Genomic DNA, 57,024 nt, shown 5'->3' with positions numbered 1-57,024 from the left:
TGCACTGCTTCTTTTCCCTCTAACCCCTCAATGTTTTCCCTCACTTTTATTATGGCATCATGAAAAACAGCCTGATTTTGTTCACCAAATATAGGATTTTCCTCGTCAAAATGCTTCAGAGCTTTCATTGCTTTTTGGTAAGAGTCCGGGCCTTTACTTCGTCTGGGAGGTGGTAATGTTGGCAAATGCTGGCTTTGCTCAACAAGCCTACTGTAACTGTAAGATTCAAAAACTTGAGAGAGAGTAAAGTCTATCACAACCTCAGTACTGAAGGTTAAAGCAGCCGTCAGAAGTGCTACTCCTCCAGCCATCCCCAAACCGCCAGAAGCAATGGCTCCACCACCAAGCAAGGCTAGCCCATAATTGGTTGCTGCAATGCCTGATAACCCTGCCATATTTCCGATGCTTGTTCCAATGGATAAAACAATTGGAGAGGCTGTGCCTCCGGTAAAATAAATTACGAGACCGGCTATTACCGCCAACACTCCAGCAACGATCCAGCCAATTAAATTTGGATCGGTATAAAAGTGCTTGAACGTGCCAACTTCAGCTGAAAATGTAACAGCTGGAATGAGTAGCGTCGCAAACAATGCTACCACTGAAAATGATCTTGTTATCACCTTCACAATTCACCTCTTTTATTCAAAAACATCTCAATTCAACCGTTGCCCTCTATGTGCACGATCACAGGATATCCATTAGATGCTGCAACTGCATTGTTTGCTCTTGGGCAGAGCCGTAGATGACATGGATACCACGTTTTTTAGTTTCCTTATCAATTGCCCTGAGTACATTAGAATTCGAGGGTCTATTCGTAAAACTAAAAATGGGATGAATAGCCCCAGGGAAGTCAGATGATCCTCTGAAAGCCACCAGTGAGTTCATATCGCCACGGATGGTAGCTAAACTGGAAAAAACTATGTCATCGTATGCTTTAGCTTCAATGGGAATAAGCTTATCGCCCCTGGAAAGAAGGATATCGATATCAGTTGCCCCCCCTTTAATCCCGTCATCAAAACGACCGCCAATCCGAACTACATTGAAACCATTGTCAACCGCAGCACTCGCAATCCTTATCTCGTTGAGATGCCCCTTGGTTTTGGCAGCGCTGACCCCTAGTGTTTTGGCAAGAGTACTTCGAAAGCCTGGCACGTCCCCCAAATTTCTCAAGAGAGTTTCTGCCTCCTTCCGAGGGATTTTCCCTTGTCTAACAGCAATTCGAATAAACGTATCCAGCACTGCTTTTTGTGGAAGATTCATCCGGCCTACATTTCTACGCACACTAGCGATATCTCCAGCTTTTTGAATCATCTCAGTTAAATGGATAATCTGATCTTCAGATAATGCCCCTTTGACATAACCTAATCGAACTGTTTCTGAGGCAACTTGCGATCCTTTGAGTAAGTTACCCCAAAAAGGAAAGGCTTCATTGATCCAAGGGCCACCCATAAAAAGAATCAGCGCTATGCTGCTTAGGATAATTTTCAATGGTTTATTTCTATCCATTGCTGTATGCCTTCCTTCTTGGCTCTTATGGGGTGTTCTAAGCTGGTGACACAGCTATGAGATTTTCCCAGGGAAAAAATCAAACGTGGCTTAGTCATTCAACTGCAACCAGATTGGGGGACAGATTCTTTCTAAAAAATCGTAGAGATCATTTTGTCGCATATCGGAAAATCTCACGCACAACAAGAAAAAGCAGAAGATATGGCAGGATGGCCGTGTATAAGATCCCCATGACTATCATTGTTGATAAAGTTATATCGCTTGTGTTCATTATTCATCTCCACAGTGAGGCTTCTGATTTGATTCAAAAAGACAAAATATTATGCCGCCAACCTCATCTTCTGAATTATAGCTGATAGCTGCCGGATCTCCCGCTGACTATGCAAAGCAAGCTGGGTATGGTCAATCTCACCAATGATAATCTCGGGCTTGATCCGATAACTGCCCATCTTGTCGTTCTCATAAAAGGACATTCCACCAGGGAGCAGCGGCTTCAGAGAGCTGTTGAGGTTGGACATCCCCTTAAAGCCATCGGCATCTCTGGAGCCCAGATCCTGCTTGTGAACCCAGCCTGAGTCATCCTGTGCTCTACCAGCCACCATGCGCATGAGTAAAAGGAGCTGGGCATCAGGCAAGTGCTGTGAAACACCGTTAATAGCGACCTCTGTCCGTTTGCCCTCGATTTGGCCAGGGATCGTTAGGCTGATATCAGAGCGTTCTGTTTTTCGCTTGGGTGCGACAGGCCGGGAATTACTCCGGCTTGGCTTGCCTCTGGCCAGCTCCATGATGTGAGCACAATCCGCATGGTTTTCCCTGCCACTTTTCTGCAGGCACTCCTGGATCTTGACGTGAAGTGGTGGATTGTTTTCTCCAAGCGGTTTGAGAATGAAGTCATCCGCCCCGTTTTGCAGCATTCCAATCACGTTGAACATCTCCTTGGCGTGACCACTCATAGCCAGGATCTGGAGATGGTGCTGATCATTATCGTTCCGGTTGGGATAGCGATCTCGAATCTGGCGCTGAAGCTGAGCGCCCGCCTCAACCATAGGGTAGATGGCATCGGCATCCACTTTGATCTGAAGGTCAAGGATGGCGAAGCAGAACTGTCCTTCCTCCATCAATCGCAGCCCCTCTTCCTGGGTCTCCGCATGGATGAAGTCATGGCCAAGGGATTTGAGGAGGTCACCCAACGCCTCTGCCAGATTCAGGTCATCCTCAACAATCAGCGCCACATGCTTGTTTTTCGCTCTGTTGCTCACCATTTCAGATCCTCCTGTTTAACTGGCAGAGAGATGGTTACCGTGGTGCCTTTCCCTTTTTGGCTAGAGAGCTGAATCAAACCTGCATGATCGGATTCGATGATCTTCTTGGCGATGGTCAAGCCGAAGCCTGTGCCATCCGGCTTGGTAGTGGCAAACAGCTGAAAGGCGCTCCTGACATCCTGCTCTGACATACCTGTCCCTTGGTCGGTAATGGAGAGCATCACCTTCGACCTGTTCACCACAGTAGCATGGACCTTGATGGCCGGTGCGCGGTCACAAGCAATGCATGCATCAATGCTGTTCTGAAGGATATTGGATAGCGCCTGCAGAAGTAGATAACGATTGATATCCAGCATGATGCATTTAGGGACAGAGAGCTCAACGTGAAGCGCACTGTTTTCAGGCTTGCGGTCCCTTATCAGATGAATCGCCTCATCAACGACTGAGATCAGGTTCTCATTTTGAAACTCCAGCTCAGTCGTCTGGGTAAGGGTTCGAAAGGAGTTCAAGATGGCCATCATGAACTCAAGGCGCTCTTTGGCCATTGTCGTATGCTTTTGGATCAATGCCCGGTTGAGCCGCTTCTGCTCCAGTGCTGTTTTCAACAAGGTAAGGCTCACATCCATGGGCGAGATGACTTTGACCATTTCGTGGTTGAACTCCCTCACAAACTGGTTCTGGAGCTTTTCCGCGACCCGTTTGGCGGCTCCCCGAGCATGGGCACCATGCTTTTCCTCAAGATCTGAAAGCCACTCCAGCATAAGATCCCCATGCTCATCCTTGAGCAGGTCGGTTTTGGAGATCTCCTGGCGCCGATCCATGGTCCGTTTCGCAGCGCTCTTCACCCAGGCATTGTCATCCTCCTCCAATACAGCAATGATCCTGTCAAAGGTCTCATGGCGCAGAAAGAGGATGGCATGGGCTAGGGCTTTGCGGACCTCCCACTTCTCATGTCGGGCTAAACTAAACATCTGCTCGCCCAGCCTGGCGTGTACGAATGGCTCCATGGTGGCGTAGCGGAGTAGACCGCCCCCTTGATCCACAGCATCCCTTACGGTGGGCCAATTGGAGGAGCAAAATGCTTGTAGAAGCCCATCCAAGCCTGTCTCCGGTTTAATGGTATCCATCATGATCAGTGACCGTACCTTTCCTTGCGCTGCAGGAACGCCTCGCGGCCACCTTCAAGCAGTGTCTCAATCTCACCCTTTACCTCATCAACGCTACCAGCGCATTGGATGCGTCCCCGCTTACCATCTGATGAGAGTACAAAGACCCGCTCCGCCTCTCCCAGAACCGGTATGTTGGGGTTATGAGTCACAAAGATAAGCTGGCGCGTAGCTTTGGCTTTTTTGATGGATTTGACGATGGTATCGAAGATAAAGGCGTTATCCAGATTGTCCTCTGGCTGATCAATCAGTAGGGGGCGATCGCTCTCTAGCAGCAAAATCGGCAAGATCGTGGTGCAGCGCTGGCCAGTTGAAAGCGCGGTGGCATCTTTGTACTTTTCCCCATCCTGCAGTTCAATTCGTGGCAAATCATCCAACTCCACTACTTCAAGCCGATTGGCAAAGCCATTATCAGAAAGCAGGTCGATCACACGGGCGGAGCGGATCTCATCCAGACCTGCTACATCTGATAGCCTCTTTACATCCCGTCGGTGGATGATGGTGCTGACCTCTTCAGGGGACAGGTTTTGAACCACCTTGTCCACAATGGATGCGTATCGCAGCCCCGAGCCTTTGAGCCCTTCGGAGAGGAGGTCCGCGAACGCCTGTCGATTGCCAGACTGGGTGATGGTGACCCGTATCATGGGGTCAAGCTGTTTGGTCAGTTGATCCGCCACCTTTCGACGTATCAAAAACCGCTCGTCGCGCAGATCTGAGAGTTTCGACGTCATAGTGCGGTGTGTTGCTGACAGCTCGGCATGCTGCTTTTTGAGATCCTCAAACTGGCGTCTGGCCTCTGTCACTTCAAGGTGGCGCTTTTGGATCTGGTTGCGCTCAGCAGCACGCCCTTGCTCCTCTTGGGATCGCTCTACCATATCCCGGTATTCCTGCTCCTGCTTTCCATGGCGAAGCTTTAGCTCCTCATCAAGCTGAGAAAGCTCGGTGCCCGCGATTTGGCAGAGCTCCTCAATGATGGGGAGGTTTTTAATCATCTCATCGAGCATATACTGCACATGGCTTGAGGCTGCTTCAAAAACCGCCTCGTTGGGCCCTTCCAGGTATTCCGGATTAAAATGCGCATTGAGTTTTTGCATCAGTGCACTCATTCCCTTCTGATAGCGGGAGGAGAAGGCATCGATTTCGGTTTGGAGTGCATTGAGCGATTTGGATTCCCGATCCCGCAGTGCCTTATGGGCATGGGCGGCATTGATAGCCTCAGCGTCAGGCCCATCTGAGAGCTGTTCAAAGCCCTTCAGCTTCTCTTCAATAGCAGTGAGCTCTGATGCGGTTTCAGCCAGATCCTGTATCTGGCGGTTGATCTGGAGCAGTTCACCTGCGCTATGGTTGATATCACGCATCAGCTTGCTGATATCGCCGTTGATGCGCCGAATACTCTCCTCTTCAAACTGATCGATCAGCTTCAGTTGAAAGCCAGTATCTGTAGCGATCTGCTCAATCTCATTCTGGCTGTAGATATCGGCTTTGAAGATGCGGTCCCGATCCAGAGAGATGGTGGTGATCTCTCCTCTCTCGTTGAGAACCTGGCACTCATCATTCCATGGGCGGTCAGCGGTGTAACGCATACCATGGGCTGTTTGAATTCCAAGCTTAACTCTGCCATTGGCCAGATTGTTCTGTACAACGGAGTGAGCGCGAGAGCGACTGTTGCGCTGCAGCTCAGGCATCAAGCCCAGGGTGTAACGAATAAACTCCAAAATGGTGGTCTTGCCTGTTCCGCGTCCTCCAATGACGCAGTTAAGACCTGGGAGGAATTCCAATTTCCCCCCTTCAAGAAAGCCTCCTGAAAATTCAGCTCCCAATAGGATGTGGTTGCCATAAGCTGGAACGATCTCTTCTCTAGCATTCATGGTCTGACACCTGTCACTGAGTGCAGCTCCCAAGGGAGCCTGCTATCAAAAAAGGATAAAAGCCAATGGATACGTGCTCGTCTGCACGCCGAATATAAATGTCGCTATGGGGTGAATGAGGGTGGCGTTAAGAAACCACACCACCACCATCGCACCAATAAGAAAGCCAATATCTACCTCTTCCGAGCGGGCGTCCATGGGCCAGAACTGCTTGCCAGTGAATGTTTGGATCCACGCACCTAAACGCTTTTCAATCATGACTTCGCCCCTCTTAGTCACTATAATCGATTGAGTACCATTGACGGTCTAACTTCGATGTGATAGATTATAAACTATACCATTTCTGATCGTTTGGTCAATACAGTTTCTTTACGGTTTATTGGTGACAGAGATGTCAGAAGAGAAAAAAGCGAAATCCGGGAAAGAGTTGCGCTGGGGTGTAGAGCGCAGAATGGAGTTCATTGAATTCCGGCTCTTCTGGGAGGGGCGGATCAATCGGAGAGATCTGATTGAGAAGTTCGGCGTCTCGGTGCCGCAGGCATCGGCTGACCTGGGCAAGTACCAGGAGGTCGCACCGGAAAATATCCACTACGACATCCGAGCGAAGTGCTACTACCCCGACAAGGATTTCAAGCCCAAATTCCTGAACCCGGATTCCGATCGCTACCTGGCCAACATGCTCTCGCTCTCCTCGGGAATTATGACCGAGGAGGAGTGTTGGCTGTACAGCATCCCCTCCTATGACGTGCTGCCGCAACCACGTCGTGGTATTGATCCCATGCGGTTGCGAAAGGTGGTTGGAGCGATCCGGGAGAAGTTGGCCGTTCAGGTGCGTTATCAGTCCATGAATGCGCCGGAGCCAGAGTGGCGTTGGATCACGCCCCATGCGTTGGCCTTTGATGGCTACAGGTGGCATGTGCGAGCATGGTGTCATCGTGGTGAGGCGTTCAAGGATTTTGTGCTAGCGCGGATTGTCAGCATTCGCCTGACTAAGGAACATGATCTGGATCCGACCGAGGATGTGGAGTGGCAAGAGTTCATTGATGTGCGGATTGGGCCGCACCCAAAACTGACTGAGACTCAGCGCATCGCTATCGAGTTGGACTATGGTATGGAGAATGGTGAGTTGGTAATTCCGGTGCGGCGCGGGTTCCTCTTCTACTTCCTCAAGCGTATGGGGCTGGATATTGACCCCGACGTTCGTCAGCCCAAGCATCAGCAGATCGTTTTGATCAATGCTGATGAGGTATACGCCGTCTTCTCGCGTTCGGAGGGCAATGCTTCGTGAGGAAGTATGCTGATATGACCCTATTGGTCAAAATGCCTTACTGGGTATGGAATTCCGCTTCCAATTACATGGAGCCTGTCACATGTCTGGGATGAATTGGTCAAAAACTTCTTTTGCCCCAGGGGCGCGCATCCTTGCCAGGGACGCCGAATGGCTCATCCGTCGGGTGGACAACACCTCCACCGGTGGTCAGGCATTGAAGGTGGTCGGAATTTCCGAACTGGTGAGGGACAAAGAAGCGATTTTCCTGACCGAGATTGACGACAAAATTGAGGTGTTGGATCCTGCCAAGACCAATCTGGTTCAGGATGAGTCCAGCGGCTACCGGTCGTCGTTGCTATACCTGGAAAGCCTGCTCCGTCAGACCCCACCAACGGATGAGCGTATTTATACCGGCCATCGTGCGGCTATGGATGCGGTGCCCTACCAACTCGACCCAGCCATCCAGGCTCTGCAACAACCCAGGCAGCGGATTCTCATTGCTGATTCTGTCGGTCTTGGCAAGACTTTGGAGGCTGGCATCCTGGTCTCAGAACTGATTCGCCGTGGTCGTGGCAAACGCATTCTGGTCGCGGCAGTCAAGAGCATGTTGACGCAGTTCCAGAAAGAGTTCTGGAGCCGCTTTACCATTCCGCTTACACGACTGGACTCCATTGGCCTCCAGCGCATCCGCTCCCGCATTCCAACCAACCACAACCCGTTCCACTACTTTGACAAATCCATCGTCTCCATCGATACCCTCAAACAGGATGCCGAATACCGCACGTACCTGGAGAACGCATGGTGGGACATCATCATTATTGATGAAGCCCACAATGTGGCCGAGCGCGGCAAGGGAGCTTCGCTGCGGTCTCGTTTGGCCAAACTGCTCTCCACCCGTTCGGATACTTTGATCATGCTCTCAGCCACGCCCCATGATGGCAGCGCCGAGAGCTTCGCCAGTCTGATGAACATGCTCGATCCGACGGCTATCGCCAACCCGGGTGAATACACAAAAGACGAAATCCAAGGGCTGTTCATTCGGCGGTTCAAGAAGGACATCCAGTCCCAGGTGGCCAGCGCATTCAAGGAACGGAAGATTGCCACCGCACCCTGCGATGCCTCACCTGTCGAGGAAGCCGCCTTCGATACTTTGACCGCCACCCGCTTCGCCAAACTGGATCGCGGCAAGGGTGCGGGTGAACTCTTCAAAACAACGTTGGAGAAATCCCTCTTCTCCAGTCCGATGGCTTGCATGCAGACCATTGGCAATCGCATCCGCCAGTTGGAGAAACAGGAGAACCCCGATTTGCAAGAGGACATTGGGGTTCTGAAGGTTCTGGCCGAGGAGGTGAGGCAGATCACCCCTGAACATTTCACCAAATACCAGCGTCTGGTTCAGGCCATCCGCAGGGATTTTGGCTGGGATGGCAAGAATACCGCTGACCGCCTCGTGCTCTTCACCGAGCGTATCGAGACGCTGAAGTTTCTGGCAGAGCATCTGCCTCGGGATCTCAAACTCAAGGACAAGCAGGTGGAGATTCTCCACGGGTCCATGTCCGATGTGGAGCAGCAGCAGGTGGTAGAGGCGTTCGGCAAGGATGAGGAGCCTGTCCGTCTGCTCATCGCTTCGGACGTGGCCTCGGAGGGAATCAACCTTCACTACCTGTGCCATCGGATGATCCACTTTGATATCCCGTGGTCGTTGATGGTGTTCCAGCAGCGCAACGGGCGTATCGACCGTTACGGCCAGGAACAGACGCCCCACATCGTTTACCTGACGACCAACAGTCAGAACGACAAAATCCGTGGGGATATGCGTATTCTGGAACTGCTGATCCAGAAGGACGAGCAGGCCACCAAGAACATCGGCGATCCTGCAGCTTTTATGGGTGTTTACGATATCAATGAGGAAGAGCGCCTGACCGCCGAAGCCATGGAGGCGAGCAAGACACCCGAACAGTTCGAGGCCGAACGTCAAAGTAAGCCAGAGGAGCAGTGGGACGTGCTCTCCATGATCATGGGCAACACGCCTCCGCCTGCAGGCGAGATGGCCACGGACAACAAGGCCAGAATGCCCGCCCTGTTCGCCGACGACTATGCCTACCTGGAAGCGGCCCTGAGCCATTTAGGCGAAAACCGCGACCTGCAGGTGCGCATGGATGCTCAGGCCAAGATGGTGGAGTTCACGGCCCCCAAGGAACTGAAACAGCGTTTCCGTTTTCTCCCCAGGGAGATTTGGCCTGAAAACGGCCAGTTTTCTCTCTCGCAGGATCGGGACGTCATCCAGCAGGAAATCAAGCGCAGCCGCAAGGATGAGAACGCATGGCCCACCATTCACTACCTCTGGGAGCAGAACCCCATGATGCAGTGGGTCAACGATCAGGTGCTGGCGGCGTTCAAGCGTCATGAGGCCCCCGTCATCTGGTTGAACCAAGGGCTGGGTGGAGATGAAACGGTCTTCCTGATGTCGGGCCTGATTCCCAACCGCAAAGGTCACCCTCTTGTTCATCGCTGGTTTGGCGTTGGCTTCCAGGGGAAGGACTTCAGTGAAATTGAAGAACTCGACACCCTCTTGGGCCGTACAGGGTTGGGCAAACGCTTGATTCCCAATCCCATGGTTTATATGGACGATTTTCTCCTCAAGCAGTTGTTGCCCAAGGCCGTGGAGCGGGCGAGAGGGTGGATGTCAGGTCAGCGCAATGATTTTGAGGATCATATCAACCCCAAGCTCAACGACCAGTTAAAGAGGCTGGAAGGGCTGCGCGGAAGGCAATTCCAGCAACTGGAACTGCGCTTTGATGACCTGAAACAGGCGGCCAGCATTGTGGAGAGTCGCAAAGAGCAGGAAAAGAGACGGATTGATACGTTGTTCGATACTTACCTGGAGTGGGTCGAGGATACCATGACCACCGAAGAGCACGCCTATATCCAGGTGGCGGCTGTTCTCGTCGGCAGGCAGAGGTAGGGGGAAATCATGACCATCGATTTGACGGGTATCAGCAACGAAAACGAATTCTACACCCATCATTACCTGACTGCGATCCTGGAAGGTGATCTCAAGGAGGTGCTTGGCCAGTGGAGTCAAAGGGAGAGCGACGATGAGGGCTACCGTGCGCCTCCCGCCCTGTTGCGCGGATTGAGCAAAGCCTACTTCGCGTTTCGCAGCCAGTGGGAGAAGGAGCGCAAACCCGAGGCCCGTCTGGCGCTCCAGCGGGATTTTCTTGCGGAACTCTTGCCCGTGTTGGGCTACGCCTGGAACCCACAGCAGAAGGTTGTCAATGACGAGGCTCGATTGCCGCTTTTGGCTGAAGTGGCCCGAACCAACGGTGCGCCCGAGCTGTGGGTGGTGGAGGCGTTTGACACCGCCCAAGACATCACCGACCCCTTGGCCCTGTCACCTGCTGTCTGCCAATACCAAGGAGAAGAGAAGCCCGATGACCAATGGGTAGCGCTATCCATGGAAGAGATCGTGACCAAGACGGTCTTTGGTCGGGAGGAGCCGCCCCGTTGGGTGATCCTGGTCTCCGATGCCCAGGTCGTTCTGATCGACCGTGGCAAGTGGAATGAAAAAAGGCTGCTGCGTTTTGACCTGTCAGAAATCCTGGGCCGTAGAGAAACCTCCACCCTCCAGGCCATGGCCGCCCTGTTGCATCGGGATAGCGTCTGCCCCGAAGAGGGCTTGTCGCTGCTGGACTCCCTGGATGAGAACTCCCACAAGCACGCCTTTTCGGTCTCCGAGGATCTGAAATACGCCTTGCGTGAGGCCATCGAGTTGATCGGCAACGAGGCGGTCTGGTTCCTGCGCGAAAAACACCACGAAAAAATCTATGGCCGGGAGATGGCGGACAAGCTCAGTTTGGAGTGCCTGCGCTACATGTACCGTCTGCTGTTCCTCTTCTACATTGAGGCGCGGCCCGAACTGGGATACGCCCCCATGCAGGCCGACGCCTATCGCGAGGGATACAGCCTGGAGACCCTGCGCGATCTGGAGATGGTGCAGCTCACCACCGAGGAGTCCCGCAACGGTTACTACCTGCACGAATCCGTTCAGCTTCTGTTCCGGATGATTTATGGGGGCTGGCCGCCCGAGAAGCGGGCTCACGAATTCGCCACGGATTCTCTGTTGGCTGACTTGGACAAACCCATTCATGGATCATTCAAGATTCCTCCGTTGCGTTCTCATCTGTTTGATCCGGAGCAGACGCCCATCCTGAGTCGGGCCAAACTGCGCAACCATGTGCTGCAACGGGTGATTGAGTTGATGTCGCTGACTCGACCCAAAAAGGGCAGGAAGAACCGCCGTGGGCGTGTCTCCTATGCCCAGTTGGGCATCAACCAGTTGGGGGCCGTCTACGAGGCATTGCTCTCCTATCGGGGGTTCTTCGCTGAAACCGATTTGTATGAGGTGAAACCCGCCGGGGAGGAGTTCAATCCCTTGGGCACCGGTTATTTCGTCAAGATGGAGGCGTTGCCGGAGTACACCGAGGAGGAGAAAGTCTTCGACGATGAGGGCGAGCTGGTGATGCACCCCAAAGGGCGGTTTGTCTACCGCTTGGCAGGGCGGGACCGGCAGAAGTCGGCCTCCTATTACACCCCGGAGGTACTGACCCAGTGTCTGGTGAAATATGCCCTCAAGGAGCTTTTGGAGGGAAAGAGCGCTGATGAGATTCTGGATCTTACCGTCTGCGAGCCGGCCATGGGCAGCGCCGCGTTCTTGAACGAGACGGTGGACCAACTGGCCGAGGCCTACCTGCAACGCAAACAGGCGGAAACCGGGGAGATGATTCCCCACGACCGTTATGTTCACGAAAAGCAGCGGGTCAAGATGCTCCTGGCCGACAACAACGTCTTCGGCGTGGACTTGAACCCGGTGGCCAAGGAGTTGGCCGAGGTCTCCTTGTGGCTCAACACCATCCACCAGGGAGCCTTCGTGCCCTGGTTTGGCATGCAACTGGTTTGCGGCAACTCCCTGGTGGGAGCGCGGCGGCAAGTCTTCTCCGCAGCCCAGGTTACCGCCAAAGGTCGCGGAGCCGAAACGTGGCTGGATGTGACGCCGGAGCGGGTCAAACCAGGAGATGCCCGGCCCAACGGAACCGTCTACCACTTTCTGCTACCCGACCGGGGCATGGCGGATTACAACGACCGTGTGGTCAAGAGCCTGGCTGAGGAGGAAATCAAAGCCATCAAGGCGTGGAAGAAAGAGTTCATCAAACCCCTGACCGCCTCCCAGGCCAAGAAGCTGCAAAAGCTTTCGGATGCCGCCGACACCCTATGGCAGGCCCACACCGACGAATTGCGCCGACTCCGCCGGGAGACCACCGACGATCTGGTGGTCTTCGGGAAAACCAGCCCAGAGGGAAAATCAAAACTCACCACCACCGAGTGGAAGGACAAGGTTTTCAACGGCGAGATTCTTTCCTCCGGCCATACCAACGCCAGCCTCTATCGCCGATTGAAACTGGTGATGGACTACTGGTGCGCCCTCTGGTTCTGGCCCATCGAACAGGCCGACCTGCTGCCCAGCCGGGAAGAGTTCCTGCTGGAGGTGGGGCTGCTCTTGGAAGGCAACCTTTTCACCACGGTTGGCGACGAGGCGCAGGGTTCGCTCTTCCCGGACACCATGCCCAAGCAGATGGCCATGGAGTTCCAGGACAAGTACGGGGTTATCGATGTGGATCGACTCTGCCGGGAACGGCCACGTCTGGGGTTGATTCAGGCTCTGGCTGATCGCTATCGCTTCCTGCACTGGGAACTGGAATTCGCCGACCTGTTTGCCGACCGGGGCGGCTTTGATCTGGTGGTGGGGAATCCGCCGTGGATCAAGGTGGAGTGGAACGAAGGCGGCGTCATGGGCGACGTGGAGCCTTTGTTCGTGTTGCGCAAGTTGAGCGCCTCCAAGCTGGCCCAGTTGCGGGCGGAGACGTTGGAGAAATACGACCTGCGCAGCGGCTACCTGAGCGCCTTCGAGGAGTCCGACGGTACCCAGAATTTCCTCAATGCCCAGCAGAACTACCCTTTGTTGAAGGGATCACAGAGCAATCTCTACAAGTGCTTTCTGCCCCAGGCGTGGATGGTTGGACGGGAAAAAGGGGTTTCTGGATTTGTGCATCCTGAGGGAACTTATGATGATGCAAAAGGGCAAACATTAAGAAGTACTTTGTATCCAAAGCTAAGACAGCACTTTCAATTCCAGAATGAAGCACGTCTATTCCAGGATATTGCTCCTGTCAGCACGTATAGTATTAATATATACGGAAAAACAGTTCATGACATTTCTTTTATCTCAGTAGCAAACCTATATCACCCGAAAACGTTAGAAACTTGCTTTTCAGGTGGCTCGACTGAACCAGTTCCTGGAATCAAAAATGACAAGAACAAATTACAATTCCATGGACATCCAAGCCGAATCATCTATGTAACGGAAAAGGAGTTGGCGCTATTTGCTCGTCTCTACGATGCCGAGGGGACGCCACCCCTCCAGGCGCATTTGCCAGCATTGCATTCGCAGGAGTTAATGCAGGTGTTGGAGAAGTTTGCGACTCAACCAAGACGATTGGGTGACCTGCAAGGCGAGTACTTCTCCACGGTGATGTGGGACGAGACCAATGCGGTCAAGAAAGACCACACCATCCGCCGTGAGACCCGTTTCCCCGACAGCCCATCGGAGTGGATTCTCTCTGGCCCACATTTTTTTGTAGGCACTCCTTTCAATAAAACACCCTGGAAGAAATGTACTCAGAAAGAGCATTACAGTGTACTGGACCTCACCCAACTTCCCGACGACTACCTGCCCCGCACTAACTACGTCCCGGACGTAGACCCTGCGGAGTACCTGCGCCGGACGCCGAAAGTGCCGTGGAATGGGGAGCCGGTGACGGGGTTTTATCGGGTAATCAGTCGCGAGATGTTGAGCCAGTCTGGAGAAAGAACATTTGTGCCGATGGTCGTCCCAAAGGGGATTGGTCACGTTCATACATGCTTTGGGTCCGTCTTCGCGAACTATTTAGATCTCATGGATTTCTTTGGATTGAGTCTATCAATTCCTGTTGATTTCCTAGTGAAAAGCACTGGGGCCGGGCATGCAAACAAGTCGCTATTGACGCGCCTCCCGATCCTGTCCAAAGAGAACAGATTCCGGCCATACCTTCATGGCAGGTCGCTCATACTGAATGCCCTCACAACACACTACGCAGACCTCTGGTCAGAGTGCTGGGACACCGCCTTTCAGCAAGACCGCTGGGCCAAGGACGACCCACGACTGGAAAATAGCTTTTTCACCAACCTGACGCCCCAATGGCACCGCGACTGCGCCCTCCGCACCGACTACGCCCGACGGCAGGCCCTGGTGGAGATCGACGTGCTGGCCGCCATGGCCTTGGGGTTGACCCTGGCCGAGTTGCAAACCATCTACCGCGCACAGTTTTTTGGTTTGCGTAATATCGAGAACCATACCTTTTATGACCATACAGGTCGAATTGCATTCATCAAAAAGAAGGGCTTCTCTGAAGTTGGCTTTACTCGCAAAGAGTGGGAAAAAATTAAAGACATGAGCGAGGGTACGGTAGAGCAGACCATCACCGACGACACCCTCCCCGGTGGCCCCATCGAGCGCACCATCACCTACCACGCCCCCTTCGACAAATGCGATCGGGAGAAGGATTACGAGACCGTGTGGGCGGCGTTTGGAGAGCGGTTTGGTGGAGGCGGCAAATGATCCCTTCCGTCCTCACACATCAATTGCGCCAAGGGGTCGAAGACTTCCTGGAAACCACCTTCCCAATTGCCACACAGCACTTCCATGGCCTATTGGGTGATTTACTGACCCGGCCTGGGGAGGTGTTTAAGGGGCCATACCTCTCCCTGGGACTGCCCTTCGAGCAGGGGGCGTCAGGCAAAGACTTCTTCCCTGACATCCCTATGCCTTTCAATGCCCATCGCCACCAGGAACAGGCGTTCCAGCGGCTGTCGGCCTCCCCGCCCCAATCCACCATCGTCGCGACGGGAACGGGGTCGGGCAAGACCGAATGCTTTCTCTACCCCATCCTGGATTATTGCTACCAGCATCGTGGTGAGCCTGGGGTCAAGGTGATCCTGATTTACCCCATGAACGCCCTGGCCTCCGACCAAGCGGCCCGTATCGCCAAGCTGGTCTTTAACAACCCGAACCTCAAGGGCCACGTTACCGCTGGCCTCTTTATCGGCCAGAGCGAACACGACCCGTGCAAGGTCATGGGGGCCGACCACATCATCACCGACAAGGAGACCCAGCGCCGCAGCCCGCCCGACATTTTGCTCACCAACTACAAGATGCTGGACTACCTGCTGATCCGTCCCAGGGATCGGGATCTCTGGCAGCACAACGACGCCGACACCCTGCGCTATCTGGTCGTGGACGAACTGCACACCTTCGATGGCGCCCAAGGCACCGATCTGGCCTGCCTGATCCGCCGCCTCAAGGCCCGCCTGGGCACGCCCAAGAACCACCTCTGCTGCGTCGGCACCTCGGCCACTCTGGGGGACGCCTCGGGGGCCAAGGCCCTGTTGGACTACGCCTCGGAGGTCTTCGGCGAGACCTTCCAGCCAGGGTCGATCATCACCGAGCAACGCCAGAAGGCGGGCCAGTTCCTGGAAAACAGCCTGATCCGTCAGGTCGCCATTCCCTCCAGCGGAGAGGTCGCCGACATCGATCCCTCATCACACCCCAACCATCGGGCCTATGTCGCCAAGCAGCACGAACTCTGGTTCGGCGAGACCATCGCCGACTTCGACGATCCCGCGTGGCGCACCGCACTGGCCGACCGCCTGCGCGGCCACGTCTTCTTCCAGAACCTATTGAAGGTCTTGAGCGGTCAGGCGCTGGATTATGACGACCTGCTGACCGAATTGGCCCGCATCACCACCGAACTGCAATCGGGGGATCGCGCCTACCGCAGCCACGTTCTGAACAGCCTGCTGACCCTGGTTTCCGAAGCCAAGAACCCCAATGGCCAGCCGTTTCTCCAGGTGCGCCTGCAATGGTGGATGCGGGAATTGCGCCGCATGGTCGCCACCGTCGCCGACGGTACGGACGATGTCAAACCGCAGCTTCGCTTCCACGACGACCTGACCGACGAGCAACAGAAACGTCACCTGCCCATCGTTCACTGCCGCGAGTGCGGCAGCGTCGGCTGGTCGGGCCTCAAGGGCAAAAACAGTGAGAAGGTGGAGACGGCCCTTAGGGACTTCTACATCGGCTTCTTCAACGGCGACCAGCGGGTTACCTTCCTCTTCCCCGAGGGTAACAATGGCGAAGCAGCCACCAGCGCGGGCTACTACAGCCACCTCTGCCCCAACTGCATGACCATGAACCCCGCGCAACGGAAAGGCGATTGTTCCAACTGCGGCGAGGACAAGCTGGTGACCGTCCTGGTGCCCAACAACGAGGCCCGCCGCAATGACCGCATCATCTCCACCCACCACTGCCCGTATTGCGGCGGTCACAACAGCCTGACTCTGGTCGGCTCCCAGGCCGCGAGCCTCACCAGCGTGCTCATCGCCCAGCTTTTCGCCTCGTCGTTCAACGACGACAAAAAGCTGCTGACCTTTTCCGACTCGGTACAGGACGCCGCCCACCGCGCTGGTTTCTTCGCCGCCCGCACATGGAAGTTCAACTTCCGCACCGCCCTCTGTCAGTTCATTCAGCATGCGGGCCAGGGCCTCACCCTGAAGGAGTTGCCCAACGCATTCATCAAGCACTGGTCGGCCCAGATGGACGACAAGCAGTTCATCGCCACCTTCATCGCCCCCAACATGGGCTGGTTCGCCGACTACGACGCTTTACAGAAGAGCGGCAAGCTGCCTGTAGGGTCACGGCTCAAGCATGAAGTGGAACGGCGCATCGACTGGGAGGTCACCAGCGAACTGGCCTTCAGCGCCCGCATCGGTCGCACGTTGGAAAAAACCCTGTCGGCCACGGCGCACCTAAACCCCGATCTTCTGGAACAGGCGATACAGGCCCTGCTGGAACCTCTGCAAAACGAGATCGGGGCCTTGCGGGAACTGGAGGCCGACACCCTGCGCCGTTTCCTCATGGGCCTCGTGACCCACCTGCGCCATCAGGGTGCGGTGAGCCACACGGCGCTGGAGACCTACATCGAAAACCAGGGTCGGGAGTACCTGCTGAAGCGCATTCACTGGATGCCCAATTTCGGCCCCTTCACCCGTGCGCCGACATTTTTGACCAGCAGGAAGATGGGTCAACGGTTCGACATCCCCGTGGCGGCCCAAGGCCACAAACGTACTTGGTATCAGGCCTGGGCTGAACGGATGCTGGGCCAGCAGAATCTATTGGTCAGCAGCGAAATTGACCGTTTTTACGATATCCTGCTCAAAGGGCTGGTAGACGCTGGCATCCTTGATCAGACCGTGGTTCAGGGCATCAAGGTCTGGGGCATCAAGCCCGAGGCCCTGCTGGTCAGCCATGAACTCCAGGAGTTCCTCTGCGAGGCATGCGGCAACACCACGACCTTCGATCAGGCCGAGGCGGCAGCCTGGGACGGCACGCTCTGCTTGCGCTCCAACTGCCAGGGGGTCTACCGACCCGTGCCGCCGCGTCGTGATTACTACGGCCTGCTGTACGCCAGTGGAGACATCAAACGCATCTTCGCCGCCGAGCATACGGGACTGCTCAAACGCGACGACCGCGAGGAGTTGGAACGCCAGTTCAAGGCTGCCGAAGCAGACCGCCAACCGTGGCACCCCAACCTGCTCTCATGCACCCCAACCCTGGAGATGGGTATTGACATCGGCGACCTGTCGTCGGCCATTCTCTGCTCGGTTCCACCTGCTCAAGCCAATTACCTGCAACGCATTGGACGGGCGGGACGGCGAGACGGAAACGCCCTGAACGTCACCATCGCCAACGGTCGTCCCCACGACCTCTACTTTTTTGCGGATCCGCGTTCCATGCTGGCAGGCCACGTCGATCCGCCAGGGGTCTTTCTCAACGCCTCGGCGGTGCTGGAGCGCCAGTTCACAGCCTTCTGTTTCGACCGCTGGGTGTCCTCGGGCATCGCGGAAAGCGACTTCCCTCGTCAACTGCGCAGTGTCCTCGGCAATCTGGATAAAGTCAGCCCCAAGAAGTTTCCGCACAACCTGATGCGGTTCATCGATAACCACCAGACCAAGTTGCTGGCCACGTTCATGGGTCTGTTTACTGGGTCGCTGGATGATGAGTCCAAGGCGCACATCACCAACTTCGTCCAGGGAGACGACGACACCCACGGCAGCCTGACATGGCGCATCACCCACGGCCTGCAAGACCAGCGCAAGCAACGGGACTCCCTACAGCGCAAGGTCAGATTGCTCAAAGACCGCATCAAGAAAAAGGAAAATGACCCCGCCGCTGGCCAGCACAAGGCCCAGGAACTGGAAGAGCTACAGCGCGAGCGCAGCGCCCTCCAGGAACTGGTAAAGGCCATCAACGACCGCGACACCCTCAACTTCTTCACCGACGAAGGGCTTTTGCCCAACTACGCATTCCCCGAGGCTGGCGTCGTCCTCCAGTCCATCATCTACCGACGCAAGCGCGATCCCCAGGACGGTGGCGGCAACTACGACACATGGCGCTATGAGTACGAACGGTCGGCCTCCAGCGCCATCGACGAACTGGCCCCCGAGAACACCTTTTACGCCGACGGTCGGAAGGTGAAGATCGACCAAGTGGACATGGGGTCGTCCGAGATCGAAACGTGGCGCTTCTGCTCCAACTGCTCACACTCGGAGTTGGTGGGGACGGGCCAGGACGCCGCAACCTGCCCAAGCTGCGGCAGCACCATGTGGGCCGACGCGGGTCAACTGCGGCGGATGCTCAGAATGCGGCAGGTCTTCGCCACCTGTTCCGACAAGGACAGCCGCATCGGCGACGACAGCGACGACCGCACCCCCTCGTTCTACAACAAGCAGACCCTGGTGGACTTCGAGGATCGCCATGTCACCGACGCATGGCGCATCGCCGACGACGATCTGCCCTTCGGTTTCGAGTTTTTGAGCCGCGCATCCTTCCGTGAGATCAATTTCGGCCTACGGGGTATGGAGGGCGACAAGATCACGATTGCCGGTCAGGAGTTGCACCGTAATGGATTCAAGGTCTGCAAATTCTGCGGCAAGGTCGATCCGAAAGAGGAACGGGATCACACCTTTACCTGCACCGCCCGCGACAAGGCGTCGGACAAGAACATCGTGGAGTGCCTGTACCTCTACCGCGAGTTCGCGTCCGAGGCGATCCGCATGCTTTTGCCCGTCACCACGTTCTCGGGGTCGGAGGACAAGCTGAACTCGTTTGTCGCGGCACTGCAACTGGGACTCAAGCGCATGTTCGGCGGCAGCGTCGGCCACCTGCAAACGGCGGTGCAGGAAGAGCCTGTTTCGGATTCGGCGCACCGAAAACGGTATCTGGTGCTGTTCGACACGGTTCCTGGCGGCACGGGCTACCTCAAGCAACTCATGCGCTCACCCGAGCCGTTGATGGACGTGTTCGCACTGGCATTGGATGGCCTCCAGGGATGTGGTTGCAATGACGACGCGACCAAGGACGGCTGCTACCGCTGCCTGTTCGCCTACCGCAACAGCTACGACATGGCCGAGACCTCTCGGGATACCGCTGTCGAACTGCTGAAGGAGATCCTGGAGCAGCGCGAAAATCTGATAAAGATCGACGGCCTGAAGAGCGTATCGGTCAACGCCCTGTTCGACAGTGAACTGGAGGCTCGTTTCATCGAGGCCATCAGGCGCATCAAGGTCGAAGAGCAGTCGGCCAAGCTGGTGAAAAAGATGCTGCCCGCCAGCGGCAAGCCAGGATACCTTTTGACAGTTGGCGAACAACGGTGGGAAATCGAGCCGCAGGTCAACCTGGGGCCGCAGCACGGGGTGACCATACCGTCCAAGGCCGATTTCCTGTTCTGGCCCGTGGGACGCAGTGCCAGGGCCAAACCTGTTGCGGTCTTCACCGACGGCTATCTCTACCATCGGAACCGCGTCGGCCTGGACATGGCCCAGCGCATGGCGATTGTCCAGTCGGGCAACTTCCACGTCTGGTCACTCTCGTGGAAGGACGTGGAGAACAGGTTCAAAGGCCAGGGTGACTATTTTCAGCAACTGTTGGCCCCGAAGAAGGCTCCACTGGTCGGCGAGTTGAACAACCTCCTGAACCGCTATCAGGTGGAGGGCATGCACGCGCTCCACATGGGCGACAGCTTTGACTGGCTGGTGCGCTTCTTGGCCAAGCCCGACGCCAGCAAGTGGACGTACTGCGCATTCGTCCACGGCCTGATCCACCTGGACAAAACCGTGGCACACGGAGACTGGCAACAGGGCCTGTCGGATCTGCCCGACAACATCGGTTCGTTCGTGGCCCAGAATGCCGAGGCCCGTGTGCGCGGGCGGTGGAAGTCGGAGAAGTCCCAGGGTCAGGTGGATCTCTGGTTGGCCGTCGATCCCATGTGCATCAACGATGGTGAAGCTACTGGCATGCGGTTGGTCGCCAACCTGCCAGATTCCGATGCGGCCCGTGAACAAGAGGGCTTCGAGTCCATCTGGAACGGGTTCATTCGGCTCTACAACCTGCTCCAGTTCCTGCCGCACGCTTTCTGCGTCACCTCCGACGGGCAGTCGAAACGGGCCTACGAAAAGCTGGAGATCAAAGACGCAAAAGTACAGCCTACAGGCCCAGGGGAACCAGAGGCCCATGGGTGGTCGGATGACGTACTCGAACTGGCCGATGAGTCGCTGCACGGCCTGCTGGCCGACCTCGCCAAAACAGGATGGCCCGAACCAGAGGTTGGCTATGAACTGGCCGACGCTTCTGGCGAGATCGTCGGTGAGGCCGAGGTGGCCTGGGAGACCGAGCGTATAGCCATCGTGATGGACGACGAATCAAAAGGGGCCTTCACCCAGGCCCAGTGGAAGGTGTTCACAGCAGACGAAGTGCTTGGCGACCCGACGTTGCTCGGCAAAGTGAAGGAGGAGGGTTAAGCCCATGGCAGCAATGAAGATCAAGGTCGCCATCGCATCGGATTTCTTGTCTGCATTCTCGAAGATCCCGCGCAAGCAGCAGAACAAGGTCATGGACTTCATCGACAAGTTCCGCGACAACCCGATGTCGCCTGGGATCAACTACGAGAAGATCAACGCGGCCAAAGACACCAACCTCCGCTCCGTCCGTATCGACAACACCTACAGGGCAATCGTCCTGAGTCCTGAAGCTGGCAATGTCTATCTGCTCCTGTGGGTCGATCACCACGACGCAGCTTACGACTGGGCCAGCAGGCGTGTCTGCAATGTCCATCCTGAGACGGGTAGCCTCCAGGTCATCGAGGTAGAGACCACGACCGTCACGGAAACGAAAGCGATACCCGCCCCCGAGCAGCCTGTCGGGATGTTTGCGGAGATCCGTGATCGTCAACTGGTCTCCCTCGGCATCCCCGAAACGCTGATCGACCTCGTGCGCACAATCAACGACGAAGACGAACTCGATGCCATGTCCAGCCGCATGCCCGAGGAGGCGTATGATGCCCTGGTCATGCTGGCCGCAGGTTACAGCGTCGAGCAGGTCGACCAGGAACTGGTGGCCGCGTCGGCTGAAGCCGTGGACACCGCCGATTTTGCGGCAGCCCTGGAGACGCCAGACTCCAAACGTCGCTTCTACGTGGTGGACGACGAGATGGAACTCAAGGCCATCTTGTCCGCGCCGTTGGAGAAGTGGCGGGTCTTCCTCCACCCCTCGCAGCACAAGTTGGTCAACCGCGACTGGAACGGCCCTGTGCGCGTCCTCGGTGGTGCAGGTACAGGCAAGACCGTGGTGGCTCTCCACCGAGCAAAGTGGTTGGCCCAGACCCGCTGCCAGGATGGCCGTAAGAGAGTGCTGTTCACGACCTTCACCCGCAATCTCGCGGCGGACATCAAGGCTAACCTGCGCAAGATATGCGGCGAGGAGACGTTCTCTCGGATCGAGGTTACCAACCTGGATCGCTGGGTCTCGGAGTTCTTGCGTAAGAACGGTTACGAGTTCGAGATCGACTTCGGACGACGGACTGGCCCGCTGTGGGAGAAGGCGTTGACCATGATGCCGTCAGATCTGGGGTACGAACCGTCGTTCTACCGTGAGGAATGGGAGCAGGTGATCCAGCCCCAGGGAATCACCACGGTCACCGATTACTTCAAGGCTCCCAGGCTCGGACGTGGAACACGGTTGAATCGGAAGGCCCGCAAAGAGGTCTGGGCGGTCTTCGAGGAGTACCGATATCTGCTGGACGAGAACGGTCTACGTGAGCCTGACGACGCGATGCGGGATGCCCTCCAGCTACTGGATCAAAAGGGACACGATCTTCCCTACTGCGCGGTGGTTGTCGATGAAGCCCAGGACATGGGCCATCAGGCATTCCGTTTGATCCGCCGTCTTGTTCCCGATGGTGACGAGGTTCAGAACGACATCTTCATCGTCGGTGACGGCCACCAGCGCATCTACCGCCACAAGGTGGTGCTCGGCCAATGCGGGGTCAACATCAGAGGTCGGAGCCGAAAGCTGCGGATCAACTACCGCACGACCGAAGAGAACCGACGGTGGGCCGTTGGATTGCTGGAAGGCGTCCCAGTAGACGACCTCGATGGTGGGGCCGATGACCAGAAGGGGTACAAGTCGCTTCTTCATGGTGAACAGCCTGCCGTCCATCACTTCAAGACCGCCAAGGAGGAATCCGACCACATCGTGTCGCTGCTGAAAGAGTGCGAGGCCAACGGCCAGGAACTCAGCACGGTCTGTATCGTGGCCCGTACCAACGGCATCCTTGAGCAGTACAAGGCAGAACTTGAGGCCGCTGGAATCAAGACGCACATGATCCACCGTGGAGAGGCTGAGAAACGGTCGGTTACGGGCGTCCGTCTGGCGACCATGCACCGCATCAAGGGCCTGGAGTTCGAGACGATCATTGTTGGCAGTGTCAACGAGGGGATCGTCCCATTTTCTCGGGCCGTGACCAACACCGATGACCCTGTGGTGCGCAAGGAGTCGGAGAACCGCGAACGGGCTTTACTGTATGTCGCGGCCACCAGGGCCAAACGGCAGGTCGTGGTGTGCTCGTATGGGCGGGCCAGCCAGTTCATTCAGACTGACAATTAATCTGACAGATTTGAGACAGGTATGGATGATAAAGGAGAACAGAGGATTGCCGCCAAGATCGCCAAGACCATGGCTATGCTGTGCGTTCGGAACACCCGATTGGAGACCTTGCATGAGGGGCGAACGCCAACAACCCATACCGGTGATTATTCCGATGTGAAGGTCATTGATGCGGATGGCAATGAGATCCCGTGGACTGAGGTTTCGCGCTGCAATCAGGATGAGATGAAGGCGTTGATGAAGCAGGTCGTGAACCGGATCTACACCTTCCACCTTAAAATGGAAGATCCTGGCCTTCATGAGTTGGCCGACCGGTGGTCATCCGATATCGCTCGATGGGATGAGCCTGAGATTGACGAGTTTTTCAATCTGAGGAATCGGGAGCCTACGAAATACATGGGATAATCAAGCGTCAAACGATGTGGGGGGGTCGGCCTGCAGCTCCTTGCATCCTGACCGCTGCACCGTTCCGCACCACGACCCGATCCCCCACCGCAAACCCACTTCCAGAAACCTCCACAACCCCCTGCGCCGTGGCCACGCGAACTATGCCGCCGGTGACGGCCACAACCCGCCCAGAGTTGGTTCCCTGGCTGGCGATGTGGCGATGCAGGTCATGTAAGGGCTGGGACACGGGCCAGGTTTTGACGAGGCACAGGCTTCCTTTAATAAGGATTATGGGATAATCCCCCATGGGCGCCCTGCACTTTTTTTGTTGTGTGGGTGTTCACAACCGTTGGTTTGAGCTGCTCCACCAACCCGGTCAACTCCGGCATGGAGCGAGCATGGGCAGGCATCACCATTGAAAGCACACAACCAATAACAATCGTCATCCAGAACAGATCTTTCACCAGTCCAGATCTCATTAGTCCATACTTCTAGGAAAGAGCAACCGTTTCAGATTTCATGGCGCTTCCTCCTATTGACTCGATTTTTGTTGAACACGACACTGGTAACCACTTTCGTCACCGTAATTTTCAAAACTGTCGTAGCGGGAATGGGGCGACTTTGGTCTCTTCCCATGCTTGATCGGGCACCACCTCTCCTCGGTTCGGCTTGCGATCTCCCGCACATAGGCCAAGACGCCATTTCCATAGCCACAATAGAGGCAGTTTAATTTTTCAAGGGGGCTCAGATAGCTCAGCTTATGGCGATCCATCACCACATAATCGGATCGATACACCAAACCGATCCCATAGACGGGAAAACAGATCCGCTGATAGAGCGTTGCCATCATATCCAATAGTGCAATAGGAATGACGACGGACCAGATTACCGGTGCAGTCAAAACCAACAGAAGAAAAGACCAGAACTTCTGGATCTCATCCCTCCATGAACGGTTCCCAAGTTGCCACTCCACGGTGGGCGTAAATGAAAAACGCTCAACCGGGATGGAAATGGCCATTGGGGTCTTAAGCCATGGAAGTAACGGTTTAACCTGCTTTGATCTGGAGCCAGTGGAATTTATATTGTCCATGGTCCTATCCTCCAAAGGATCATGTTATTCGAAAAAAAATGAGGGTCGGCTCTTGGCTCCCAATGAGCCGACCCTTTAACCAGGTTGAAGACAAACCCATAACCGGGGGAAATCCATGGGGCTTGGTCACGAGTTTAGTTGAGAACTTCAACCTGAATGCTACGAGGCTTGGCCTCATCCAACTTAGGTAGCGTCACCTCCAACACACCATTTTGATACTTTGCCGCGATGTTCCCTGTATCGGTGGTATTGGGCAGTTGAAAAGAGCGACTGAAGCGGCCATAGGCCCGTTCAATCCGGTGATAGCCATCACGATTTTGTTCATCGTCAAACTTGCGCTCACCAGAGATAGTCAGGGTGCCGTTGTCCACATCGACGCTGATGTCTTGTTGCGTCATACCGGGCAGATCGGCTTTGATCATGATCTGGTTTTCATCCTCACGGATGTCCACCCGCATGGGCCACTTGGCCATCTGTCCATTTGGCTCTTCCCAGTTGTGGTCAAACAGCCGGTTGATTTCGTTTTGCAATGTACGAACATTGCGGAAAGGATCGTATTCCATCAGAGCAGCCATTGGGGGCCTCCTTTACATGCTATTAGCGTTAACCGTAAAAGCTTGGCACCGACTTCGTTTGCCGTCTTGCTCAAGGAGATAGGATCAATGAAATGGGGTTACAAGGAGGGCGACGATATTTTTTTGTTTTTCTCTTATCCCCTTGTAAACAGAGACGTGCGTACCTAAATCCAGAAGGAAAGGAGAAAAGCCATGCGCTACTTCACGCCCTCTTTAGACAAAGCAAAAATACAGGAACACAGAAGGAACAACCTTCTGCAGACGCTTCTACTGATCACCTCTATGACAGGGCTGCTTGCTCTACTCGGCCGGATACTGGCTGGAGAGGAAGGGGTTTGGTGGAGCTTGGCACTGGCTATCGCGCTCAATCTGTTGGTTCCACAGGTTCCGCCAACATTCACGCTGAAGATGATGGGCGCACGACCGATCTCCCATTATGCGCGTCCTGATCTCTACCAAATGGTTCAACAGTTGGGGAACAGAGCCGGTTTGCCGACGACGCCCACCCTCTATGCCATCCCCAGTAGCGTACCCAACGCCATGGCTGTTGGGCCTGGTGAGCAGAGCGCTATTGCGCTTTCTGATGGTTTGCTGCGTCTGCTTAACCAAAGAGAACTCCTTGGCGTGATGGCCCATGAGGTCAGTCACATCATGAATGGTGATACTCGGGTATTGGCGTTGACCGACGCCTTTCGACTATTGACCACCACGTTATCCTCCATAGGACAGATCATCATCTTGTTTGCCATTCCCTTATGGATACTGGGTATTGTACAGATCTCCTGGCTGGCCCTTCTGATTCTGCTGGCGGCCCCATTTGTGGGGATCGCGCTTCAACTGGCTCTCTCTCGCACACGTGAATTTGAAGCGGATCGAAGCGCTGTCGACTTGACCAATGACCCTCATGGGCTGGCCTCAGCACTCAAGCGCATTGAGATGCCCAGGTGGAACTGGATGTCACGTTTTCTCCGCCCCATTCAGCACCAGCGGGAGTACCACTGGTTAAAAACGCACCCGGACATCCAGGCCCGTATCGATAAATTACTCTCCATGTCAGGAGCAGATCAGGTCATCCATTCACATCCTGTGCAAGTACTCTCTCGCCCAAGACAAGCGTATGTACAACCGCGATCTCGAGTGATTCGCCCGGTGATTTATCGGCCAGCGATCCGATGGGAGTGGAGGTAGAAAAATTCTGGGCCGAAATACGGATTCAAATGGAAGTTCTCCGCATCTGGCCACCGCTGTCCCTCCCAACAACCTCATCCTCTTTGAAATAACAGCTATTTTCCAATCAGCGTGATATGCTGGCTCACGTCATAATCAGCTCTTTAAAAATCGAGATATCCACTCCCGGATACAGAGCTCCCCAACAGGTACGAGCTGGCTCCGGCATGTGGTTAAACCTTGTGGGTGACCTGTTGAGTTGATTGGGAAATTGGACGCGTAGTGCCATTTTCCACCACAACACGGTCACCCACAGCAAGGTTTTTCCCCGTTGCTTGAACGATCCCCTGCCCTGTTGCCACGCGAACTATGCCGCCGGTGACGGCCATTACCCGCCCAGCAACTGACTTCTGACTTGCTACAAGTCGCTGCAAATCATGAACTGGGTGCAACACGGGCCACCTCCAGAGATGTAGTGATGCGGGGACCAGCGGCCTCATGGGCAACGCCAGTCACCTTCCCCCGCCAGGATCGGCCCATAAGGGCATCATGAACCTCAATAATTTGCCCTGGCATAACACCGGGCCTATGAACACAGGTGAGAGACACCTCTTGCAGATCTTCCCCGGCATCAATCTCAGCTCGGCCACGGGATAGTTTGACTTCGGTAGTGGCCAGAAGCGGATCGGAGATATCTTCACCAGGGTGTGCACCATCGCCGCGCTGGCAGACGATCTCGCCATCGCCCACCAGATCACCAGACTGGCCGGTGATTCGTACCTGTACCGGGAATGAATCCAGCCCCGCTACCCGGCTGGGGACGGAAAGTCGCCAGGACCGGGTCAGCACGGTGAAGGTGACCCGGGCGATGGCGATACCGGAGCGACTGGCCAGAAGCGTCATGCCGTCCGGGGCCAGGGAGAGCGAACCCAGATCATTGCCCAACCAAATCACCGATTGGATGGATTGTGCGGGTTGGGAGAGCGTAGCGCTATTGATCCCGTCGAAGGTCAAATCCTCTGTGATGGTGAAGGTTTGATCCGCATTGGGGAGCAGTGCGCCAGAGGATGTTGAAACACCTTGTATGGTGATCTGAGGCCCACGGTTCACCAATAGGTGGGCAGATCCGCCGGAGTGAAAGGTGCTACGCCCCTGGTTCAGTCCATCCACACGCCGATCCACCTCTGCCGATAGATGACCACTGCTGGGCAGCCACCCGCGTACTGTGACCCGATTCACTCGATAGCGGGCACGGTGAGATTCTCGGCACGAGAGATTATCCGTGGCGTCGGTGAGGATGTGATCTGGTGTAGCACTGACCCACTGGGGCACAGCGGTTGGAAAGCGATGACGAACGCGTAGCGTGCCCCCGGGCGTAGTCTCCACCACCCCACCGGCCGCCTCTGCAATGGTACGCACCACATCAAGGGGCGCAGCATCATAGACCGCCAACCGCCCACCGGGAATGGTCCAATCCACCAAATCCCATTGAATGGATTCTCCTACAGCCTCTTCAGCGGCCACACGGGCTAAAACTGGCTCATTCCACATCCGCTCCATTGGGATGGCCCTTGGCGTAGCGAAACGCGCTGTTGGGCTGATCAGCGATACCACCAGTCTGGGACGGCTTACGCCATCACGGGAGAGAGTCTTGTTATCCACCATCATCTGGAAGGTTTCACCGCCCAGTTCCAAGGTCACCGGATCATCGATCTGGATGCGTTGGAAGGAGGCCGGGTCCGCCAGTTCCATGGTGCCGGTCCAGGCGTAGTCTCCCTCGGCCATGGCCAGGGATGCGGAGAGAATGCTCATAAGGGCAATCCAAAGTGAATAGCGCGCACGCCAGAGGTGGCCTGAACATGGGGCTGGTCCACCAGCAGATCCCACCATGCGGTCATAGCCCTATGAGCAGAGTCCCGTGCTTGAAGCTGATAGCCCGTTGTGAGAGATGCATGCACCGGCTGGGTAGCAGACCATTGGCAAGTCAAACTTTGCTGCACCGGCCCCATGAGCGCATAGCCCGCTTGTAAGGTCTTGAGCAGAGCATCCTGGTAGGGAGCCGAAAGCGCACGCTCAACAGGGGCACCGTAACGGGCCTCCACTCCTCGCCCAACCTGAATCTTCCACGAAGCGGTAAGAGAGTGCGGCCAAACAAATTCACCCAGCGCCCAGGGGGTGCGACATGAGCCCGTGACGTGAATGCCCCATGGAGCTTCCAGACGTTGTTCGATGAATGCTCCACACCGATACCCTGCGGCCAAATGGCGCGCAACGGGAAAGTGTATGGCATAGGGGGTAATCACCTGCCTGGATCTGGGGGCAAAGGAGATATGCCCCTGCAACTGGATGGGCAGTGCCGGTGTGGCTTGCAGAATGCTACTTTGGGCGGTAAAGAGGATAGCAGGGGATTCAACGGTGATGACGCCAGAGGCCCGGACTGTATGTCGCGCTGCCGTGATGGTGCCGCTGAGGGAGAGGGGGATCTCGCCGGTGACGGAGATGTCCCGGCTGCCGTTCTCGGCACGGGCCGTGAGGGAAAAATCCAACGCCGCCGAACAGCGCATGCCATAGGCATCCGCCTGAAGACGTGTGGTGCTCTCTATGGGGAGTGTGAAACTTGCCCGGGCATCCTGCACTCTTGCACTGAAGCGGCTGCTCAAGGCGAGCGTAAGCTCATAATGGAGCGTAAAGCGCCTGGCCCGATTGAGATCCGCTGTCAGGGCAATGGGCAGTTGGGTGTTGAGCGCAAACGATGGAGGTAGATAATCGAAGGCGGCTTCAAGTTGCCGGGATAGCAGTATCGGTGACCACCCCCCTACCCCATGGGAAACCTGAATGGACCAGGAGGTTGAAAGGGTTCGGTCCAAGGTCAAGCTGTAGGGCGCACCAAGGGCGCTTTCTTGAAGGATGGACCACGGGCACTGGATAGCAGCAGAGAGGGGCATGGATCAGGCAGGGTTGGGAATGGAGAAATCCATCTGCTTAAGGGTTACCATCTCTCCGGAGGTAAGTGTGACATTATCCAGGATGGCATCCCCACCCCCCTCTTCGGTGGATACATTCCCATCGATTTTATAGTTGCCATCCTCCAACCGAAACCAGGTAGCGGTGCCCGTCGCTTCCACCTCACTGGCTACCGGAGAGTTACTCAGAGTGATCGCGCCGTTGGCGGCGCTGTTATACTGCAGCGTAAAACGCACCAGGGGTAGCTCTGATGTGGGAAAGTCAGGATTGGGCGGGCGGGTTCCCGGATAAACAAAGCAGATCCCATCGATGTAGCTTCTCAGATTGTTCATCAGGGAGTTGCGCAGGGTATCGTTAAAACGCAGGGCCATGAGATTCTCCTTTATGCGGTCAAGACTGACATATCTTCGATGAGCTGGAGCAACCACCGCTCACCACGGTATTCACGGGTAATCACCGTCACCCCCCTGTTTTCCAGCTGGGCAATCCAAGCCGACAGGCCATCCCGGATCCGGACATCGCCAAATCCATTGGTGGAACCTGAGGCATCACAGGAGATCACCACCCGCTTAGGCGTGGGTGTCATGCTCTGTAGCAACGCCTCCCAATCCTCCAGCGTTGGCCTTTCGCGGATCAGCCGATGCACCTCGGGGGGAAATTCGGCCCCAACAGGGATCAATAGGGATGAGGGCATGAACTTTAACTCCATACACCCCACCTGGGCGTTGGAGGTTGATAGCGCATGTCTCAACAGGACCAGATCTTCGTTGAATGTTTGAGTCTGCATTCTTGCATAGAGGGAGGATTCATCAATGATGGTGATGCAGATATTGGCGCTGACCCATCGGAAGGCCGACAGCTCATCCAGAAAGCCCAGATCAAGGGGAATTGGTTGAAGAGGCATGATTGAGAAACCTGATTTTGAGGGCCTTGCCGGTCACCGTATCCCGCGCTTCCAGATAGAGGGTCTTTTTCACCTCAATAAACTGCTCGGGATCATCCGGGTGATAGATCTTCTCCAGCACCGTTTGACGGGTCCCTGGAACCTCCTGATAGAACCCCTCACTGGTGGGCTCCTCTTCCTCTGCGGGGGCGTCCTCATCGCTACTACCTGAGGGGGAAGCTTGGCGCAGGCTGACGCTGGGGGCTCCCGAGGGCCAAAACTTGCGCGGGAAGGAGGCTTGGGTGGCATGCCAGTCGGACAGGGCTATGATGCGTACAGGGGGGACCTCTGCTGATTCCACGTTGCCGGATTGCCAGGCATTCTGCATCTCCACGAACTGAGCGGCTGAAACGCTCTCCTCTCCATTGCCATAGGTGATTTCGTAGAGGGAGAAGCCTACGGTGTAGCGCACCACCAGGGCCCCGATCACCTCTTGGGAGGCATGGAACTCCCCTCTTTGACGGTCATAACGGGGTGGTGTGACCAGATCCCCCTGCTTGTTGCGAAAGAAGGTCTGCTCGATGATCTCCAACACCGGGTGGTCATAGAGCCAGCGCAGCTGCTTGGTATGCTCTTTGGACCAGGTGATGGTTTCCACCACCGTTTCAGAACGACGTCCGATCAGGCGCGCCTCACCCCCGCTGATGATGAGCCGGGCGGATGCCGCCACGCGCTTGGAGCAGTAGAGCTTTACGCGCTTTTTGCCGGGCTCTATCACCTCAAGGGGCGTGATCTGACTCATGCTATAGCAGATGCGCCCCCAGCCACAGACGCCTGAGGTTAGGCGGCTGAAAGCCACCTGCACCGGCGCAGAGCCCCCTTGGTCATCATCGTTGACCACCAGTTCAAAGGGCTCATCCAGTTCAGGCGCTGAAAAGTGGATGGTCAGGCTGGTTGAAATCTCGCTCATCAAGCACTCTCACCTGTAATGGCGACGACGACCTTGTCCGCTGAAAGACTATTGGCCCCAGCGGGAACAATACGTTTCCACCAGATGGGCACGGCTGCGGGATGGGTTTTGAAGGTGATGGTTTCCCCACTGGACCAAGCCCCGCCCCATCCCGCCACAGGCAGGGTGAAATAGGGACGGCTGAAATCAGGGTTATTGGGGGCAAAATCACCCCCAGAGAGGGAGCCGCTGCCCACACTACCCAGCATATCCCCCACGCAGCTAAAGCTGTTGGCATCGCTGAAGGTCAGGGTCCAGGTCTGTTCAATGCTGCCGATTGAATCGAGAATCGGTATAATATTGGTGGGCGCTATCGTTGGACCGGATCCGTCGTATGTACCCGCAACGGTGGATCCGGTCCAGCTACCCCAGGTTGCCTCGATATCCTCGGGCTCAATGACTGAAGCAACGCGGGTATTGCTGGAGGCATAGGCGCTCTGCAAGCTCTGTCCGGCCTCAAAGGTCAGCGTGGCTTTATCCCCATTCCAGGTCACCCCACCACTGCTGGCCAGACGGATAAACTCGACGTTACCGGAGACATCATCCACATGGTCCTGATCGGAGATGCGGATCAAGTCCCCGTTCTGGAAGATGGCATCGGTGGCCGACTCGGTGTTGACATCGATACTGGTGACCCCGATGGAGGTGCTAGCATCCAGCCTTCCTGACCCATAGAGCCGCTCTGATCCGGTGAGCGCCCCCTGGGTATCGGTTTGGGTGCCGGGAAAGATCAGAATGCGATCATCCCCTGGAGTTGCGGTCTCCACATAGATGCGCGGGTCAATCAGCTTGATATCCGCATCATTGGCGACTTTGAAGAACACCTTGCGGTATTTGGTGGATCCGGCCAGTCGTTCCCCTTGTGGCACGTCGGGCCAGACATTGTTCTTCACCCCATCGGCGATCTCACTGGCGGAGATGCGGCCCCCATTGCTGGTGGTATCGCTGACGGTGGTGGATTTGTAGAAGCGAAGTTCTGAAGTCTGTATGGGCATTGTGCTTACACCTCAAAGAGTTTGATGGTACCGGTGTAGAGATCATGGTGCGGCCAGATGGGTTGAAACTGGATGGCCGGAGGTTCGTGATGGCGGAACATTACCTGATAGCTCTCTGCCCCCCAGATAAGCGGGAAAACCACTCCGGATTGGGCAGCCATGGCCTCAATGGCCATCACGGTGGATTGATCCAGCCAGGTCACCCCATCTGCGGCCTCCAGGGTGATGGGCCTGCCCTTGATCAGGGGTTGGGACCAAAGCACAGGGGTGCCCCCCAGGGTGCGGGCTGTCTCCATGGCCACAGGAGACCACGCCCGACGGTCGGTCCACTGGATCGACTCAGGTAGAGTTAAATCACCAAGTTGTTTCATCGGGATATCAGAAGGTACCGCGCTGTAATTCCTTGAGGGCATCTACCAGTTGCCGCACCTGCTGCCGGGGGCTGGTGATGGAGGCCGCTGGCCTGCCGTTCATGGTCAGATCAAGCTGAACGATCCCCTCTACTGGGGGCTGTCCAGAACCACCGGCCCCTGCAAAGGAAAGCTGAGGAAGCGCTGGGATCTCCGGCAACCCCACCATCCCCCCGGTTTGAAACCTGGGCAGGTTGGGCAGGATACGCTTCACGGTCTCCATGGGCGCGGAGTTGATGGTCAGCAGCAGATCCTTGAAGATCCTGGAGCGCTCTTTGCGGATCACGATCTCACCGGCTTCAAGCAAGGCATGGATGCGGTCACCACCCCCATAGCCGGGAAGACGACCACCACGATTTAGACCGATCATACCTCCCGACTGCTTGGCCTCGATGGTTTTCATGGTGATGGTGACGGTTTTATCCTTCAGTGCCGCCATCTGCTTTTCGATGGCTGAGAGTGCGGACTGGGCTTGCTCAACCTGAGCCTGAAGCTCGACTGATTTGGTGACCCGGTCAGGAAGGGCTTCCATAGCCTGTTTGAGCAGATCCACCTGGCCACGTGCTGTTTCCAACTGCTCGGTAAGAGATGTGGTCTGATCTTTCTGGGTAGAGAGCGCCTTTCGTGCACTCTCTTCCTGGCGCTGATAGAGTTGATCCAGTACATCCCCGGCGTCCTGCACACCCCGGATGGCGGTGGAGGTATCATTCAAACTGGAGAAGGCATCCTGAGCCCCTCGGGCCAGGGATTCGGCCCACTTGATGTCCTGCTCGGAAAGGGTTGTTTTTGAGAGCAGCTGTTGGGCCTCAGCCAACTTTTGGGAGGCTGCGGCGGCGCGGGAGGTCTCTTTCTCCCGGTCGGACATGTTGCGTTCCAACAGCGAGCGCACCTTATCCTCGGTGGAGATACGGGCGTTGCGCTTTTTCTCTTCGATGCCCTGGATCTGATCGGCCAGTCGTTTCTCGGCAGTCAGGCTCTGTTGCAGGGCGCGTTCCGTGGCCTGAACGGACTGTTCAGCAGTACGGATCTTCTCGGTGAGTACCTCACGGGCCTGGCGCTTCTGCTCTTCGGCCAGTTGTCGTTCAAGATCCGCCAGTTTGCGCTGGGCAGATGTCCGCTGGCGGGTAAGATTTGAAAGCTGGTTGGCGGCTTCTTGGGCCGCGCGACGTTGAGTCTGAATGGCATCGGAAGCGGCCTTTGCGGCCAGTCGCCAACCCCCGGTGCTTTTGTCGGCAATGATGGTGCCTTCCCGCTGTAGACGGTTGAAGGTCTCCAGGTCGGGAATGTTGATCCCCAGTTGCTGCCCGGTCTGCTTCAGGCGGGCAGCCAACTGCTCTTGGGTCTCAACCGCTGCCTTGCCGGATTCCGCCGCCTCATCCTGGGCATCCTTGGTTTTCAACCAGGAGTAAGCCATGTAGCCTAGTGCGCCCACAGCCGCCGTCGCCCCAGCTATAAGCCCAACAGGGCCTGTGAGCACGGCGAGCAGGCTTCCAACAGCGGCAGCACCCCGGATAAAGAACCCGGCCAGATTGATTGAGATAAGAGAAAGCAGACGGGTGCGGACCAGCGCCAATGCGCCAACCAATCCCTGAGCGCCTACCACGGCTACCAAGCCAGAGGCAGCACGGGTAACGGTTAGAAACCACTGAGCGGTCTGAAGTGCTGTGAGTGCTGCCATGGCCACACGCAGGGTTTTGATGGCCAGATACGCCCCACCCAGCACGCCGATGACCTCTTTCCACGCCAGGATGAACTCACCCACCATCAGAGCCACACGGCCCAACATGGCAGCCAGATCCACACCAGCCAGAGCCAACTCGACGATGGCATCCTTGTTTTCATTGATGGCGGCGGTGAGCTCTTGAAAATTAAGGCTGCTGTGCTTGTCGATGGCCTCACCAACCGCAATCTTCACCCCCTCCCAGGCGGACTCCAGGGAACGGATGGATCCGCCCATGCCCGCTTCCATCTCTGTGGCCACACGCCCGGCGACACCGCCCACCTGTTCAAACTTGGATACCAACGCCTCAAAGGCCTGGGAGGACATGCCTACGGCAGCGGTTAACGCAGGCGCAGCTTCCACCCCAAAGATCTGGATCATGTCGGCGGCATCGGCCCCGCTTGCCCTCAGGTTGCGCAGCACTTGCGTCATGGGCAGCAGTTGGCCAGTGGCATCACGGGTCTGAAGGCCCATACGGTTGATGGCCTCTTGGGCTTTATCCACCGGGGCCAGCAGACGGGCATAGGCGCTACGCAGCGCGGTACCCGCTTTTTCCCCAGAGAAGCCGTTCTTGGCCAGCAAGGCCAGCACGGTGGCGGTCTCTTCAAAGCTGTTTCCAGCGGCCTTCGCCACAGGTCCTGCGTACTGTAGAGCAAGACCTAGATCCTGAATGTTGGTGGCGGAGTTGGTGAAGGCGGTGACCAGGATGTCGTTTACATTGCCCAGATCACGGGCCTGCAACCCAAACTGGGCCATAGAGGCGGTGGCGATGCCTGCTGCGGTTTCCAGATTCACCGAACCGGCTGCAGCCAACTCCAGAACTTTTGGTAGGGCTTGCAGCTGTTGGGATGCCGAGAGCCCCGCCAGGGACATGGCTTTGAGACCACCCGCTGCCTGAGTGGCGCTGAATCGGGTAGAGGCTCCCATCTCCTTGGCCAACTCGGTCAGTTGGGTCAGCTCTTCTGATGTCGCGCCAGATGTAGCCGCCACCTGCCTCATGGTGTCGTCAAAGGCGGCATAGGTAAGGATGGAGTCTTTGATAAAGTTGGATGCCGCACGAATGGATTCAAACCCGGCATACGCTGCTGCCAGATTGCGCACAGTACCCGCCATTCCGGTCATGGCACCGTTTAAGCCCTGCATTTCACCACGCAGGGTACGCACCCGGCTCTGCATCTGCTGATGAGCACGGTTGAGATCCGCCGCAGAAACCCGACCGGAGCGGGCCAGTTCCCGATAGGCATTCTCTAGCCTCTGGACTTCGTCCTCTACCTCGCGCATGGATCGGACGCCGATGGTGGCAAAGGCACGGTTCACGCGACTTTGAGCCTGCACCTCACGGGTAGAGGCGCGCAGATCCCGCTGGAGCCGCTCCTGGCTTTCACTGAGGCGGGTCGTATCGATCCCGGCCTGACGCAGGTTACCCCGCAGGCCATGAAGGGATTCCCGCTGAGCCTCTACCTGATCCTTCAGAGAACGGGCATTGCGCTTGGCCTGCTCAAAGGCGCGGGTCATGGCGCGGGTGGGTGTTTCGGTCTCCCGCATCTGCACCGCGAGATGGGCCACCTCACGGGTGGCCGCCTGCCATTGATCTTCACTCTCCCTGATTTGTCGCTTTAGATTGCGGAAAGCATCGATGTCCGATAGTGCCCCATTGATACGCTGCGCCTGAGTCTGAGCAGCGGAGGCCATGGATTGCACGCCCTGGCGAAAGTCGCTCTGCATGCGGGTGACAGCAGAACGCAGTTCATCGTCATTTGCCCTAATGACAAACTCAAGCGCCGCCGTGGTTCTGGCCATCAGGATTCCTGTTGGTTAAAGTTATCAAATATGCTAACTTTTAGGGATGAAATGGTCGATCACTTTTTACAATGTGAACGTGCAGCAGGAGATCCGCTCCTGGCCTGTTGGTATTCACGCTGATTTTCTTCGCTTGGTCCAACTGCTGGAGGAGTTCGGCATGGACCTGCGCATGCCCCATTCCCGTGCCATGGGAAAAGGATTGTTTGAATTGCGCTGCAAAGGGTCAGAGGGCATTGGTCGAGCGTTTTACTGCACGGTCAAAGGGCAGACCATTGTGATCCTGCACTCGTTTATCAAGAAAACCCAAGAGACCCCTGCGAAAGAGCTGCGTACTGCGCAGAAACGTCTCAAGGAGGTGAAAAATGGCTGATGGCTACAACCCTCTTCCCCTCAATATTAAGGACGAGTTAACCCACGCCCGACTGAAGCCGGGCTTTAGTGAGGCCTATGATGCTTTGGAAGATGAGTTCCAGGCTTTACGAACCTTCCTGTCGGCCCGCAAGGAAGCAGGGCTTACCCAGGAAGAGATTGCCAAACGAATGGGCACCACCAAAAGTGCCGTATCCCGTCTGGAATCTTCCCTGGGCGATCATAAACACTCTCCATCTATTGCCACTCTGCGTAAATATGCCAAAGCGGTTGGCTGTAAGTTGGAGATCAAGCTGGTTCCTCAGTAATTACGGCTTCTCGTTAAGGCTGTTTTCGAAGGAGAGTGCATCCAGGAACATCTCCCAGGTGTAATCCATCACACCGGGGTGTCCGAGTTTGATGAGGGTGAAGATGGCCCGCTTGAACTGTCCGACCCTTCGTTGGAGGTCGTCAGCATCTGGTTCAGCCGCTTCCCGGCCTCCTCCAGACGCTGGCAGGCGGCGAAAAAATGGGGGTTCTCCTCCTTGATCGCCGCGATGATGGTCTCCAACACCTCTGGTTCCATCGCATGGATCTGCTCTGTGGTCAGATCGGTAAAGGTGCGAATATCTTGGATGGTGACCTCTTCAAATAGCACGTTACCTACCCAGTCGGGCTCTGTGGCCTGGGCATCCACTGCTTTGTTAAAAAATTGGTAAATCTCACCCACTATAAACTTCCGCACATGGTAGGCGAGATCACCCGCTGTTTTGGCAATCAGACGTCCCAAGGTACTTACCCCTCAATCTGCATCAGTTTGAAGAATTGGGAGACACCCGCACCGGTTTTGCCGTCGTCTTTGAGGACGTCGAACGTAAATTCAATGCTGCCAAAGTCGTCGGTAACCAGTCCCAGGGAGGATGGGGTGTTTTTCACCCGGTAGACATCCAGCACCACCGGCTTGCCGTCGAAGGCTTGGTTGAAGCCGTCAAAACTCATGACGTACTCCTTACCGGCATTGAGGATCGCTTCCACACTGGCGGAGGATGCATGGGTGTAGGTCATGAGCACCGTATCCCCATCCACCACGTTGGTGGCATTATCCAAAATGCGCACACCACCCCCTTTGACCTCATAATCGGTACCTTCCACCAGGGGTGTGCCGCTGTTGGTGAGGGAGACAGCTGAGAGATCCACCCCTTCCTTGGCACGGAGGTATCCACCTCGATAGGCCACATGGGATTCATCCGTAACGGTACCGCCCGTAACAGACCCAGACTCACCAAAGGTGGCCATGGCCAGGGATTCGGTATCAAAGCCGTGGGCGGTGATTACAAGCTGCACATCGGTGATCAGAGAAACGGTGTCGGCGGTGCCACCACCGGGAGTGGAGTAGTTTTTGAGAGTTTTCTTCTCCTCACTGAAACTGAGTTCGACTTTGGAAGCTTCGCCCAAAAAGCGCATGCCTGCGCCGCCACCAAAGGGGCCGATGAAGCATTCGCCGCCGCCGATGAGTGTGTGCGTTTTTTTGCTCATTTTTCCAACCTTTGTGTATTGTGGTGGCCATAGGAGCCATTCCACATATTCATAGGAGAAAGACCATGGCCAAGACGCCAAAGCCTGAACCGCCCAAGAGGCGAAATGCCATCGCGCGGGTGGTCACCCAGATCCCGCAGCAGATGATCCCCAACAAGAAAAAGCAGCAGAAGCCCAAACATCGCCCCGATTTCCGCAAGGATTGGGGCGATGCCTTTTTTGAGCTACTGCAGCATCAGTTTTTGAAGATGAAAGAGGTTTGAAAGGCCAACGGGAAGTAGAAGATCCCGTTGGGCGAATAGTCTGGTGAATAAGCCGACTGTGTCCGCTGAAACGGTTTGAACGTTGCTCTATCGGGCGTCCACCCCACCACTGTGTTGATCACCCGGCTGATCAGTGCCCCGGCATCACTCTCGGCATCCCGCACCACCACCAGACAGAGCCAGGTCTGCTCAACCTTCTGCTGATTACCCTGGATTGGCCCCGGCTTGTCCTCTTCCAGAAAGATGATCACCGTAGGCGGTATCTCTGCCTCTTCATGAATCACCGGCATGCCCCAGGATGAGAGCACGCGGATCTCCTCAAGCTGATCCTTCAACCGCTGAACGATCAGCCCTTCAACCTGCAAATAATTTTGCACCTCAGATCCTTATCAACGGCGGTAACACAGAGATCAGCGGGCACCCCCCTGCGCTGGAAGAGGTCCCACCGCCTGAACAGTCGTTGGGGCCAAACCGATGGGGAAAGGCAGGGGTGATCTGGGTCAACATCTGACAATGACTGGCCGGTGGAATAGGTACGTTAAGCAGACTGATCAGGGGGATACCTGACGGATAGGCGATACTTGAGGTTGCCCTTGGCTCCAGATAACCTCCCATATAGGAGATAGCCTGGTCCAGAAGCGTTGCATGGCTGCCGTATCGCTCCAGAACACCACCCACAGATGGGAGAGGCCAATAGGCACCCTCCAGGGCAAAACCGGGATCATTCAGATCAGCCATGATCAGCCCTTACGAATGATCATGGATTCGGTGGGTCCGTTGGTCTGCACCACCGAGTACTGCTTGCCATCCATGGAGAGCACATCGTGGGTTGCCGCCATATTGTCGGGGATCACCCAGATATCGCACAGCGAGGAGATCTCACCGTACATCAGGGGCATATGGTTAACGTTGTGGCCCATCAAAGGCCAGGCTGGGATGGTGGAACCACCGGCACCATCCGGTACCTTCTGGTCACTGCCCGAAGGCATGGCCAATGTTGAGAAACAGACCGTTCCAGCGGTTAGTGACGCTGATGTGCCTGTGACAGGGGTCTCGTCTTTCTGCATCTGTCGGGGTGAATAACCCAAAGTGCCATACATGGCATATCCGAGGTTGCACCACAGAAACGGCGGCCACCCGGCGGCCGGGGTATCCCAGGGCAAGTATCGGGTTCGTTCCACAATACCGGATGGACCAGGTTTGATGGTACTGGCCCACCCTGCTGCCGTCTGGCTGGCAAACATGACAAACCGTGCTGAGGCCCAGATATAAAGCGACCCCCCATTGCTCGTATCGATGCGTTGGTTGTAGCTGGTGCTGTCACTGGTGCTCGCCATATTGGTCCCAGCGTGACCCGTTGCATCCCATACTTCATACACCTTGGGAAACAGATAGCCGGTGGTGTTCAGATCCACACACAGATATTTGAAGGCGCTGGCATCATCCGCCAGCGGGGCCTTCAGACACTGCATGTTGGTTCCGGCGCTGGCATCATGCAGGGTCCATCCGGCGGCCACCTGAGAGATAACCTGGGTAGAGGCCTGGTTGCAGGATGCCGACAACGTCGCTTTATCGGTGGTGCCGGTCAGCAGCGCAACAATATCCGACAGCATGTTGCTGATGCTGGCTCCAGCGTTGTAATCATAACGTGCGTACACGACGGTTGCTCCTATCGATAGTCATAGGATCCACGCAGATCCCAGCGCTTGTTAAACTTGGTGGAGCCTTCGGCAAACAGGATGGAGACCGGATTGCCCCCCTCATAGGCGATGCGCCGGACAAACCATGCATCATCAGCATCCAGGGCCCCTGGATTGGCCTGCCCGATGTATTCAGGGTTGCCATCCAGGTCATAGGCAATACGGCGGATGAGCAGACTCTCCGCCTCATGCACCAGTTCGGGAAACACCTTCTTAAACAGAGACACCATTACCTCCGAAGAATCAGCGCCAACCAACCATCCCCATGGGGTTGCACATCCATGACGCGGTAGTTGATCCCACCGACCGCCACCCCATCACCCACCGCAGGACGTGTGGCAAAGTCGGCCTCTCGCCCCTCAATGACCGGTCGATAGCTCTGCACCGGCACACCAACGGCATCGATGGTGGTGATCTCACGGCTGGAATCAAAAATGGCGGAGAGCTCAGATGGCTCCCCGCCAGCGGGGGTGTGGATGATGGCTTGGCCAAAGACCTCAATACAGGCTGCATTGAGACCAATCAGCCCGTCATCCCAGGCAGCCATGATCAGCTGGCGGTCAGTTTGACCAGCACGCCAGGGCGGTGGCACATGGGCAGCGGGTTGGACTGGGTGTGCAGGTCGGTGCCCCGTTCAAACTTACGGGGCTCCTGCTTGGCATAGAGCGGCTGCCCCAGGGTGTTAACCGACTCATTGAAGTCAGCCGGGGCAAAATAGGTACAGAATGTCTGGCTGGTCCCTGTAGGAAACGCATGCCCCTCCCCTGCAGCGATAAAGCGCCGCACGGCACCACCGGGATCCGTCGCTTGGCCCCGATACTCTTCGAATATAACGCCTCCAAACTCAAACCCATGGCGCATGTCACTACGCAACATCAGCCCCTGCTGCCAAAGCTGATAGGCGCTTTCGACGCGGGCATGGCCGGTCAGGGCATCCATAAACTCTGGAGAAACCAGCACATGGATCCCGGTCATGAATTCCCCCCGGAGGTTATCCTCCAGATAGCGTTTCAGCTCCAGGCATTTGGCCTTCACATCGGTGGTAGCGTCATCCAATTCAAAGTTGATGGTTTTAGGGCTGATTTGGAACTCATCAAAGAGGTTGTAGATTACCGAGCCATCGGCATCGAGTATCTCTCCCTTCAAAGCCCCCATACGCAGGTGCTCAAGAGTGATGGCATGTTTATCCCGCATGGATTGCAGATGCATGGCCAGCACATCGGAGACCGCCTCAAGCTCCCCTTCACTGCCGAAGGCACGCACCCCGGCAATCTCTTCAGGGAGCACCACATCATCATGGGGGATATGGGGAATAACAAAGGAGCGGATACGCCGTTTTCCGCGCTTACCGGTACTTCCAGGGGATCCTACTGCTGCGGTAGGCAGCAGGGAGAGCACCCCATTGCGCTCCTCAATGGCGATCTGGCGCAGTCGGACCGGTTTGGAAGGCATCAGATTGAGGCCCTCAAGCTTACCGTAGCGGTTGGGCAGAATATTGATGGCCGCTGTCAGAGCTACCGCCCCGAAAGCGTCATTATTGAATGGATTTGCGGCAAGAGCCATAATCATACTCCCAAACGGATAAGGATGCCCCGGGCCTCAAGGGCCGCCGTGGCTCCCAGTTTCTGTGTTTCATTGATGGATTCAGGCCAGACCACAGCATGGTCAGCCAGAATGGCATGGCGAAGGATGGCCACCTCTGGGGTATCCTGGCCTACAGAGGCCACTACCCGCTGAGCGATGATGCCGATAGGATCAGCAGAGCCATCCACCGCTGTGGGGTCCATGGCCACTACGTTGCTATCCCCGGTGACCAGCACGGTGAAGTGATCCCCCACCACAAAGTCAGTGGTTCCATCATCTATGGTGAATTTCAGGTGAGAGGTGTCATAGGCCATCCCCACCGTCACATCGGGCAGGCGGTGACCATTGGGATCCACTACCTGAAAGGTGCCGCTGTCGGCGCTGGCGATGATGCAAGTGAGGCTGTAGACACCGGGTACGGCCTGGGATCCCAGGGTAACGGTCCCGATGGTACCATCCCCGGAGTTACCCGCATCGGCCGCAGCGGCTACCTCGGATTTGGTACGGCGACCAATCACGGTACCTACAGGCAGTACCCGTTCGGTCCCCACCCCACCCAGCACGGTGACGGTCTCTCGGGAATAAAGGTTGGGGGCTTCAAACTTGAGCACATCCCCAAGATTGTTGGCTTGTTGAATCGCAGGCATGGTTGATTACCTCCTTATTGACCGGCGAGTTTGCGGCAGGAGGCCACCACCGGGTTGGTTTCAAGACTCTGTCTGGGCTGCATACGGGTGCCATCACCAGGCATCACCTCGGAGTGGATCTCTTCAGCATCGGCCCGTTTGGCCAGTAGCTCTTTGCGTACCGCCTCAGCAGCAGTACCTTCGGCGATATAGCCGCCTGCCAAGTGAGGCATGCCCGCCAGGGCACAGAGATCGACAATAGCCTGCGCTTCGTTACGCATCTGTTGGCCATGCTCGGCTCGGACCTTGTCTAGGTCCACAACGTTGGATACCGCAGATTGGTCAGTCAAATCCGACATTATGTCGGATTTGACGTGAAGGTCAGGTTGGGATTGTCGTGACGTGACAACAGATGTTTCAGCCGCCGGATTTTCTTCCATGGGCATGGTTTCCTCCATATACACAGGTTCCCGCGGCAGTGCCGCTCGGTGAGAATGGGTCTTTTTGGACGCATCAATAGTTATTGACAGGCCAGCCAGGGCATCCCGGATGGTGCCAACCTGGTCAGCCAGACCAACCCGGATTGCCTTGTCGCCAAAGAACAGGCCTGCCTCGGTGGCACGCACCGCCGATTCATGCATCTTGCGACCTGCCGCCACGGCGGCGACGAACATACCGTAGAGCCGATCTACCTCCAGTTGCAGGTTAGTCCGGGCCTCTAGAGAGAGAGGGGCGTGGGTGGAAAAGTCATTTTTCCGGGCTCCGGCAAACACCGTGGTGTAGCTACGCCCCTCTTTGGCATCCTTCTCCGACTCATCCACATGAACAGCTATGACGCCGATGGAGCCCACCCCCGCAGTCTGGGGCACGATGATCCGATGAGCCTGGGAGGCGATAAGATAGGCAGCAGAGAAAGCGTCATCGGCCAGCGCCCAGATGGGCTTGCCCTGCCCCGCTTCACTGATCATGTCGGCCAGATCGAACACGCCACCCACCTCACCACCAGGGGAGTCGATATCCATCAGGATTGCTCGCACGGCTGGGTCGGTAGCAGCATCCAGCAGTTTTTCTTCAACGGATGCGTAGGACGTGAGTCCCGATGCAGCCTCAATGGCTCCCGCCCGTTTTACCAGGGTGCCGTGGATAGGCACGACGGCGATTCCATTGGGGGTGACCATCAAATCAGAGCTATGGTCCTTGGGCTCAAAGCCGCTGGGCATGGCCGTTGGCTCCAAGCCGACGCGGGGACCAATGACCGAGAGGATGGTCTCCAAACGGGCGCGGTCGACCATAAGCGGCGTCCCGAGAATCCGGGATGCCAGATGGGGCAACATGTTTTGTGTCATGGTAATTCCTTCAGACATGCCATATCGAGATTGCTGCGCATCTGAAATACGCGCATAATCTCAATGATCTATCAATTGAGGAGATGTGCTGATGCTTCAGGATTTAAAAGCTATTGAATATCGTTGGGGGCTTCTGAAACCAGGGATGAAACCTTCTGATTTACCACTAAAAACATGGAAGTCTTCAAACATCCCGTCTGAGTTTATTAAGCAGATGCACGAGGTAAATCTTCTTAATCTCGGTGGTTCTTATGGCAAAAAACACCTGGGAGATCCTCTTGAATACGATCACCTCAGAATTATTCTCACCGACGATGTTGTAGAGATTGAGGTATACAATCGTGGAATTTGTATCATGATGAACCTTGATGAAAACGTCCTAAGCATTCACAAAGCAGTGAGCCATCTTCAAAACGCTTAATTTATGCATTCAGATCCACAAGCTCTGTATCACTCTGCTTGCTGTCCCGCGAAACTCCCGACCGGGAAGTACGCCGTGAGTCAGAGTCAAACACAAGCCCCAGTTCATCGGCACGCTTGTTATCGGCTACGATCTCCCGGTCGATCTCTTCGATGTCATAGCCGTAGGTAGAGACTGCTTCAGCCCGACTGAGCAGACCAGCCCGGATCGCCCAGATGATGGAGTTCATCTCTTTTTGTGGATCCACCCAGGTCCACCCTTGAGGTATCCACTTCACCGCCAGATATTCACGGCGGCGTTTGCTGTACTCGGGAAGCTGCAAAGCACCCGACAAAACAGCCTGATCCATCCACCGTTCCCATACAGGGCGGCAAAGCTGATGGATCAAGACCATGCGCTGGATCTGTTCCATGCGGCGGCGAAACTCCACCATGCCAGCACGGATGGAGGAGTAGTTCACCCCAGTGAGGTCGCCGGTGAGTTGCTCATAAGTCAGCCCAAGCCCTACAGCCACAGCGCGGAGTTGGGTGCGCATGAACTCCCCGTATTGACCGCCCACGTCTGCCGGATCGGAAAACTTTACATCCTCACCGGGTAGCAGGACCTGCATGGTGCCGGGAGCCCAGGTGACGGGGACGGCCCCCTGTTCATCCGGGTCCTGTCCATCCTCACCGCCAACGCCCAACTCGGGGTCAGGTTTGGTGATGAAGCCGGCGATGAGCGCGGCGGTCTTTTTCCGCACCAGCTCCGCATCGTCGTACTGATCCAACTCATGGAGGCGGACCAACGCCTGAGCCATCCAGGGTTCTCCTCTTAGCTGACCGGGGCGCAGAGGTTTGAAAATGTGACACACTTCTGAGCCTGGCACCCGGACTACATCCCCCGCTTTGAACAGCATGGGCTGTTCACCGGGGTGTTCCCGAAACAGATGGTAGGCGACCCGGCGACCGATCTTGTCAAACTCAATCCCAGCCCTTACCCGATGCCCGTTGGGTAGATCCCGGCTGTCACTGGCAGGGAGATGTTCGGGCTCCAATACCTGGAGTTGAAGGGGGACTAACAAGCCATCACGGGCATCCCGATTGCGCAGCCGTACCAGCACCTCGCCCCCCTCGATCATAGCGCGGGCAATCAAAGCCTGAAGGCCATAGAAGCCCAGCATGCCGTGGGCATCGGCCTCTTTTGTCCAGGCCAGCCATAAAGACTGAATCTGGGCTTTGATCTGGGGGTCTTTTACCGTGGATTGGGGCTTGATACCGGTACCCACAAGGTTCCCAACCAGAGAGTCTACAGCGTTGGATGCCCAGGCATTACGGCGCACCAAGTCTCGTGAGCGTGCACGCATGAGGGTGGCATCGCGAAACAGCAGGGCATTGATCCCGGCCTCTTCCGGCTGCCAGTTACCCAGCCGCCGACCAGATGCGGCCCCTTCATATCCTGCCCGGCGTTTGGGAGGACCACCAAACAGACGCTTAAACAGCTTCATTAGAGATCCTTATTGCTGCGCACGCGCAGGTGTCGGGCGACACGACGGTTGCCACCATTACGGGCTATTTCTCGGTCCAATAGATCCAACGCTTCACGGGCTTGGCTGAGGTCATACTGTACGGTCTTATCCCCATGGCTGACGCGAGTTTGAAGAGATTCCAAACGCTCCAGGAGTTTATCTCTTCGGACTTGTAATTCGGATACTGTGGCCATGGACATACCTCCAGTCAAAGGGCATTCTGGTTTCGTTGACCATCCAGCAAGGGAATGCTCTCATGAACGTTGCGGCCCGACATATACGAGAGGGAATGATCCAAGCCATTTCCACTCAAATTGAAACCAACGATCCCGCCATCTCACGGACCACCTTTGAGCGGCTGCAGAAAAGCGGTTTTGATGCAGATGAAGCCAAACGCCTCATGGCCAGCGTACTGGCTCATGAGATGTTCATGATCAACCAGCACAATCAGCCTTACGATTCGAATCGTTACGCTGCATTGATGGGCCAATTACCTCGCCTCCCGGGGTAATCACATCCAACTCGATTGAATGACCCGTCGTTTCGGTTTGATGCGTTTGGGTTGTGAGGCACCCGACTCGGCTATGGCATCCTTCAACGGGTGTTCCGCAAGCTTTTCAACATCCCGGTTCAGTCGAAAGCCCATGGCAATCAGCCCCTGCAGAGCGGCCATGGCATAGACACGACAATCCAACGCCTCGTTGCGATCGGAATCCCGCTTCTTCCACTCCCGAATGGGGCGGCCCTTGTGATAACGGGTCACCACCGATTCAGCGGTGAGTTGTTTGAAGTAGTCCCCATCCCGTTGCATGGGAAAGTGCAGATAGCCGGGGCCTGGCTCTTCAATGCGTAGACGGGAGAGGATCGCCTCTTTGCAGGCATCTACACCCACGATGAAAAGGGGTACTTTGCCCTTATTCTTGGTGGAGGGCTTGCGGGGCCAGATGGGCACTCCCTGACCACCACGCCCCTTGATGGCCCAGATCCTTCGGCCCTGCCTGGATCGGCAGAAGGCATAGGACTTCAGGGTATGGTGACCACCGGTATCAATGGCAGCGGCCCGGATCGTCATATCCGGTAGTTGCCGACTATGTGGGCGTGGATATCGGAGCAGATTATCCAGATCCTCCCACACCGCTGGGGAAGAGGGATCCCCCCACAGTACCCGGTAATCGATGGACCAGGACTCTTCATCCCGTCCCCAACCTACGATTTCAATTTCAAGACGATCATCCTGCACATCCACACCAGCTGTGAGCACAGCCACATCAGCAGGGAGCAGTGCACCCCACGCCTCTCGACGCTCCATGAGCCCTTCGCCATCAACACGATCCGCATCCTCTTCCCAGGTTTCACCCAGCTTGGTGTTGATCCATACTTTCAAACGGGGCGGATCCTTGTGCACCAGACCATGCTCCACCGCAATGTCCCCCCAGGAGGTCCAACCATGGGGGCTATAGAGGGAGGAGAGGTGAAAACCAGCAGTTTTCCCATCCCCTGCTGCCGCCGCTCGCCAGACACCATTTTCCAGCATCCAGCCCTTTTGATGATCCGCCAGCTCTGCTTCACAGTGGGGGCAGAGGTAAAACGCCAGCTTGCGCTCACCACGAGGCCATTTCACCTGGGCCCATGTCAGCACCTGAAACTCACCACACTCTGGGCAGGGTACCCAGAACTGACGCTGATCGCTCTCGGCATAGGCCGCTTCAATGCGGCTGAAGCCCTTGATGGTGGGTGTGCTGGTGAGCAGTACCTTGCGGTTAGAGAAGTTCGCCGTGCGCTGAATCGCCAACGCTACCGGATCCCCTTCGCCATCGGCATCGCCCGGGAAACGATCCACCTCATCCATGAAGAGATAACGGATCGGCGCGGAGGAGAGCCCCACCGCGCTGTTGGCTCCGGTCATCAAGAGGATGCCCCCAGGAAACTCCTTGGAGAGCACCGTGTTTCCGGAATCCCGTGACCGAGCCGGTTTTACCCGCTCCCGGATTTCAGAACTTGATTCGATCAGCGGTCCCACCCGCTGTTTGGAGTAGCGTTTGGCCATCTCCACCGTAGGCTGAACCATCAGCATGGGCCCTGGCGCATGGTGGATCACATACCCCACCCAGTTCAGGCCACACTCGGTTTTACCCAGCTGACTGCCAAACATCGCCACCACCCGCTCAATGGGTGAGCTGGGTGAAAGAGAGTCCATCACCTCTTGCAGATAGGGGGTGCGATCGGTGCGCCAAGGGCCGGGTTCCCCCGAGGCCACGGATGACAGCATACGGTGCTCATCGGCCCATTCAGAGACCGTCAGACGCGGATCGGGCATCAGCCCCTGAAGGAATGCATCTTCGTAAATCTGCGCTGCGGACAAGGCCATCTTATTTGTTGAAATTACATCATTTTTACCTGGATAGAGACGTCGATGGTATGGCTATATAGATCCAACGAAGCAAACGTCCAGGAGCTTGAAAATGAACGAGAAACTGAACCAGGAACAACGCCTTGAAGCCTTCGCCAAAGAGCTGGCAGAACTCACCCGCAAGTATGGAGTCGCCCTCAGCGTCACCGGCGGAGTGATCATCGACCAGCCAGAGGCTTTTGAAGGGATCGAATACTTCACCGGTAACGACGGGGACCTGCTGCCCCACATTGGCGACAACCGGCTTTGAGACCAACCTCACAACGGAGAACGAACATGACCATCCAACTGAGCCCGACCCAACGGACCATCCTTAAGACCGCTGCCAACCGGGACAATCTCCAGATCATGCCTCTACCTACCAACAATCCAAGCTGGGGATTCTGGGGGACATCCAGACATAACGGCTATGACCAAGAGATGACTTGGCTGGCCGCCAGCCACTTCTTTGCAAACAGCTACAATCTCGATGCACAGGATACCAGAGACCTTCTGGACAGCGTTTTCGGACGCCACCTTGCCGATGACCTAAGCTTCATTGAGGGCGGGCCAACTACCCCTGAAGCCATTACCGACCATCTGGCCAAGAGAATGGCAAACAGAAGCTATAAAAGCTGGATTGACGACGCCGTGCATGCGATCCAGCACCCCACTCGATGAGAAGAAGTGGTCTTCAGCGACAAACCAGGCCAAAACAAACAGGAGAAGAGAGATGATTAACCTCACTCATACTCAACAGACCATTCTTAAAGCCGCTGCCCAGCGCCCAGACGGGTCGATCAACCCTTTACCAGAACGGATCAAAGGGGGCGCATCGGTAAAGGTGATCAACGCCCTTGAAGCCAAAGGCTTGATCGAGAACGTAAGCATCAACCCACCCTACCCCAACTGGGTCCTTACCAGCGCCGCATACCAAGTTATTGGCCAGGAGCCTCCTGCCCTACCTCCCGTCGAGAACCAGATCATCGACACCATGACTGAGGAAACAGCAGGAGAGAAGCCCGAGGAAACAGAGACCCCGGATGATCCCGAGGCTGGGATTTTCACCAGGATCGCCCTGGATCACCTTTTTATTGACACGCTCGAGACCAGAAACTCTGACAGCCTCGACTTCCATAACGTCAGCGTCTGGGGCGTCCAGAGCGCCTTGGAAGCGGCCTTCCAGGCTGGAATTGAAGCAGCACAACGCAAAACGCCCCGATCCAGAGGGACCAGGGCGAATTCCAAGCAGGCCACCATGATCGAGATGATGAAGCGCCCCCAAGGAGCTACCTTGGATCAAATCACTGAAGAGACTGGATGGGGTTCCAACACAATTAGGGGCGCGATCTCCGGCACTCTGAAGAAAAAGCTGGGGCTCAACGTCACCCGCGCAAAGGTCGATGGAATCACCACCTACCGCATCACGGAATAACGACGATTAACCGACTGATTTTGCTCTGTTTAAGTTGATGATAGCTGCGATTAGAGCGATAGTGTAATCCAAGAGAAAACAACAACTTGGAGAAGCACCATGACTAAAATTGACACCATCCACGCCAAAGTGAACGCCACCATGCGAGAGGTTGAAGACAACTCAGAGATTCCTGAGAAGCTGGCCGCCCTGACCAAGCAGATCTTGGAGATCCACCGCCGCAACGGAGACCTTGGCTGGCTCAGCGACATGCTTCAAGAGATTGAAGCAGAAGACGCTCAAGCCTAAATCACGATCACCACCAACCAGAGCCAACCCGGATCAGCCGGGCGGTTCTGCTTCCAGATCAATACCCCGTTCCAAGGCTACATCCTCAAAACTTTTCCCGCCGGAACCATCCAAATAAACAATCTTCCCCGTGGCTTGAATGAATCGCTTTACCGCCACATCCACATAGACCGGTGAGATCTCCATGGCATGCACCCGCCGCCCTGTCATCTCCCCGGCCATGATCTGGGAACCAGATCCGCTGAAGGGCTCGTAGCAGAGGCCGCCTCGTTCCACATGCTGACGCATGGGAATGGCGAAACAGTCCAGTGGTTTGGGCGTGGGATGGTCAGGTCGCTCCTCACCGGAGAGCCCACGAATGTCCCAGACGGTGGAAAGGAACTCGGCGCCGTTGATCTTGGGCGGCATGTTGCCCTTGATCCAGCCCATCAAGCAGGGCTCGTGCTTCCACAGGTACTTGGAGCGGGTGAGGACACCTTTCTCCTTGTTCCAGATGATCTGCTGGTGCTGAAAGGCCCCCATTTTTTCCCATACCGCTTCCAGCATCGCCTGCCGTTTGGAGGCATGCCAGCAGTACCAAGCCGCGTTGGGCTCAATGGCATGGTCGATAGCGGAACGGATAAACCCCTCATAGAGCTCAGGCCCTTGGGAGGAGTCATCCCAAGTCACGCCGTAGCTATCCGACCAGTCCTTATTGAGGGATTCCCGCTTACGGCTCTCTTTGGAACCGGGATGATTGGTACCATCGTAATCCACCAGATAGGGAGGATCCGTGGCGAAGAGGATGGCCCGCTCACCGTTCATCAACCGAATCACATCCTCGGGATTGAGGCTGCTACCGCATAGGAGGCGATGCTCCCCAAGGATCCACAGATCACCGGTTTTGGAAACTGGGTTGGCTGGAGGCTCAGGAACCACCTCATCGGCCCCCGCAGCAGTCCCACTGCCATCACCATCCATATCATCTGCAAAGCCGTCCAGCAGGTCCCGCATCTCTTCATCGGTGAATCCCACCAGGGAGAGATTGAATTCATCCTCCTGAAGCCGAGCAAGCTCTGCCGCCAGGATCGACTCATCCCAGCCACCATCCAGCGCCAGCCTATTGTCCGCCAGGATATAGGCACGGCGCTGAGCATCGGAGAGATGGTCCAGAACCACCACCGGCACCTGTGTCAGGCCAATGCGCTGGGCGGCAGAGAGACGGCAGTGACCGGCAATGATGCCATCCTTACCGTCCACCAGGATGGGGTTGGTAAAGCCAAACTCCACCATGCTGGCCGCCACTTTGGCGACCTGCTCATCACTGTGGGTACGGGCGTTGCCCGCATAGGGCAACAGCCGATCCGTTGGCCACAGTTCAATCCGTTCGGCCATGGCAGGGATCTCATTCATGCTTCAATTCCTCAAGGGCTTTTCTCAGTTCCTGATCCAGCCTTTCCTCAATCGCTCCGGCATCGTTTTCAGATGCCAGCACCGAGGAGAGCCGATGGGGGATGGTAAAGAGCCGATCCCGAACCCGACGGGCCAGATTGAACGCAGTCACCTTCACCTCATCACTGCTGACCAGCTGTTCCGAGCGCTCCTCAAAATCCAGTTTGACCAAGCGGGCGCTGTAGGCCTCCCGAATGGCCCGGCTGGTCTGGTAGTCCGGTGCGCCCTGTTTCAGGGGTGGTGACGGTGGTGTTTGGGATGCGAACCTCTGGGGTTGGTTCGCAGGGGGTGCGTACCCAGGGTTCGCAGTCTGGTTTGCACTGGGGTTCGCACCCCCATTTGCAGAAATTTCGCGCTGCTGAGCGGGATTGGTATTTCGTTCCCAGGCCGCGTCTGCTTTGGCCGGATCTACCGTGCCATCCGGCTCCTTGCTAATGCGCCCGGCCTTGATCGCCTTACGTACAGCGGCATCAGAGACGCCCCGCAGCTTGGCATACTGCCGAATGGAAACGCCCATTGCGCTCTCATCTATTCCTCAGTGCTGTGGTGGATGGGTGCGAACCTAAGTGCGAACCGCGAACCCGTTTTTATTACTGTCGCTAGGCAACTCAAGCGCTCTCGCGGAACCCATTGATTTTACGGCATTCCAGGTCCCGTGCGATTTTTCCAGGGGCCAACAATTGCTTCTGCCAATAGGTCATCAAGGCATTATCTCGATAGGGTTGTGAAAGCGTCTCGACCCAATCCATAAAGGGTGTGGATCCTTTTGATCTATTGCACTGGTCACATGCCACAACCAAGTTACTCACACCATGGATACCACCACTTGCAATGGGATCCATATGGTCAAGCGTGCTATTTGAAGCTATTAAATCCTCACCGCAGTATGGACACTCATCAAACTCTTTCAGCAATGCCATGGCAGACCCTTTCTCCATGGTGCCGTCATGTTGATCCATCACACGGCTTTGACCACCGCTCCACTGCGATACTCTCTCTGGGTTGTCATGCTTGTAAGCCTGACTACGTACACGTTCATTGGTTTTGAACTCAGGATCTCTTTGATAGCGAATCCGATATCGATCTGCGACAGATAAACGATGATCCGACCAGGGAGTACCTTTCGACGCATAGAAGGCGTTCAACCACCAATCTGGAGCTGTCTGATATACCCAGCGGTTCCAAGCTTCAGTTGCATCCCGTTTGGCATGTCTGGCTTCTTGCCGCTCTAATGCTTCTGCCTGGACCTCGTCAATAGTACGATATTGTCGGCCTTTGTTCTCATTGATCCGGCGCCGTTCTGCCTGCCGTTGCACCTTTGTGCGCTTTCTACTCTTAAGCCTGCACCTTTCGATCTCACACTCAGCACAATGCCCACTGATATAAAGTTTCTGCTTGTCTTTGTAGAAACGCGACGGGAAGTCAGCAATGGGCTTATCTTTGCCACACTTTTTACAGACCTTGCGTGCTGGTTTCTCTTCGTTCATGAGCTTCCCCCAATACAAAAATGCCCCGTAAATTTCTCTACGAGGCCTGGATCAGGTTGAACTTGAATGAATCTGGATATTGGAGACTGTTTCTTGTACCCTAGTGTCAAACTTTGACATAGGAGGTGTTCATGGCCACCAACGTTAGTTTGACCCCCGAACTGGAATCCTTCGCCCGCTCTTGTGTCGAGAGCGGGCGTTTCAATAGCGTCAGCGAGGTAGTACGCCAAGCCCTACGTCGCCTTAAAGAGGATGAGGAACGCCGCACCAAGTTTGATGCCATGCTTGATGCCGTTAAAGAAGAGGCCCAACGTGAAGGGACCTATACGGCAGATCAGGTTCTGGAAGAAATGGATGAAATTATTGATCGTGTTTCAAAATGAAGCCTGCCGTTTTTACTCCTCAAGGACGGCGAGATCTTCAAGGGGCCGCCAAAGATCTTGGAAATGAAAACCCCATGGCTGCTCGAGCGCTACGAGAGGCTATTAAAAAGGCAACCCGGCTACTTGGTGAATATCCATTCGCGGGTCAAGAGCGTACCGATATCACTTCCCGCGATGTGAGGTTTTTAGTCGTCCATGGGTTTGAATATGTGATCGTTTATGACCCCTACCCTTCACCAGCAGAAATTCAACGTGTGCTGCATACCAAACGGGATCTGAATGCCATATTGGATGAGGATCGCTAAGTTAATGGGCTGAAGCCATGGCCTCGGTGATGGCTTCGTTGAAGTTCTTTTGAAAACGCGACTCAACCACACCCTTGACCGTATCCATGAATCCAAAGCGGGGCTTGATCTCAACTCGATCCACAAAGCGGTACATCATCTTCAGCTTACGCCCCTTACGACCTCTACGACGCCACACAGCGTGGGTAGAGGGATCATCATGCAAGGGCGCGATGAAGTGATTGGGCTTCTTCAGCAGAGCACCAGGAAACTTCCCTGGCCGGGTCACGGACTTGGGATTGGGACGGGCACCATATGGGATGGCCAGCGAATCCCCAGATTGGGAGCGTTTGGCCCCACCGGTCTCCTGGAGTGCCATGAAAGGATCCAGCACCCGAACAGAGGCCTGCAGATCACTCTTCTTGGCCGGTTTGATCCGGATGCCTTTAGCTACCCATCCGGTGCGGATGGTGAAGCGCTCTGGCAGACGGCGGCGTACCTCTGCTTGAGCATCTTGTGCTGTGCGGGTCAGAGCTAGGGCGGTGGCGTAGCAAGCCTGTTTGGCTAAGTTGGTCGTAGCCCTATCAACCTGTCCTCTGTTAATTTCTATATTTAAATCCATCGCTTCTGAATTTTCTCAAAAAAAAGTTGGTTCTAACCTTGTATTGCTAATACAACGCACCTAGATAGAGCTTACCCTGCAGCGCGCGTGAGGCCACGTTCCTAGGCCCACATGAGTAATTCGACAGGAACAGGGACTGTTGGCTGGCTGGGCGTGGACATTAATCGAAGGGTCTCCATAGCACCGCTAGATGTCTGCTCCTACCTCCCTGAATCCATTACGTGTAAAGGGGCTCTGACGGTCCTGACCCACGGCGCTTGCTGGTTTACATAGCCGAGGTTGGATCCTGCAGCGTGCGTGAACTCTGTGTACCCAAGCCCATGTATGGAAAGAACGGAGGACCTGTTTATTATAATCTGGATTGGTGAGAAGGCATTTCACCTCAACCCACATTCAGTTTTGCCACCGCCTTCTATCAATCCTCAGGTCCAGTAAAACAGATGGGGCTTCCGTGGTCAGAGTCACGGCGTTCGCGGGATCCGAACTCTATTTGGTCAACTGTAAGAAGCTGTTAATGTTTAAGGGTCAAGCGCCATGGTGCAACTTCGCTACTCCTTAACTATCGACTTGGGCATCTATCTTTTCTGTACTGTGCTACTCTTGCTGGGCATATACGGGTAAGGAGAACTAAGAGAACTTTGTAAAAGTCTCTCTGAAGCTGTGTTAATTGGTGCAACGAGGCTTACATGGTCGGGCCAGCGGCGACTACGAGATCCAGAATCTATTTGCCGTCACAAATCTCTTCAACCAGATCCACCCGCCCCTCCAGCGCCTTGATGGCTTGGTCACGCAGGGCAAAGTCGCGGTGAGCATCAGTGGCCCGATAGCGCTCATAGGACGCCTCGTCCACCCGCGCTGCCAGAGCATCCACCCGACCACTGAGGATAGCGAGTTCAACACGCATCTGCTCGATGGTGCTCAACTGCCATGCCATCAGTGCAGCGACACCCATGGTCAACACGGTCTGGACATGCCGTTCCAGGCCACGACGGCGTTCAACCGTCACTTCTTGTGGGCTCACGAACGATCCCCTTTTTCAGAAATAAACACCGACCCAAGAGCAGCAGCAGCAGCCAGCAATTCGGTAATAGCGCTGGTCTCCTCTTGGGATAGACCAAACATGGCCAGTAGGATTGCGAAGCCACCCCAAGAGGAGGGCTCACGCACCCGGTTGAGAATGGTGTTGATCATTTGCTGAATGGGCATGATTAATAACTCCAGATCGTAGGACGGGGGCGGTTGGTATCGGCTTCCAGAGTATCCAGGTGGAGGAAGCGGGCTTGATGAGGGCCTCTTTGCCGAACGCCCACCCCTGTGAATCCGTGGTAAAGGGCCAAGGTCATCAGCTTGTGGGCATCCTCACCGGCAACCTGAATATCCACAGCCATCCCGGTAGTGTGGGGACCGCTGGGGCCAGTTTTGGAAACGGAGGCGTTATGATTGGGACAACGGTATGCGCTGGTGACGGGCATGGGCTTGTCGTATGCCCCCCGCAGATCCTCCAGGCGCTCCATAAATTCTGGGTCCATCTCTTGGGAGCCGCAGCCGCAGTGACATTCAAGCTCTGTGTGACTGAAATGGGGCCAACTTTGTTCAGACATGATCATCTACTCCGCCAACCAGCATGCGTAACATCACCCCGAGGATAGCCACAGCAATCAATCCAAAGATCAATGATGCGATCAGTGACCCAACCATCAACAGTGATGTACCCATTCAGATTCTCCCAACAAAAAGCCCGCCTCGAGTTTCCCCGGGCGGGCTAATGTGCTGTGTGCTCTTGCTGACTACTGGATAAAGGGATTTGCGTTACCCTGCATTCGTTCTATTCTGCGATTCCGTTCACGTTCCCAGTCATCGACTGGATCTTCCCTGTTCCAAGCTTCAAAGAGCCGCCTCTGCTTTTTGCTGATTGGCAGCCCGTATGAGGCATTCATGTAGAAATAGGTCCGAGCAATATCACCACGCACTTCGGGGCGGGGCTCAACACGGTCGGTGTCCCAGTCGATCTCAAAATCACAGGCTCCGTAGGCTCTGGGCTCACCTGCGACCATAGAAAATGACCGGTTGCTGCGGTCGCCGTTGAGTTCGCCTACTGCAGGGACCAGATTGTGGAGATCAGACTCCATCGCTTCAAAGACGGGATCAACCTTGGCGCAGCATCTACGGCCTTTGTAAGCTTTGCTTTTTTTGGTTGTACAGATTGGCTCTCGCCAGCACTGACGGGTATGGCCAAAGGCGTGAGCAGGAACAACGTGTTCCCATTCAATGCGACTACCCCGCTTAGGATTTTTGCGGGGCTGATAGCCGCATGCTCCCGACCGAACTTCCTTATGCTTGGTATAGCTACAGCCGCAGTAAAATGTAGTGCGGTGGCCTTCAAAGACTTTGGAGAGAAGCTTTTTAGCTTCGCTGAACGAAGCAATGCGATGGGGGATTTGAGGATCAGCAGCTTGGGCGATGGCCGAGATGGTCATCAGCAGTGAGAGTGTCAAAGCTATAAATCCAGGTTTTCCCATGCGATAAAACCGGCTCTTCAGCTCGGGCCCTTATTCACACGATCCAACAGGATCTGGCTGGCCTTGAAAGTTACAACGCGGCGCGCTGATATCTCCACATCTTCCCCTGTTTTTGGGTTGCGACCCTGGCGGGGTTTTTTATCCCGTATACTGAAGCCACCAAAGCCGGAGATCTTAACAGGCTCACCACTTTCCAGTTGGCTGCGGATAAGCTCAAAAACCGACTCCACGACGTCAGCAGACTCTTTCTTGGACAGACCAAGCCGATGGTAAACAGTCTGAACGATATCCGCTTTGGTCATGGTCACGGCTAATTCTCCCGCGTTTTCTTCGTAGAGGTGAAATCTCAAAAAAATATCGGAGGGTAGCGTTTCCGCATACGCCCCCGATTATGATGTGAACTATAGCAAATATTGCCAATGTGGCCTACCCACTAAAATGCCTAGGCATTTTTTTGTTGATTGAGTTTGGCTGAAAGAGTGGCCATGGCGATCAGGTAGCGCTGGCGGGCAGTCTCCCTGCAGACACCGAGTTGGGCCATGATGAACTTCCACGGCACCTTTTCAGCACGAAGCCACACCAACTTTGCCTGATCTGGCTCCAGAGTGTGCAACCACGACAAAGCTT

The 57,024-nt window shown here is 55.8% G+C and carries 58 protein-coding genes (2 of these 58 only partly in view); 18 read left to right on the top strand and 40 right to left on the bottom strand.

The genetic code is table 11. The features are described 5' to 3' along the window. The 6 genes from MMC1_RS06965 to MMC1_RS06940 all read right to left on the bottom strand — a co-directional run. Positions 1-626 carry the 5' portion of a hypothetical protein gene (locus MMC1_RS06965; RefSeq protein WP_011713027.1) on the bottom strand. It extends 790 nt beyond the left edge of the window, so only the first 626 of its 1,416 coding nucleotides appear in the window; the start codon lies at positions 624-626; its stop codon lies off the left edge, out of view. A 58-nt stretch (positions 627-684) separates the two neighbouring features. Continuing rightward, complete coding sequence (locus tag MMC1_RS06960) at positions 685-1,506, bottom strand: hypothetical protein (protein ID WP_011713026.1); 822 nt, start codon at positions 1,504-1,506, stop codon at positions 685-687. Between the two features lie 320 nt (positions 1,507-1,826). After that, positions 1,827-2,768 (bottom strand): response regulator transcription factor, encoded by a 942-nt coding sequence (locus MMC1_RS06955; protein WP_011713025.1) that lies wholly within the window; start codon positions 2,766-2,768, stop codon positions 1,827-1,829. Beyond that, positions 2,762-3,898 carry a sensor histidine kinase gene (locus tag MMC1_RS06950; protein WP_011713024.1) on the bottom strand — a complete coding sequence of 379 codons (1,137 nt, stop codon included), beginning with the start codon at positions 3,896-3,898 and terminating at the stop codon, positions 2,762-2,764. Before MMC1_RS06950 ends, MMC1_RS06955 begins: the two co-directional genes overlap by 7 nt. 2 nt (positions 3,899-3,900) lie before the next feature. Next, positions 3,901-5,802: an AAA family ATPase gene (locus tag MMC1_RS06945; protein ID WP_011713023.1), complete on the bottom strand. Its 1,902-nt coding sequence runs from the start codon at positions 5,800-5,802 to the stop codon at positions 3,901-3,903. A 45-nt stretch (positions 5,803-5,847) separates the two neighbouring features. Next, complete coding sequence (locus tag MMC1_RS06940) at positions 5,848-6,060, bottom strand: hypothetical protein (protein ID WP_011713022.1); 213 nt, start codon at positions 6,058-6,060, stop codon at positions 5,848-5,850. Positions 6,061-6,193: 133 nt separating this feature from the next. Between MMC1_RS06940 and MMC1_RS06935 the strand changes: the two genes are divergently transcribed. The 6 genes from MMC1_RS06935 (at position 6,194) to MMC1_RS06910 (ending at position 23,630) form a co-directional block, all read left to right on the top strand. Then, a complete protein-coding gene (locus MMC1_RS06935) occupies positions 6,194-7,090 on the top strand; it encodes a helix-turn-helix transcriptional regulator (protein ID WP_011713021.1) in 897 nt (298 codons plus the stop codon). 82 nt (positions 7,091-7,172) lie between these two features. Further along, complete coding sequence (locus MMC1_RS06930) at positions 7,173-10,037, top strand: helicase-related protein (protein WP_011713020.1); 2,865 nt, start codon at positions 7,173-7,175, stop codon at positions 10,035-10,037. A gap of 9 nt (positions 10,038-10,046) precedes the next feature. Further along, positions 10,047-14,786, top strand: a complete 4,740-nt coding sequence (locus MMC1_RS06925) for an Eco57I restriction-modification methylase domain-containing protein (RefSeq protein WP_011713019.1) — start codon at positions 10,047-10,049, stop codon at positions 14,784-14,786. Continuing rightward, complete coding sequence (locus MMC1_RS06920; protein ID WP_011713018.1) at positions 14,783-21,082, top strand: DEAD/DEAH box helicase; 6,300 nt, start codon at positions 14,783-14,785, stop codon at positions 21,080-21,082. The genes MMC1_RS06925 and MMC1_RS06920 overlap by 4 nt, the downstream gene beginning before the upstream one ends. A 4-nt stretch (positions 21,083-21,086) precedes the next feature. Then, entirely contained in the window at positions 21,087-23,225 is a 2,139-nt protein-coding gene (locus MMC1_RS06915; protein WP_011713017.1) for a UvrD-helicase domain-containing protein, read from the top strand. A gap of 21 nt (positions 23,226-23,246) precedes the next feature. Continuing rightward, positions 23,247-23,630, top strand: a complete 384-nt coding sequence (locus MMC1_RS06910; RefSeq protein ID WP_011713016.1) for a hypothetical protein — start codon at positions 23,247-23,249, stop codon at positions 23,628-23,630. 260 nt (positions 23,631-23,890) lie between these two features. Here the strand turns inward: MMC1_RS06910 and MMC1_RS21615 are convergent, their stop codons facing one another. The 3 genes from MMC1_RS21615 to MMC1_RS06890 form a co-directional block, all read right to left on the bottom strand. Then, positions 23,891-24,076 (bottom strand): hypothetical protein, encoded by a 186-nt coding sequence (locus MMC1_RS21615; RefSeq protein ID WP_041640939.1) that lies wholly within the window; start codon positions 24,074-24,076, stop codon positions 23,891-23,893. A gap of 68 nt (positions 24,077-24,144) precedes the next feature. Further along, positions 24,145-24,630: a hypothetical protein gene (locus MMC1_RS06895; protein ID WP_143711378.1), complete on the bottom strand. Its 486-nt coding sequence runs from the start codon at positions 24,628-24,630 to the stop codon at positions 24,145-24,147. Positions 24,631-24,836: 206 nt separating this feature from the next. After that, on the bottom strand, positions 24,837-25,277 hold the full coding sequence (locus tag MMC1_RS06890; protein ID WP_011713013.1) for an Hsp20/alpha crystallin family protein: 441 nt from the start codon (positions 25,275-25,277) through the stop codon (positions 24,837-24,839). Between the two features lie 345 nt (positions 25,278-25,622). Between MMC1_RS06890 and MMC1_RS06885 the strand changes: the two genes are divergently transcribed. Then, a complete protein-coding gene (locus tag MMC1_RS06885; RefSeq protein WP_227665303.1) occupies positions 25,623-26,465 on the top strand; it encodes a zinc metalloprotease HtpX in 843 nt (280 codons plus the stop codon). Between the two features lie 414 nt (positions 26,466-26,879). Here the strand turns inward: MMC1_RS06885 and MMC1_RS06880 are convergent, their stop codons facing one another. Genes MMC1_RS06880 through MMC1_RS06845 form a run of 8 tightly spaced genes read right to left on the bottom strand, consistent with a single transcriptional unit; the run spans position 26,880 to position 36,225 of the window. Continuing rightward, on the bottom strand, positions 26,880-28,256 hold the full coding sequence (locus MMC1_RS06880) for a hypothetical protein (protein WP_011713010.1): 1,377 nt from the start codon (positions 28,254-28,256) through the stop codon (positions 26,880-26,882). After that, positions 28,253-29,389, bottom strand: coding sequence for a hypothetical protein (locus MMC1_RS06875; RefSeq protein WP_011713009.1), 1,137 nt, complete (start codon positions 29,387-29,389; stop codon positions 28,253-28,255). The genes MMC1_RS06880 and MMC1_RS06875 overlap by 4 nt, the downstream gene beginning before the upstream one ends. Positions 29,390-29,392: 3 nt before the next feature. Beyond that, positions 29,393-29,779 (bottom strand): hypothetical protein, encoded by a 387-nt coding sequence (locus tag MMC1_RS06870; protein WP_011713008.1) that lies wholly within the window; start codon positions 29,777-29,779, stop codon positions 29,393-29,395. 11 nt (positions 29,780-29,790) lie between these two features. Further along, a complete protein-coding gene (locus MMC1_RS06865; RefSeq protein ID WP_011713007.1) occupies positions 29,791-30,312 on the bottom strand; it encodes a hypothetical protein in 522 nt (173 codons plus the stop codon). Then, positions 30,287-31,261, bottom strand: a complete 975-nt coding sequence (locus MMC1_RS06860; protein WP_011713006.1) for a hypothetical protein — start codon at positions 31,259-31,261, stop codon at positions 30,287-30,289. Before MMC1_RS06860 ends, MMC1_RS06865 begins: the two co-directional genes overlap by 26 nt. Further along, positions 31,261-32,295, bottom strand: a complete 1,035-nt coding sequence (locus MMC1_RS06855; protein WP_011713005.1) for a hypothetical protein — start codon at positions 32,293-32,295, stop codon at positions 31,261-31,263. The genes MMC1_RS06860 and MMC1_RS06855 overlap by 1 nt, the downstream gene beginning before the upstream one ends. A 5-nt stretch (positions 32,296-32,300) precedes the next feature. Further along, the gene (locus MMC1_RS06850) at positions 32,301-32,666 is read right to left on the bottom strand and encodes a hypothetical protein (protein ID WP_011713004.1); all 366 of its coding nucleotides are present in this window, start codon (positions 32,664-32,666) and stop codon (positions 32,301-32,303) included. Positions 32,667-32,673: 7 nt separating this feature from the next. Then, a complete protein-coding gene (locus MMC1_RS06845) occupies positions 32,674-36,225 on the bottom strand; it encodes a phage tail tape measure protein (protein ID WP_011713003.1) in 3,552 nt (1,183 codons plus the stop codon). A gap of 46 nt (positions 36,226-36,271) precedes the next feature. Here MMC1_RS06845 and MMC1_RS06840 point away from each other — a divergent pair, with 46 nt between their 5' ends. Both MMC1_RS06840 and MMC1_RS06835 read left to right on the top strand, forming a co-directional pair. Then, complete coding sequence (locus tag MMC1_RS06840) at positions 36,272-36,598, top strand: type II toxin-antitoxin system RelE/ParE family toxin (RefSeq protein WP_011713002.1); 327 nt, start codon at positions 36,272-36,274, stop codon at positions 36,596-36,598. Further along, positions 36,591-36,905, top strand: a complete 315-nt coding sequence (locus MMC1_RS06835; RefSeq protein ID WP_011713001.1) for a helix-turn-helix domain-containing protein — start codon at positions 36,591-36,593, stop codon at positions 36,903-36,905. Before MMC1_RS06840 ends, MMC1_RS06835 begins: the two co-directional genes overlap by 8 nt. A gap of 68 nt (positions 36,906-36,973) precedes the next feature. On the opposite strand, the gene MMC1_RS06830 is transcribed toward MMC1_RS06835, so the two are convergent. Both MMC1_RS06830 and MMC1_RS06825 read right to left on the bottom strand, forming a co-directional pair. Continuing rightward, entirely contained in the window at positions 36,974-37,366 is a 393-nt protein-coding gene (locus MMC1_RS06830; protein ID WP_011713000.1) for a hypothetical protein, read from the bottom strand. Positions 37,367-37,371: 5 nt separating this feature from the next. After that, positions 37,372-38,112, bottom strand: coding sequence for a phage tail tube protein (locus tag MMC1_RS06825; protein WP_011712999.1), 741 nt, complete (start codon positions 38,110-38,112; stop codon positions 37,372-37,374). A 65-nt stretch (positions 38,113-38,177) separates the two neighbouring features. On the opposite strand from MMC1_RS06825, the gene MMC1_RS06820 reads away from it, so the two are divergent. Further along, positions 38,178-38,375, top strand: coding sequence for a hypothetical protein (locus MMC1_RS06820; RefSeq protein ID WP_041640935.1), 198 nt, complete (start codon positions 38,178-38,180; stop codon positions 38,373-38,375). Here MMC1_RS06820 and MMC1_RS06815 read toward each other — a convergent pair. From MMC1_RS06815 to MMC1_RS06775, 8 genes are read right to left on the bottom strand one after another with little or no spacing between them, the layout of a single operon-like run. Next, positions 38,348-38,752: a phage tail terminator protein gene (locus tag MMC1_RS06815; protein WP_011712998.1), complete on the bottom strand. Its 405-nt coding sequence runs from the start codon at positions 38,750-38,752 to the stop codon at positions 38,348-38,350. The genes MMC1_RS06820 and MMC1_RS06815 overlap by 28 nt on opposite strands. 1 nt (position 38,753) lies before the next feature. Continuing rightward, positions 38,754-39,113, bottom strand: a complete 360-nt coding sequence (locus MMC1_RS06810; RefSeq protein WP_011712997.1) for a hypothetical protein — start codon at positions 39,111-39,113, stop codon at positions 38,754-38,756. Positions 39,114-39,115: 2 nt separating this feature from the next. Further along, positions 39,116-40,033 (bottom strand): hypothetical protein, encoded by a 918-nt coding sequence (locus tag MMC1_RS06805; protein ID WP_011712996.1) that lies wholly within the window; start codon positions 40,031-40,033, stop codon positions 39,116-39,118. Positions 40,034-40,044: 11 nt separating this feature from the next. Then, positions 40,045-40,305, bottom strand: coding sequence for a hypothetical protein (locus MMC1_RS06800; protein WP_041640933.1), 261 nt, complete (start codon positions 40,303-40,305; stop codon positions 40,045-40,047). Next, the gene (locus tag MMC1_RS06795; protein ID WP_011712994.1) at positions 40,305-40,622 is read right to left on the bottom strand and encodes a head-tail joining protein; all 318 of its coding nucleotides are present in this window, start codon (positions 40,620-40,622) and stop codon (positions 40,305-40,307) included. The genes MMC1_RS06800 and MMC1_RS06795 overlap by 1 nt, the downstream gene beginning before the upstream one ends. Before the next feature lie 2 nt (positions 40,623-40,624). After that, the gene (locus MMC1_RS06790) at positions 40,625-41,638 is read right to left on the bottom strand and encodes a major capsid protein (RefSeq protein WP_011712993.1); all 1,014 of its coding nucleotides are present in this window, start codon (positions 41,636-41,638) and stop codon (positions 40,625-40,627) included. A 2-nt stretch (positions 41,639-41,640) separates the two neighbouring features. Further along, positions 41,641-42,306, bottom strand: coding sequence for a head decoration protein (locus MMC1_RS19770; RefSeq protein WP_011712992.1), 666 nt, complete (start codon positions 42,304-42,306; stop codon positions 41,641-41,643). A gap of 14 nt (positions 42,307-42,320) precedes the next feature. Further along, positions 42,321-43,631 carry a S49 family peptidase gene (locus MMC1_RS06775; RefSeq protein WP_011712991.1) on the bottom strand — a complete coding sequence of 437 codons (1,311 nt, stop codon included), beginning with the start codon at positions 43,629-43,631 and terminating at the stop codon, positions 42,321-42,323. A gap of 91 nt (positions 43,632-43,722) precedes the next feature. On the opposite strand from MMC1_RS06775, the gene MMC1_RS06770 reads away from it, so the two are divergent. Beyond that, positions 43,723-44,052: a hypothetical protein gene (locus tag MMC1_RS06770; protein ID WP_041640931.1), complete on the top strand. Its 330-nt coding sequence runs from the start codon at positions 43,723-43,725 to the stop codon at positions 44,050-44,052. A 1-nt stretch (position 44,053) separates the two neighbouring features. Here the strand turns inward: MMC1_RS06770 and MMC1_RS06765 are convergent, their stop codons facing one another. After that, the gene (locus MMC1_RS06765; RefSeq protein WP_011712990.1) at positions 44,054-45,538 is read right to left on the bottom strand and encodes a phage portal protein; all 1,485 of its coding nucleotides are present in this window, start codon (positions 45,536-45,538) and stop codon (positions 44,054-44,056) included. Beyond that, positions 45,538-45,753 (bottom strand): phage head-tail joining protein, encoded by a 216-nt coding sequence (locus MMC1_RS06760; RefSeq protein ID WP_041640929.1) that lies wholly within the window; start codon positions 45,751-45,753, stop codon positions 45,538-45,540. Before MMC1_RS06760 ends, MMC1_RS06765 begins: the two co-directional genes overlap by 1 nt. 62 nt (positions 45,754-45,815) lie before the next feature. Between MMC1_RS06760 and MMC1_RS06755 the strand changes: the two genes are divergently transcribed. Further along, complete coding sequence (locus MMC1_RS06755; protein WP_041640906.1) at positions 45,816-46,070, top strand: DUF1841 family protein; 255 nt, start codon at positions 45,816-45,818, stop codon at positions 46,068-46,070. Here the strand turns inward: MMC1_RS06755 and MMC1_RS06750 are convergent, their stop codons facing one another. After that, positions 46,071-47,927 carry a phage terminase large subunit family protein gene (locus MMC1_RS06750; protein WP_011712988.1) on the bottom strand — a complete coding sequence of 619 codons (1,857 nt, stop codon included), beginning with the start codon at positions 47,925-47,927 and terminating at the stop codon, positions 46,071-46,073. 94 nt (positions 47,928-48,021) lie between these two features. Here MMC1_RS06750 and MMC1_RS06745 point away from each other — a divergent pair, with 94 nt between their 5' ends. From MMC1_RS06745 to MMC1_RS06730, 4 genes are all read left to right on the top strand, one after another. Further along, on the top strand, positions 48,022-48,219 hold the full coding sequence (locus MMC1_RS06745; protein ID WP_011712987.1) for a hypothetical protein: 198 nt from the start codon (positions 48,022-48,024) through the stop codon (positions 48,217-48,219). 26 nt (positions 48,220-48,245) lie between these two features. Then, positions 48,246-48,629 carry a hypothetical protein gene (locus tag MMC1_RS06740; protein ID WP_011713684.1) on the top strand — a complete coding sequence of 128 codons (384 nt, stop codon included), beginning with the start codon at positions 48,246-48,248 and terminating at the stop codon, positions 48,627-48,629. 52 nt (positions 48,630-48,681) lie between these two features. Then, a complete protein-coding gene (locus MMC1_RS19765; RefSeq protein WP_011712986.1) occupies positions 48,682-49,383 on the top strand; it encodes a DUF3489 domain-containing protein in 702 nt (233 codons plus the stop codon). 99 nt (positions 49,384-49,482) lie between these two features. Further along, on the top strand, positions 49,483-49,671 hold the full coding sequence (locus tag MMC1_RS06730; RefSeq protein ID WP_011712985.1) for a hypothetical protein: 189 nt from the start codon (positions 49,483-49,485) through the stop codon (positions 49,669-49,671). A 33-nt stretch (positions 49,672-49,704) separates the two neighbouring features. Here MMC1_RS06730 and MMC1_RS06725 read toward each other — a convergent pair whose 3' ends face one another. The 3 genes from MMC1_RS06725 to MMC1_RS19760 form a co-directional block, all read right to left on the bottom strand. Then, positions 49,705-51,063: a site-specific DNA-methyltransferase gene (locus tag MMC1_RS06725; protein WP_011712984.1), complete on the bottom strand. Its 1,359-nt coding sequence runs from the start codon at positions 51,061-51,063 to the stop codon at positions 49,705-49,707. Beyond that, entirely contained in the window at positions 51,056-51,619 is a 564-nt protein-coding gene (locus tag MMC1_RS06720; protein ID WP_011712983.1) for a hypothetical protein, read from the bottom strand. Before MMC1_RS06720 ends, MMC1_RS06725 begins: the two co-directional genes overlap by 8 nt. A gap of 91 nt (positions 51,620-51,710) precedes the next feature. Then, positions 51,711-52,589, bottom strand: a complete 879-nt coding sequence (locus tag MMC1_RS19760; protein ID WP_011712982.1) for an HNH endonuclease — start codon at positions 52,587-52,589, stop codon at positions 51,711-51,713. 131 nt (positions 52,590-52,720) lie between these two features. Here MMC1_RS19760 and MMC1_RS06710 point away from each other — a divergent pair, with 131 nt between their 5' ends. Together MMC1_RS06710 and MMC1_RS06705 are read left to right on the top strand one after the other, a co-directional pair. Then, entirely contained in the window at positions 52,721-52,972 is a 252-nt protein-coding gene (locus tag MMC1_RS06710; RefSeq protein WP_011712981.1) for a type II toxin-antitoxin system ParD family antitoxin, read from the top strand. Next, positions 52,969-53,277, top strand: coding sequence for a type II toxin-antitoxin system RelE/ParE family toxin (locus tag MMC1_RS06705; protein WP_011712980.1), 309 nt, complete (start codon positions 52,969-52,971; stop codon positions 53,275-53,277). Before MMC1_RS06710 ends, MMC1_RS06705 begins: the two co-directional genes overlap by 4 nt. A 1-nt stretch (position 53,278) precedes the next feature. Here MMC1_RS06705 and MMC1_RS06700 read toward each other — a convergent pair whose 3' ends face one another. The 7 genes from MMC1_RS06700 to MMC1_RS06670 form a co-directional block, all read right to left on the bottom strand. Then, positions 53,279-53,878 (bottom strand): hypothetical protein, encoded by a 600-nt coding sequence (locus tag MMC1_RS06700; RefSeq protein ID WP_011712979.1) that lies wholly within the window; start codon positions 53,876-53,878, stop codon positions 53,279-53,281. A gap of 721 nt (positions 53,879-54,599) precedes the next feature. After that, positions 54,600-54,899, bottom strand: a complete 300-nt coding sequence (locus MMC1_RS06695; RefSeq protein ID WP_011712978.1) for a hypothetical protein — start codon at positions 54,897-54,899, stop codon at positions 54,600-54,602. Beyond that, complete coding sequence (locus MMC1_RS06690; RefSeq protein ID WP_011712977.1) at positions 54,896-55,084, bottom strand: hypothetical protein; 189 nt, start codon at positions 55,082-55,084, stop codon at positions 54,896-54,898. The genes MMC1_RS06695 and MMC1_RS06690 overlap by 4 nt, the downstream gene beginning before the upstream one ends. Positions 55,085-55,086: 2 nt before the next feature. Continuing rightward, positions 55,087-55,479 carry a D-Ala-D-Ala carboxypeptidase family metallohydrolase gene (locus tag MMC1_RS06685; RefSeq protein WP_173361576.1) on the bottom strand — a complete coding sequence of 131 codons (393 nt, stop codon included), beginning with the start codon at positions 55,477-55,479 and terminating at the stop codon, positions 55,087-55,089. Between the two features lie 186 nt (positions 55,480-55,665). Then, positions 55,666-56,355, bottom strand: a complete 690-nt coding sequence (locus MMC1_RS06680; RefSeq protein ID WP_011712975.1) for an endonuclease — start codon at positions 56,353-56,355, stop codon at positions 55,666-55,668. Between the two features lie 59 nt (positions 56,356-56,414). After that, positions 56,415-56,705 (bottom strand): integration host factor subunit alpha, encoded by a 291-nt coding sequence (locus tag MMC1_RS06675; protein WP_011712974.1) that lies wholly within the window; start codon positions 56,703-56,705, stop codon positions 56,415-56,417. Between the two features lie 134 nt (positions 56,706-56,839). Then, positions 56,840-57,024, bottom strand: the end of a protein-coding gene (locus MMC1_RS06670; protein WP_011712973.1) for a DUF6362 family protein. 214 nt of this gene lie beyond the right edge of the window; 185 of the gene's 399 nt are visible here — the last part of the coding sequence; its start codon lies beyond the right edge, outside the window; it ends in the stop codon at positions 56,840-56,842.

Origin of the sequence: Magnetococcus marinus MC-1, assembly GCF_000014865.1 — a bacterium.
Lineage (GTDB): Bacteria > Pseudomonadota > Magnetococcia > Magnetococcales > Magnetococcaceae > Magnetococcus > Magnetococcus marinus.
This window is presented reverse-complemented; position numbering and strand designations above follow the sequence as displayed.

Excerpts from the sequence above, each read along its gene's own strand:
- MMC1_RS06960 (WP_011713026.1), bottom strand. The coding sequence starts at position 1,506 with ATGGATAGAAATAAACCATTGAAAATTATCCTAAGCAGCATAGCGCTG.
- MMC1_RS06955 (WP_011713025.1), bottom strand. The coding sequence starts at position 2,768 with ATGGTGAGCAACAGAGCGAAAAACAAGCATGTGGCGCTGATTGTTGAG.
- MMC1_RS06950 (WP_011713024.1), bottom strand. The coding sequence starts at position 3,898 with ATGATGGATACCATTAAACCGGAGACAGGCTTGGATGGGCTTCTACAA.
- MMC1_RS06945 (WP_011713023.1), bottom strand. The coding sequence starts at position 5,802 with ATGAATGCTAGAGAAGAGATCGTTCCAGCTTATGGCAACCACATCCTA.
- MMC1_RS06940 (WP_011713022.1), bottom strand. The coding sequence starts at position 6,060 with ATGATTGAAAAGCGTTTAGGTGCGTGGATCCAAACATTCACTGGCAAG.
- MMC1_RS06935 (WP_011713021.1), top strand. The coding sequence starts at position 6,194 with ATGTCAGAAGAGAAAAAAGCGAAATCCGGGAAAGAGTTGCGCTGGGGT.
- MMC1_RS06930 (WP_011713020.1), top strand. The coding sequence starts at position 7,173 with ATGTCTGGGATGAATTGGTCAAAAACTTCTTTTGCCCCAGGGGCGCGC.
- MMC1_RS06925 (WP_011713019.1), top strand. The coding sequence starts at position 10,047 with ATGACCATCGATTTGACGGGTATCAGCAACGAAAACGAATTCTACACC.
- MMC1_RS06920 (WP_011713018.1), top strand. The coding sequence starts at position 14,783 with ATGATCCCTTCCGTCCTCACACATCAATTGCGCCAAGGGGTCGAAGAC.
- MMC1_RS06915 (WP_011713017.1), top strand. The coding sequence starts at position 21,087 with ATGGCAGCAATGAAGATCAAGGTCGCCATCGCATCGGATTTCTTGTCT.
- MMC1_RS06910 (WP_011713016.1), top strand. The coding sequence starts at position 23,247 with ATGGATGATAAAGGAGAACAGAGGATTGCCGCCAAGATCGCCAAGACC.
- MMC1_RS06895 (WP_143711378.1), bottom strand. The coding sequence starts at position 24,630 with ATGGCCATTTCCATCCCGGTTGAGCGTTTTTCATTTACGCCCACCGTG.
- MMC1_RS06890 (WP_011713013.1), bottom strand. The coding sequence starts at position 25,277 with ATGGCTGCTCTGATGGAATACGATCCTTTCCGCAATGTTCGTACATTG.
- MMC1_RS06880 (WP_011713010.1), bottom strand. The coding sequence starts at position 28,256 with ATGAGCATTCTCTCCGCATCCCTGGCCATGGCCGAGGGAGACTACGCC.
- MMC1_RS06875 (WP_011713009.1), bottom strand. The coding sequence starts at position 29,389 with ATGCCCCTCTCTGCTGCTATCCAGTGCCCGTGGTCCATCCTTCAAGAA.
- MMC1_RS06870 (WP_011713008.1), bottom strand. The coding sequence starts at position 29,779 with ATGGCCCTGCGTTTTAACGATACCCTGCGCAACTCCCTGATGAACAAT.
- MMC1_RS06865 (WP_011713007.1), bottom strand. The coding sequence starts at position 30,312 with ATGCCTCTTCAACCAATTCCCCTTGATCTGGGCTTTCTGGATGAGCTG.
- MMC1_RS06860 (WP_011713006.1), bottom strand. The coding sequence starts at position 31,261 with ATGAGCGAGATTTCAACCAGCCTGACCATCCACTTTTCAGCGCCTGAA.
- MMC1_RS06855 (WP_011713005.1), bottom strand. The coding sequence starts at position 32,295 with ATGCCCATACAGACTTCAGAACTTCGCTTCTACAAATCCACCACCGTC.
- MMC1_RS06850 (WP_011713004.1), bottom strand. The coding sequence starts at position 32,666 with ATGAAACAACTTGGTGATTTAACTCTACCTGAGTCGATCCAGTGGACC.
- MMC1_RS06845 (WP_011713003.1), bottom strand. The coding sequence starts at position 36,225 with ATGGCCAGAACCACGGCGGCGCTTGAGTTTGTCATTAGGGCAAATGAC.
- MMC1_RS06840 (WP_011713002.1), top strand. The coding sequence starts at position 36,272 with ATGAAATGGTCGATCACTTTTTACAATGTGAACGTGCAGCAGGAGATC.
- MMC1_RS06835 (WP_011713001.1), top strand. The coding sequence starts at position 36,591 with ATGGCTGATGGCTACAACCCTCTTCCCCTCAATATTAAGGACGAGTTA.
- MMC1_RS06825 (WP_011712999.1), bottom strand. The coding sequence starts at position 38,112 with ATGAGCAAAAAAACGCACACACTCATCGGCGGCGGCGAATGCTTCATC.
- MMC1_RS06820 (WP_041640935.1), top strand. The coding sequence starts at position 38,178 with ATGGCCAAGACGCCAAAGCCTGAACCGCCCAAGAGGCGAAATGCCATC.
- MMC1_RS06810 (WP_011712997.1), bottom strand. The coding sequence starts at position 39,113 with ATGGCTGATCTGAATGATCCCGGTTTTGCCCTGGAGGGTGCCTATTGG.
- MMC1_RS06800 (WP_041640933.1), bottom strand. The coding sequence starts at position 40,305 with ATGGTGTCTCTGTTTAAGAAGGTGTTTCCCGAACTGGTGCATGAGGCG.
- MMC1_RS06795 (WP_011712994.1), bottom strand. The coding sequence starts at position 40,622 with ATGGCTGCCTGGGATGACGGGCTGATTGGTCTCAATGCAGCCTGTATT.
- MMC1_RS06790 (WP_011712993.1), bottom strand. The coding sequence starts at position 41,638 with ATGGCTCTTGCCGCAAATCCATTCAATAATGACGCTTTCGGGGCGGTA.
- MMC1_RS19770 (WP_011712992.1), bottom strand. The coding sequence starts at position 42,306 with ATGCCTGCGATTCAACAAGCCAACAATCTTGGGGATGTGCTCAAGTTT.
- MMC1_RS06775 (WP_011712991.1), bottom strand. The coding sequence starts at position 43,631 with ATGACACAAAACATGTTGCCCCATCTGGCATCCCGGATTCTCGGGACG.
- MMC1_RS06770 (WP_041640931.1), top strand. The coding sequence starts at position 43,723 with ATGCTTCAGGATTTAAAAGCTATTGAATATCGTTGGGGGCTTCTGAAA.
- MMC1_RS06765 (WP_011712990.1), bottom strand. The coding sequence starts at position 45,538 with ATGAAGCTGTTTAAGCGTCTGTTTGGTGGTCCTCCCAAACGCCGGGCA.
- MMC1_RS06760 (WP_041640929.1), bottom strand. The coding sequence starts at position 45,753 with ATGGCCACAGTATCCGAATTACAAGTCCGAAGAGATAAACTCCTGGAG.
- MMC1_RS06755 (WP_041640906.1), top strand. The coding sequence starts at position 45,816 with ATGAACGTTGCGGCCCGACATATACGAGAGGGAATGATCCAAGCCATT.
- MMC1_RS06750 (WP_011712988.1), bottom strand. The coding sequence starts at position 47,927 with ATGGCCTTGTCCGCAGCGCAGATTTACGAAGATGCATTCCTTCAGGGG.
- MMC1_RS06745 (WP_011712987.1), top strand. The coding sequence starts at position 48,022 with ATGAACGAGAAACTGAACCAGGAACAACGCCTTGAAGCCTTCGCCAAA.
- MMC1_RS06740 (WP_011713684.1), top strand. The coding sequence starts at position 48,246 with ATGACCATCCAACTGAGCCCGACCCAACGGACCATCCTTAAGACCGCT.
- MMC1_RS19765 (WP_011712986.1), top strand. The coding sequence starts at position 48,682 with ATGATTAACCTCACTCATACTCAACAGACCATTCTTAAAGCCGCTGCC.
- MMC1_RS06730 (WP_011712985.1), top strand. The coding sequence starts at position 49,483 with ATGACTAAAATTGACACCATCCACGCCAAAGTGAACGCCACCATGCGA.
- MMC1_RS06725 (WP_011712984.1), bottom strand. The coding sequence starts at position 51,063 with ATGAATGAGATCCCTGCCATGGCCGAACGGATTGAACTGTGGCCAACG.
- MMC1_RS06720 (WP_011712983.1), bottom strand. The coding sequence starts at position 51,619 with ATGGGCGTTTCCATTCGGCAGTATGCCAAGCTGCGGGGCGTCTCTGAT.
- MMC1_RS19760 (WP_011712982.1), bottom strand. The coding sequence starts at position 52,589 with ATGAACGAAGAGAAACCAGCACGCAAGGTCTGTAAAAAGTGTGGCAAA.
- MMC1_RS06710 (WP_011712981.1), top strand. The coding sequence starts at position 52,721 with ATGGCCACCAACGTTAGTTTGACCCCCGAACTGGAATCCTTCGCCCGC.
- MMC1_RS06705 (WP_011712980.1), top strand. The coding sequence starts at position 52,969 with ATGAAGCCTGCCGTTTTTACTCCTCAAGGACGGCGAGATCTTCAAGGG.
- MMC1_RS06700 (WP_011712979.1), bottom strand. The coding sequence starts at position 53,878 with ATGGATTTAAATATAGAAATTAACAGAGGACAGGTTGATAGGGCTACG.
- MMC1_RS06690 (WP_011712977.1), bottom strand. The coding sequence starts at position 55,084 with ATGCCCATTCAGCAAATGATCAACACCATTCTCAACCGGGTGCGTGAG.
- MMC1_RS06685 (WP_173361576.1), bottom strand. The coding sequence starts at position 55,479 with ATGTCTGAACAAAGTTGGCCCCATTTCAGTCACACAGAGCTTGAATGT.
- MMC1_RS06680 (WP_011712975.1), bottom strand. The coding sequence starts at position 56,355 with ATGACCATCTCGGCCATCGCCCAAGCTGCTGATCCTCAAATCCCCCAT.